58 protein-coding genes (2 of these 58 running past the window's edge) are annotated in these 54672 nt (G+C 66.3%); 36 read left to right on the plus strand and 22 right to left on the minus strand.

The window, feature by feature from the left end:
• The 3 genes from pstS to ABQY74_RS08175 form a co-directional block, all read right to left on the minus strand.
• Positions 1-960: the 5' portion of a phosphate ABC transporter substrate-binding protein PstS gene (pstS, locus tag ABQY74_RS08165; RefSeq protein ID WP_181109706.1), read on the minus strand. It extends 60 nt beyond the left edge of the window; only the first 960 of its 1020 coding nucleotides appear in the window; it begins with the start codon at positions 958-960; its stop codon lies off the left edge, out of view.
• A gap of 196 nt (positions 961-1156) precedes the next feature.
• Positions 1157-2407 carry an OprO/OprP family phosphate-selective porin gene (locus ABQY74_RS08170; RefSeq protein ID WP_016902476.1) on the minus strand — a complete coding sequence of 417 codons (1251 nt, stop codon included), beginning with the start codon at positions 2405-2407 and terminating at the stop codon, positions 1157-1159.
• A 93-nt stretch (positions 2408-2500) separates the two neighbouring features.
• Positions 2501-2920: a hypothetical protein gene (locus tag ABQY74_RS08175; protein ID WP_349793845.1), complete on the minus strand. Its 420-nt coding sequence runs from the start codon at positions 2918-2920 to the stop codon at positions 2501-2503.
• On the opposite strand from ABQY74_RS08175, the gene ABQY74_RS08180 reads away from it, so the two are divergent.
• From ABQY74_RS08180 to ABQY74_RS08190, 3 genes are all read left to right on the plus strand, one after another.
• On the plus strand, positions 2819-3064 hold the full coding sequence (locus tag ABQY74_RS08180; protein ID WP_349793832.1) for a hypothetical protein: 246 nt from the start codon (positions 2819-2821) through the stop codon (positions 3062-3064). The two genes, ABQY74_RS08175 and ABQY74_RS08180, sit on opposite strands and share 102 nt — an antisense overlap.
• Positions 3065-3177: 113 nt before the next feature.
• Positions 3178-3858: a carbonic anhydrase gene (locus ABQY74_RS08185; RefSeq protein ID WP_016902474.1), complete on the plus strand. Its 681-nt coding sequence runs from the start codon at positions 3178-3180 to the stop codon at positions 3856-3858.
• Between the two features lie 11 nt (positions 3859-3869).
• A complete protein-coding gene (locus ABQY74_RS08190) occupies positions 3870-5438 on the plus strand; it encodes a SulP family inorganic anion transporter (RefSeq protein ID WP_102584347.1) in 1569 nt (522 codons plus the stop codon).
• 206 nt (positions 5439-5644) lie between these two features.
• On the opposite strand, the gene nth is transcribed toward ABQY74_RS08190, so the two are convergent.
• Genes nth through ABQY74_RS08205 form a run of 3 tightly spaced genes read right to left on the minus strand, consistent with a single transcriptional unit; the run spans position 5645 to position 7525 of the window.
• Positions 5645-6355 (minus strand): endonuclease III, encoded by a 711-nt coding sequence (nth, locus tag ABQY74_RS08195; RefSeq protein ID WP_349793711.1) that lies wholly within the window; start codon positions 6353-6355, stop codon positions 5645-5647.
• The gene (locus tag ABQY74_RS08200) at positions 6352-6732 is read right to left on the minus strand and encodes a hypothetical protein (protein WP_046342273.1); all 381 of its coding nucleotides are present in this window, start codon (positions 6730-6732) and stop codon (positions 6352-6354) included. The genes nth and ABQY74_RS08200 overlap by 4 nt, the downstream gene beginning before the upstream one ends.
• Positions 6733-6742: 10 nt before the next feature.
• Complete coding sequence (locus ABQY74_RS08205) at positions 6743-7525, minus strand: enoyl-CoA hydratase-related protein (RefSeq protein WP_349793709.1); 783 nt, start codon at positions 7523-7525, stop codon at positions 6743-6745.
• Between the two features lie 163 nt (positions 7526-7688).
• Between ABQY74_RS08205 and ABQY74_RS08210 the strand changes: the two genes are divergently transcribed.
• The 4 genes from ABQY74_RS08210 to ABQY74_RS08225 all read left to right on the plus strand — a co-directional run bounded on the left by ABQY74_RS08210 (position 7689) and on the right by ABQY74_RS08225 (position 11214).
• Positions 7689-8387, plus strand: a complete 699-nt coding sequence (locus ABQY74_RS08210) for an FKBP-type peptidyl-prolyl cis-trans isomerase N-terminal domain-containing protein (protein WP_016902469.1) — start codon at positions 7689-7691, stop codon at positions 8385-8387.
• A 118-nt stretch (positions 8388-8505) separates the two neighbouring features.
• On the plus strand, positions 8506-9303 hold the full coding sequence (locus tag ABQY74_RS08215) for a CoA pyrophosphatase (RefSeq protein WP_127158403.1): 798 nt from the start codon (positions 8506-8508) through the stop codon (positions 9301-9303).
• Entirely contained in the window at positions 9300-10172 is an 873-nt protein-coding gene (locus ABQY74_RS08220; protein WP_349793707.1) for a sulfurtransferase, read from the plus strand. The genes ABQY74_RS08215 and ABQY74_RS08220 overlap by 4 nt, the downstream gene beginning before the upstream one ends.
• 88 nt (positions 10173-10260) lie before the next feature.
• On the plus strand, positions 10261-11214 hold the full coding sequence (locus tag ABQY74_RS08225; RefSeq protein ID WP_047128518.1) for a DUF1684 domain-containing protein: 954 nt from the start codon (positions 10261-10263) through the stop codon (positions 11212-11214).
• A gap of 53 nt (positions 11215-11267) precedes the next feature.
• Here the strand turns inward: ABQY74_RS08225 and ABQY74_RS08230 are convergent, their stop codons facing one another.
• Complete coding sequence (locus ABQY74_RS08230; RefSeq protein ID WP_053051549.1) at positions 11268-11843, minus strand: N-acetylmuramoyl-L-alanine amidase; 576 nt, start codon at positions 11841-11843, stop codon at positions 11268-11270.
• A 23-nt stretch (positions 11844-11866) separates the two neighbouring features.
• Here ABQY74_RS08230 and ABQY74_RS08235 point away from each other — a divergent pair, with 23 nt between their 5' ends.
• From ABQY74_RS08235 to ABQY74_RS08280, 10 genes are all read left to right on the plus strand, one after another.
• Positions 11867-12358 (plus strand): MOSC domain-containing protein, encoded by a 492-nt coding sequence (locus ABQY74_RS08235; RefSeq protein ID WP_349793704.1) that lies wholly within the window; start codon positions 11867-11869, stop codon positions 12356-12358.
• Positions 12355-12882 carry a YqiA/YcfP family alpha/beta fold hydrolase gene (locus ABQY74_RS08240; protein ID WP_024940678.1) on the plus strand — a complete coding sequence of 176 codons (528 nt, stop codon included), beginning with the start codon at positions 12355-12357 and terminating at the stop codon, positions 12880-12882. Before ABQY74_RS08235 ends, ABQY74_RS08240 begins: the two co-directional genes overlap by 4 nt.
• A gap of 40 nt (positions 12883-12922) precedes the next feature.
• Positions 12923-13429 carry a GNAT family N-acetyltransferase gene (locus tag ABQY74_RS08245; RefSeq protein ID WP_024940677.1) on the plus strand — a complete coding sequence of 169 codons (507 nt, stop codon included), beginning with the start codon at positions 12923-12925 and terminating at the stop codon, positions 13427-13429.
• Between the two features lie 160 nt (positions 13430-13589).
• A complete protein-coding gene (locus ABQY74_RS08250) occupies positions 13590-14546 on the plus strand; it encodes an SAM-dependent methyltransferase (protein ID WP_349793702.1) in 957 nt (318 codons plus the stop codon).
• 479 nt (positions 14547-15025) lie between these two features.
• The gene (locus ABQY74_RS08255) at positions 15026-16639 is read left to right on the plus strand and encodes an ATP-binding cassette domain-containing protein (RefSeq protein ID WP_349793700.1); all 1614 of its coding nucleotides are present in this window, start codon (positions 15026-15028) and stop codon (positions 16637-16639) included.
• On the plus strand, positions 16618-16809 hold the full coding sequence (locus ABQY74_RS08260; protein ID WP_080689560.1) for a hypothetical protein: 192 nt from the start codon (positions 16618-16620) through the stop codon (positions 16807-16809). The genes ABQY74_RS08255 and ABQY74_RS08260 overlap by 22 nt, the downstream gene beginning before the upstream one ends.
• Entirely contained in the window at positions 16806-18941 is a 2136-nt protein-coding gene (gene rlmKL, locus ABQY74_RS08265; protein ID WP_349793698.1) for a bifunctional 23S rRNA (guanine(2069)-N(7))-methyltransferase RlmK/23S rRNA (guanine(2445)-N(2))-methyltransferase RlmL, read from the plus strand. Before ABQY74_RS08260 ends, rlmKL begins: the two co-directional genes overlap by 4 nt.
• A 205-nt stretch (positions 18942-19146) precedes the next feature.
• The gene (locus ABQY74_RS08270) at positions 19147-19923 is read left to right on the plus strand and encodes an NAD kinase (RefSeq protein WP_016902458.1); all 777 of its coding nucleotides are present in this window, start codon (positions 19147-19149) and stop codon (positions 19921-19923) included.
• A gap of 177 nt (positions 19924-20100) precedes the next feature.
• A complete protein-coding gene (locus tag ABQY74_RS08275; RefSeq protein ID WP_039520589.1) occupies positions 20101-21066 on the plus strand; it encodes a 5'-nucleotidase in 966 nt (321 codons plus the stop codon).
• On the plus strand, positions 21063-21806 hold the full coding sequence (locus tag ABQY74_RS08280; RefSeq protein WP_349793696.1) for a transferase: 744 nt from the start codon (positions 21063-21065) through the stop codon (positions 21804-21806). The genes ABQY74_RS08275 and ABQY74_RS08280 overlap by 4 nt, the downstream gene beginning before the upstream one ends.
• A 67-nt stretch (positions 21807-21873) precedes the next feature.
• Here ABQY74_RS08280 and ABQY74_RS08285 read toward each other — a convergent pair whose 3' ends face one another.
• The 8 genes from ABQY74_RS08285 to can form a co-directional block, all read right to left on the minus strand.
• Entirely contained in the window at positions 21874-22440 is a 567-nt protein-coding gene (locus ABQY74_RS08285) for a DUF2939 domain-containing protein (RefSeq protein WP_104559161.1), read from the minus strand.
• A gap of 124 nt (positions 22441-22564) precedes the next feature.
• Complete coding sequence (locus tag ABQY74_RS08290; protein ID WP_024940671.1) at positions 22565-23251, minus strand: DUF2461 domain-containing protein; 687 nt, start codon at positions 23249-23251, stop codon at positions 22565-22567.
• Complete coding sequence (sbcB, locus tag ABQY74_RS08295; protein ID WP_349793693.1) at positions 23248-24693, minus strand: exodeoxyribonuclease I; 1446 nt, start codon at positions 24691-24693, stop codon at positions 23248-23250. Before sbcB ends, ABQY74_RS08290 begins: the two co-directional genes overlap by 4 nt.
• A 106-nt stretch (positions 24694-24799) precedes the next feature.
• Positions 24800-26167 (minus strand): NAD(P)/FAD-dependent oxidoreductase, encoded by a 1368-nt coding sequence (locus ABQY74_RS08300; protein WP_349793691.1) that lies wholly within the window; start codon positions 26165-26167, stop codon positions 24800-24802.
• Positions 26168-26339: 172 nt separating this feature from the next.
• Positions 26340-27611 (minus strand): kynureninase, encoded by a 1272-nt coding sequence (kynU, locus tag ABQY74_RS08305; protein WP_039520603.1) that lies wholly within the window; start codon positions 27609-27611, stop codon positions 26340-26342.
• Between the two features lie 34 nt (positions 27612-27645).
• The gene (locus tag ABQY74_RS08310) at positions 27646-29787 is read right to left on the minus strand and encodes an FUSC family protein (RefSeq protein WP_349793689.1); all 2142 of its coding nucleotides are present in this window, start codon (positions 29785-29787) and stop codon (positions 27646-27648) included.
• Between the two features lie 198 nt (positions 29788-29985).
• A complete protein-coding gene (locus tag ABQY74_RS08315) occupies positions 29986-30516 on the minus strand; it encodes a 3-hydroxyanthranilate 3,4-dioxygenase (protein WP_024939857.1) in 531 nt (176 codons plus the stop codon).
• A gap of 85 nt (positions 30517-30601) precedes the next feature.
• Positions 30602-31264: a carbonate dehydratase gene (can, locus tag ABQY74_RS08320; protein WP_016902447.1), complete on the minus strand. Its 663-nt coding sequence runs from the start codon at positions 31262-31264 to the stop codon at positions 30602-30604.
• Positions 31265-31419: 155 nt separating this feature from the next.
• On the opposite strand from can, the gene ABQY74_RS08325 reads away from it, so the two are divergent.
• The 8 genes from ABQY74_RS08325 (at position 31420) to ABQY74_RS08360 (ending at position 37072) form a co-directional block, all read left to right on the plus strand.
• On the plus strand, positions 31420-31956 hold the full coding sequence (locus ABQY74_RS08325) for a glycoside hydrolase family 108 protein (protein WP_039812660.1): 537 nt from the start codon (positions 31420-31422) through the stop codon (positions 31954-31956).
• A 42-nt stretch (positions 31957-31998) separates the two neighbouring features.
• A complete protein-coding gene (locus ABQY74_RS08330) occupies positions 31999-32529 on the plus strand; it encodes a DUF2589 domain-containing protein (RefSeq protein ID WP_039520615.1) in 531 nt (176 codons plus the stop codon).
• 50 nt (positions 32530-32579) lie between these two features.
• The gene (locus ABQY74_RS08335; protein WP_039511773.1) at positions 32580-33200 is read left to right on the plus strand and encodes a DUF2589 domain-containing protein; all 621 of its coding nucleotides are present in this window, start codon (positions 32580-32582) and stop codon (positions 33198-33200) included.
• 47 nt (positions 33201-33247) lie between these two features.
• On the plus strand, positions 33248-33508 hold the full coding sequence (locus tag ABQY74_RS08340; protein ID WP_104570512.1) for a hypothetical protein: 261 nt from the start codon (positions 33248-33250) through the stop codon (positions 33506-33508).
• A complete protein-coding gene (locus tag ABQY74_RS08345) occupies positions 33509-33982 on the plus strand; it encodes a hypothetical protein (protein WP_349793686.1) in 474 nt (157 codons plus the stop codon).
• Between the two features lie 219 nt (positions 33983-34201).
• Positions 34202-34945, plus strand: coding sequence for a hypothetical protein (locus tag ABQY74_RS08350; protein WP_349793684.1), 744 nt, complete (start codon positions 34202-34204; stop codon positions 34943-34945).
• Between the two features lie 168 nt (positions 34946-35113).
• On the plus strand, positions 35114-35983 hold the full coding sequence (locus ABQY74_RS08355; RefSeq protein ID WP_349793830.1) for a hypothetical protein: 870 nt from the start codon (positions 35114-35116) through the stop codon (positions 35981-35983).
• Between the two features lie 375 nt (positions 35984-36358).
• Positions 36359-37072, plus strand: a complete 714-nt coding sequence (locus tag ABQY74_RS08360; protein ID WP_102584329.1) for a response regulator transcription factor — start codon at positions 36359-36361, stop codon at positions 37070-37072.
• A 116-nt stretch (positions 37073-37188) separates the two neighbouring features.
• Here ABQY74_RS08360 and ABQY74_RS08365 read toward each other — a convergent pair whose 3' ends face one another.
• Genes ABQY74_RS08365 through asnS form a run of 5 tightly spaced genes read right to left on the minus strand, consistent with a single transcriptional unit; the run spans position 37189 to position 40101 of the window.
• Positions 37189-37824, minus strand: coding sequence for an FMN-binding negative transcriptional regulator (locus ABQY74_RS08365; protein WP_349793682.1), 636 nt, complete (start codon positions 37822-37824; stop codon positions 37189-37191).
• 1 nt (position 37825) lies between these two features.
• The gene (locus tag ABQY74_RS08370; protein ID WP_104554870.1) at positions 37826-38152 is read right to left on the minus strand and encodes a hypothetical protein; all 327 of its coding nucleotides are present in this window, start codon (positions 38150-38152) and stop codon (positions 37826-37828) included.
• A complete protein-coding gene (locus ABQY74_RS08375) occupies positions 38149-38454 on the minus strand; it encodes a hypothetical protein (RefSeq protein ID WP_047125582.1) in 306 nt (101 codons plus the stop codon). Before ABQY74_RS08375 ends, ABQY74_RS08370 begins: the two co-directional genes overlap by 4 nt.
• Positions 38451-38705 (minus strand): hypothetical protein, encoded by a 255-nt coding sequence (locus tag ABQY74_RS08380; RefSeq protein ID WP_024939853.1) that lies wholly within the window; start codon positions 38703-38705, stop codon positions 38451-38453. Before ABQY74_RS08380 ends, ABQY74_RS08375 begins: the two co-directional genes overlap by 4 nt.
• Before the next feature lies 1 nt (position 38706).
• A complete protein-coding gene (asnS, locus tag ABQY74_RS08385) occupies positions 38707-40101 on the minus strand; it encodes an asparagine--tRNA ligase (protein ID WP_039511777.1) in 1395 nt (464 codons plus the stop codon).
• Positions 40102-40307: 206 nt separating this feature from the next.
• Here asnS and ABQY74_RS08390 point away from each other — a divergent pair, with 206 nt between their 5' ends.
• The 7 genes from ABQY74_RS08390 (at position 40308) to ABQY74_RS08420 (ending at position 47516) form a co-directional block, all read left to right on the plus strand.
• On the plus strand, positions 40308-40646 hold the full coding sequence (locus ABQY74_RS08390) for an iron-sulfur cluster assembly accessory protein (protein WP_016904198.1): 339 nt from the start codon (positions 40308-40310) through the stop codon (positions 40644-40646).
• A 418-nt stretch (positions 40647-41064) separates the two neighbouring features.
• On the plus strand, positions 41065-41499 hold the full coding sequence (gene rpsF, locus ABQY74_RS08395) for a 30S ribosomal protein S6 (protein ID WP_006451585.1): 435 nt from the start codon (positions 41065-41067) through the stop codon (positions 41497-41499).
• An 11-nt stretch (positions 41500-41510) separates the two neighbouring features.
• Positions 41511-41741 (plus strand): 30S ribosomal protein S18, encoded by a 231-nt coding sequence (rpsR, locus tag ABQY74_RS08400; protein ID WP_005991243.1) that lies wholly within the window; start codon positions 41511-41513, stop codon positions 41739-41741.
• Positions 41742-41974: 233 nt separating this feature from the next.
• The gene (gene rplI / locus ABQY74_RS08405; protein WP_016904199.1) at positions 41975-42424 is read left to right on the plus strand and encodes a 50S ribosomal protein L9; all 450 of its coding nucleotides are present in this window, start codon (positions 41975-41977) and stop codon (positions 42422-42424) included.
• Between the two features lie 207 nt (positions 42425-42631).
• On the plus strand, positions 42632-46135 hold the full coding sequence (gene smc, locus ABQY74_RS08410; RefSeq protein WP_349793679.1) for a chromosome segregation protein SMC: 3504 nt from the start codon (positions 42632-42634) through the stop codon (positions 46133-46135).
• A gap of 56 nt (positions 46136-46191) precedes the next feature.
• Positions 46192-46923, plus strand: a complete 732-nt coding sequence (gene zipA / locus ABQY74_RS08415) for a cell division protein ZipA (protein ID WP_024939850.1) — start codon at positions 46192-46194, stop codon at positions 46921-46923.
• Positions 46924-47111: 188 nt separating this feature from the next.
• Positions 47112-47516 (plus strand): hypothetical protein, encoded by a 405-nt coding sequence (locus tag ABQY74_RS08420; RefSeq protein ID WP_349793677.1) that lies wholly within the window; start codon positions 47112-47114, stop codon positions 47514-47516.
• A gap of 284 nt (positions 47517-47800) precedes the next feature.
• Here the strand turns inward: ABQY74_RS08420 and ABQY74_RS08425 are convergent, their stop codons facing one another.
• Entirely contained in the window at positions 47801-48925 is a 1125-nt protein-coding gene (locus ABQY74_RS08425; RefSeq protein WP_349793675.1) for a pyridoxal phosphate-dependent aminotransferase, read from the minus strand.
• Between the two features lie 176 nt (positions 48926-49101).
• Here ABQY74_RS08425 and ligA point away from each other — a divergent pair, with 176 nt between their 5' ends.
• From ligA to ABQY74_RS08440, 3 genes are all read left to right on the plus strand, one after another.
• A complete protein-coding gene (gene ligA / locus ABQY74_RS08430; protein ID WP_349793673.1) occupies positions 49102-51603 on the plus strand; it encodes an NAD-dependent DNA ligase LigA in 2502 nt (833 codons plus the stop codon).
• Entirely contained in the window at positions 51600-52562 is a 963-nt protein-coding gene (epmA, locus tag ABQY74_RS08435) for an EF-P lysine aminoacylase EpmA (RefSeq protein WP_104589118.1), read from the plus strand. Before ligA ends, epmA begins: the two co-directional genes overlap by 4 nt.
• Positions 52563-52718: 156 nt before the next feature.
• Complete coding sequence (locus ABQY74_RS08440; protein ID WP_349793670.1) at positions 52719-53405, plus strand: DUF3011 domain-containing protein; 687 nt, start codon at positions 52719-52721, stop codon at positions 53403-53405.
• A 389-nt stretch (positions 53406-53794) separates the two neighbouring features.
• Here ABQY74_RS08440 and ABQY74_RS08445 read toward each other — a convergent pair whose 3' ends face one another.
• Positions 53795-54058 (minus strand): hypothetical protein, encoded by a 264-nt coding sequence (locus ABQY74_RS08445; RefSeq protein ID WP_349793668.1) that lies wholly within the window; start codon positions 54056-54058, stop codon positions 53795-53797.
• Between ABQY74_RS08445 and mtnA the strand changes: the two genes are divergently transcribed.
• Positions 54041-54672, plus strand: partial view of an S-methyl-5-thioribose-1-phosphate isomerase gene (gene mtnA, locus ABQY74_RS08450; RefSeq protein WP_349793666.1) — the 5' portion only. 433 nt of this gene lie beyond the right edge of the window; only the first 632 of its 1065 coding nucleotides appear in the window; its start codon is at positions 54041-54043; its stop codon lies off the right edge, out of view. The genes ABQY74_RS08445 and mtnA overlap by 18 nt on opposite strands.

Below are 54672 nucleotides of genomic sequence, written 5' to 3' on the forward strand. Positions count from 1 at the left end.
CGGCACGTAGTCCAGCTGCTTGGCCTGCGCATCGCCCTTGCTGTAGACCCAGCGGAAGAACTCCAGCGTGTTCTTGAGGCCGGCCGGATTCTTGGGCTTCTTCTGCACCAGGATGAAGTTGGTGGCGGTGATCGGCCAGGCGTTGTCGCCGGAGGCGTTGGTCATCACCAGGTAGAAGTCCTTGCTGTTGCCCCAGTCGGCGCTGTTGGCGGCGGCTGCAAAGGTCTCGTCGGACGGCTGCACGAACTTGCCGGCGGCGTTCTTCATCGCGGTGTAGGCCATCTTGTTCTGCAGCGCATACGACAGCTCGACGTAGCCGATGCCGCCCTTGATCTGCTTCACGTACGCGGCCACGCCTTCGTTGCCCTTGCCGCCGATGCCGGTCGGCCACTGCACCGCGGTGCCTTCGCCGACCCTGCCCTTCCAGTCCGGGTTGACCTTTGACAGGTAGTTGGTGAAGTTGAAGCTGGTGCCCGAACCGTCGGAGCGATGCACCACGGTGATCTTGCCGTCGGGCAGCTTGACGCCCGGGTTGAGCGCGGCAATCGCCGGGTCGTTCCAGGTGCTGACCTTGCCCAGGAAGATGTCGCCCAGAGTCTTGCCGTCCAGCTTCAGCGCGCCTGCCGCCACGCCGGGCACGTTGACCACCGGCACCACGCCGCCGATCACCGACGGGAATTGCGCCAGGCCGGCCGCGGCCAGTTCTTCCGGCTTGAGCGGCGCATCGGACGAGCCGAAATCCACGCTGGCTGCCTTGATCTGGGCAATGCCGCCGCCCGAACCGATCGATTGATAGTTGACCTGCTTCTTGGTGGCTGCGTTGTAGTCGGCCGACCACTTGGACATCACCGGGTAGATGAACGACGCACCGGCGCCGGTGACATCGGCGGCCTGGGCGCACAAGGCCAGCGAGGCGGTGAGCACGCCGACGGCCAGACGGGTCTTCAAAGAGTGGATCACGGAACAGCTCCTGTAGCGAAGGGATGAGGACGTCCCGCGGTCGTGCCATTGCAGGGCAGGGGCATGACCGCGCGGTGTCCGGGAGATGACATGCAGATGACGGCGTTGCGGCGGGGCGCGTTGCGGGTCGGATCAGGATGGTTGCCGCCGTGGCACGCTCACGGGAGCGCAGCACGGCGGCCGATCCAGCGCGCACTTACCAGTAGAACTGCGCACGTGCCTCGATGATCGACGGGTTGTCGTCGACCAGGCCACGCGTGGCGCTGTTGTAACGGGTGCTTTCCACCTTCGCGTAGTCGAGTGCGAACTTGAAGTTGGAGCGCCAGTACCAGTTGGCACCGATCGTCCACACGTCCATCTTGCCGCCCAGCACACCGTCCACGAACGGCGTGGTGCCGTTGGAGACCAGATGGCCGTCGTTGAGGTCCAGGGTGTCGTAGCGCACCGCCAGCTGCCACATCCCCGAGGCCGGTGCGTTCGGCAGCGGGGTGGTCGGCACGCCGGCCTTGTAGCCCCAGGTCTCGCCGGTGATGTTCCAGACGCCGCTGACGTACCAGCCGTCACTCTTGTAATCGTTGGCGTTGTTGCCGATGCGCTTGGCGTTTTCCTGGAAGAACTCGCTCTGCAGCTTGAACGGGCCGGTGATCCACATGGCCTCGGCGCCGGCCACACCCACGCTGTCCACGTTGGTGATGGCGCCGCTGTCGATCAGGCGCACCGTGGTCAGGTCGGCGTCCGGGCGTGCGCGCAGGCGCAGGGTGTCGTCGTCGGTGTCATAACCCAGGTAGCTCAGGCCGAAGTGCAGCACGTTGCCGCTCTCGTTGATCGGCGCCCAGGTGCCGCGCGCGCCGTAGCCGCTGCCGTGTGCCTGGTTGCGGGTCAGTTCGCGGCCGAATGCACTGGCGGTGATGCTCCAGTCGTTGTCGCCCATGCCGTAGGCCACGCCCAGCCGGCGCGAGATGCCGTAGGTGTTGGTCACTGCGGCCTTGGAGACGAAGTCGTTGTTCTTGGTGCTGGACAGCTCTTCCAGACTGTTGGGCTGCTTGAACTGGCCGACCTGCAGATAGTTGTTGGCGTTGCCGGCGAACTTGTACTTGATGTTGTTGTCGAGAAAACGCCCGGTGCTGCGGATGGTGGTGCCGCGGATGGTGACTTCCTTCAGCACGCTCGGGTCGTAACCGGCCACCCATTCAAAATTGCCCGGGCCCTTGCCCTTGAGCACCAGCTCGGCACGGCGGATGCTGAATTCGGAATTGTCGCCATTGGCACCGATCGGGCCATTGAGGTCCTGAACATCGTTGTGGAACCAGTTGCCGTCGGCCTGGACCAGGCCTTCGAGCGACATCTCCGAGCCGCCGATCACGTCGATGGCGATTTCGGCGTGCGCAGCGGGTGCGGCCAGCGCCAGCAGCAGGGCGGAGCCAAGCAGGGTGGGAGAAAGTTTCATATGTGCCTTGCGACCTGAGAAAGTGAGCGCAGGCTATGGCGTGAAAGTTGCGTTAATGTGACAACTTCAGATCGCGTTGCAATCTGATTTTTGTCAACAAAGACAAAGATTTACGCGTGTTTGTTTTTTGTCAGTGTGTGTCATGAGTCTGAACAGGCCGCGTCGTATGACAGATGTGACAGTGGCGCAGTTCACCGTTTCAGCGAGCTCAAGCTTATTGCGACCTGAACCAACTAAGTGGAACTGCGGCGTATCAAGCGCTTTGTGCGTCGCACCACTTGCACAGGCGCGTTCTAAATTGTTAGTTTCAAGGCCATGTTTCCTCGATTCCTCCAATTGCTGTTGGTCTGCCTGCTCGCGCTTACTGCGTGGTCGGCGGCCGATGCGCACAGCCGCATCCACGATGCGCTTGTGGGCGACGGCGTGGCGGTAATGGCGGATGCTAGCGAAGAACGTGACGCAGCCGATGATCTGCAGGGCGACGGGGACGCACAGACCCAGGTCGATACCCATTCTGCAGACGATATCCCCTTGCTCTCCCAGGCATGGCCGGTGGTCGCACGTTATTTCCCCTCCTGGTACGCGCATTACGCGCCGGCAACTCAAAAACGCGACCTGATCCCGCAACTGCGTCCTCCCAACGCATTGCGCGCCTGATCCTTCGTTAGTCGCGTCAACCGGTGCAGCGCACCGGCTTCCTTTGATTTGTTCGTCTTTGCACTTCGCGGTTTGCGCCGCGGATGGCCATTCGTTGCCTAGAGGTATCTCCCATGGAAAGTTTGCTAGAAGGTTTTCGTCATTTCCGTAAGGAAGTGTATCCGCGCCAGAGTGCGCGCTTTCAGGAACTGGCCGGTGGCCAGAGTCCGCATACGTTGTTTATCACCTGCGCCGATTCGCGTGTCATGCCGGAGCTGATCTTCTCCGCACAGCCGGGCGAATTGTTCGTCTATCGCAATATCGGCAATGTGGTGCCGCCTTACTCCCAGCACGTCAGCGGCGTGGTTGCGGCAATCGAATACGCCATCGCCGTACTGGGCGTGCGGCATATCGTGATCTGCGGTCATACCGACTGCGGCGCAATGAAGGCGGTGCTCAAGCCAGAATCGCTGGAAGACGTGCCGTCCGTGGCGGCCTGGCTCAAGCACACCGATGCAGCGCGTCACGTCACTGCCCATCACGGGCACGATCCGCACAGCCAGGAAGCGCTGAGCTGCATGACCGAAGAGAACGTGGTCTCGCAGCTGGACCATCTGCGTACGCAGCCGGTGGTCGCCGCGCGTCTGGCGGCCGGTACCTTGCGCATCCATGGCTGGATCTATGACATCGCCCATGGCGAGATCCGCGCCTTCGATGCCGAGAAGGGTGGCTTCCGTCCGTTGTTGGCGGACAACACCCCCGAAGCCACCCCACGTCCGCGACTGCAGCAAGTCGTGCGCGCTGAACTCGCCTGACGGAGCACATCATGAACACATCAGGTATCGGCGGATATTTCCGCCAGGGACTGTTCGGACGTGATTTGTTGTCGTCTGTCGTGGTCTTCCTCGTCGCGCTCCCGTTGTGTATGGGCATTGCGATCGCTTCCGGCATGCCGCCGGCCGCAGGCCTGATCACCGGCATCATCGGTGGGCTGGTCGTCGGCTTCCTGGCGGGCTCTCCTCTGCAGGTGAGCGGACCGGCCGCCGGCCTGGCTGTGTTGGTGTTCGAACTGGTCCGCGAGCACGGCATTGCCGCCCTCGGTCCGGTGATCCTGCTGGCCGGTGCGATTCAGTTGGTTGCCGGTCTGTGCCGCGCAGGCGTGTGGTTCCGGATGACGTCGCCGGCCGTGGTGGCCGGCATGTTGTCGGGCATCGGCATCCTGATCGTGGCCTCGCAGGCGCATGTGCTGATGGACGCCGCTCCCAAGGCGCGCGGTCTGGAAAACTTCGCTGCATTGCCGGCCGTGGTGTGGCAGGCGATCACCGAAGGGACCGGCCGCACGGCGTTGTTCGTGGGCCTGGCCACCATCGGCATCATCCTGGCATGGGACAAGCTGCGTCCGCAGCGTCTGCGCTTTCTGCCGGGGGCGTTGATCGCGGTGGTGGTGGTCACGGCGACGGTGCAGTTGCAGGGCCTGAACGTCAACAAGGTCGACGTGCCGACCAATCTGTTCTCGGCGATCAGCATCCCCAGCGTGGCGGACATCTTCGGCGTGTTCAATGCGACCTTGCTGGTGTCGGCGGTGACCTTTGCCTTCATCGCCAGCGCAGAGACCTTGCTGTCGGCGGCGGCGGTGGATCGCATGCATCAGGGTGCGCGTACGCAGTACGACCGTGAGCTGGCGGCGCAGGGTGTGGGCAATATGCTGTGCGGTTTCCTGGGCGCATTGCCGATGACCGGCGTGATCGTGCGTAGCGCGGCCAATGTGCAGGCCGGTGCGGCCACGCGCATGTCCACGGTGCTGCATGGCGGCTGGTTGCTGGTGTTCGCGATGCTGCTGCCATGGCTGTTGCGGATGACGCCGGTGGCGTGTCTGGCCGGCATCCTGGTCTACACGGGCGTGAAGATGATCAAGATCGGGCAGGTCAAGGAGCTGGCGACCTATGGGCGTGGCACCGCGGCGATCTACCTGGCGACCACCTTCGCGATCGTAGCGACCGACCTGCTGACCGGCGTGCTGATCGGCTTCGGCCTGTCGTTGTTCCGTCTGGCCCTGCATTCTTCGCGCCTGAAGGTGGACGTGCGTGAGCACGAGCACAAGAAGGACGAGATGCATCTGACCCTGCAGGGCTCGGCGACGTTCCTGAAGGTGCCGGCGATGGCGCGTACGCTGGAAAGCGTGCCGCCGAACACCGCACTGCACCTGGACGTGGCCAAGCTGCATCACGTTGACCACGCCTGCATCGAGTTGCTGCGCGACTGGAGCCGGAATGCGGCCTCGCGCGGCTGCGAGCTGGTGGTGGACTGGAACGAGCTGGATCGACGCGTGGAAGGCCAGCCGACGGTGGAAAGCGCGCTGGTCGAACAGCGCGTGGAGCAAGCCAAGGCGGCGTAGACCTGCTGCAGACGCCCGGCGCTCGCGCCGGGTGACATCTATCGTGACCGGGTGATGCATGGCGCCGCAAGACGCATCATCCCGGTCGCGATTTTTTTTGGGCGGGGATTGGGGAATCGGGATTTGGGATTCGTAAAGGCACACGTAGGCTTTGCCAGCGTGATTGCTTGGCGTTGGCTTTGCGGGTTGGTTGCTGTGACGGCTGGTTAGCCTTTTGCTGCTGTCGGCCTTTCGGCGGGTGCGGGGGTCTTGTCGCGGTAGCGGCATAGGTCGTGGATCACGCAGCCTGGGCAATCGGGTTTGCGTGCCTTGCAGACGTAGCGGCCATGCAGGATGAGCCAGTGGTGTGCGTCGTGCAGGAATTCGGCCGGAATGATCTTGACCAGTTTGTCCTCGACCGCGCGCACGTCCTTGCCCGGCGCAAGACCGGTGCGGTTAGCGACGCGGAAGATATGCGTGTCCACCGCCATGGTGGGCTCGCCGAACGCGGTGTTGAGCACGACGTTGGCGGTCTTGCGGCCGACGCCGGGTAAGGCCTCCAGTGCAGCGCGATCATGCGGCACCTCGCCGCCGTATTGCTCCAGCAGGATCCTGCAGGTGGCGATGGCGTTCTTGGCCTTGGCGTTGAACAGGCCAATCGTGGCGATGTAGCGCTTCAGGCCTTCTTCGCCCAGATCGAGAATGTCGCGCGGAGTATTGGCCACCGGATACAGCTTGCGGGTGGCCTTGTTGACGCCGACATCGGTGGCTTGTGCCGACAGCAGCACTGCGATCAGCAACTCGAACGGCGTGGTGTATTCCAGCTCAGTGGTCGGGTGCGGATTGAGCTCGCGCAGGCGCGCGAACATCTCCTGTATTTCGGGCTTGCGCATGCTGCTGCCGCGCCGTGCCGGCGCGGTGACGTGGATCGCGTTCATGGCTGTGCTCCACCAGCGGCCTTGGCCTTGGCGCGCGCCAGGATGGCCGCAGCCAGCGGCGGTAATGCGGCGGCCGCCGGTTGGCTGGGCGCCGCTGCAGGCGTCCGGCGTGCATCGCGTTCGGCAGCGCGACGTTGCAGGCGCGCGGCGCGTGCACGGTAGCGGTCGCGTGCGGCCCAGGCATCGCGCAGCCGTTGTTGTGCGGCCAGCAGCACCGCGCTCAGTTGCGGGCAGGCCGGATCCAGCAGGTCGTCGCGTGGATCGGGCCGGTACTCCATCAGGCCCAGTGCCAATGCACGATCGAGATCATCGGCGTGGACGCAGTCGAACAGCTGCAGGGCCAGTGGACGTGGTGCCGGTGTGGGGTCGAACGTCATGGCAGGCCGATCAGCGGTTGAGAAAGTGCGCGGGGCGTTTTTCGAGAAAGGCGCCGGTGCCTTCGCGCATGTCGTCGCTGGCGAACAACAGCGCAAATTGCGCGGTTTCCAGCTGGAGGCCTTCTTCGATGGCGCATTCGCCACCGAACACCACCGCATCCAGGATGCCGCGCAGCGCGAGCGGTGCGGCGGCCGCCAGGCGTTGTGCCAGGGCGAGGGTTTCGTCCTGCAATGCCTCCGGCTCGACCACGCGATTGACCAGACCCAACTGGAACGCGCGCGCGGCATCGATCGGCAGGCCGAGCAGGCACAGTTCCAGCGCTGCCGCTCGCCCGGTCAGACGCAACAGCCGTTGCGTGCCGCCGAAGCCGGGGATCAGGCCGAGATTGATTTCCGGCTGCCCCAGGCGCGCGCTGGATGCGGCGATGCGCAGATGGCAGGCCATCGCCAGCTCCAGCCCGCCGCCGAGTGCAAAGCCATTGACCATGGCGATCACCGGCTTGGGCATGCGCTCGATCCGGCGCATCAGCTGCTGGCCGAGCAGCGAGAACTCGCGGCCCTGCATCGCCGACAGATCGCGCATTTCGGCGATGTCCGCGCCGGCGACAAACGCCTTGGGGCCGGCACCGGTCAGTATCACCACGCGGATGTCGTCCGCGCTCGCAGCCCCGGCGAAGGCGTGATCCAGCGCCCGCAGCGTTTCCTGGTTCAAGGCGTTCAGTTTGTCCGGTCGATTGACGGTGATCGTCCGTACACTGGCGTGGTCGGCGATCAGAATGACGTGATTGGACATGGAAATCCTTACGAACGTAAAAAATTAGTAAATACGGAACTTCCGAAAGCCTTGCTGGTCATAGCTTTCGTGATAAGTAGCGGTTCGCTATCGCGGCCGCTATCCTAGCGCGTCATCTCAGGCGGCAGACCCGTCCTGTGCCACCACCCTGGAGAATTGTTTGATGAAGTTGCGTTCTATCGCGGTCGCTGTGGCGGCCCTGGCCCTGACGGGCAATGCACTGGCCCAGGACACGACGTCCGAGAAGGGCAAGTTGAGCTACTACTTCGGCTATGACTACGGCAACAACCTTGCCGAGCTCACCGGCCGCGGCGAGCAGCTCGACATCAACTCGGTGGTAAAGGGTCTGCAGGACGCCTATGCCAAGAAGCAGCCGGCGATCACCGCCGACCAGCTGAAGCCGGCTGTCGAAGCGTTCCAGAAGCGTGAGCAGGGCCGTGCCCAGCAGGCCAAGGCCGAGTACGACAAGGCCGCTGCTGCCAACAAGACCAAGAGCGACCAGTTCCTGGCCAAGAACAAGGGCACCGCTGGCGTGCAGACGCTGCCGAGCGGCGTGCAGTACCGCGTGATCGAAGCCGGCAAGGGCGCCAAGCCGACCCAGGCCAGCACCGTGCAGCTGGAAGTGGCCGGTCCGTTCCCGTTCGGCGACCGCGAGAAGGCGCGTCCGGCGCAGCAGATCCCGGCCATCAAGGTCAGCGAAGTCGAAATGCAGGCCATGCGCGACACGCTGCTGCAGATGCCGGCCGGCTCGAAGTGGGAAGTGACCCTGCCGCCGGAGAAGGCCTACGGTGCCGACCCGCGTACCCCGTTCCCGCCGAACGTGGCCGTGCAGTTCGAGATCAAGCTGGTCAGCGTCAAGTAATTGCGTTTGCTGTTGCTGTGACAACGCCGGCCACCAGGCCGGCGTTGTCGTTTGGGTCCACCGGATGCGCGACAGGATGGACGGACGGCGGGAGGATGCGGTGCGGCGGGAGCCAGCGATGAGCGACACGGATTCGAACCGCAGTGGCCTGCCCAGCCCGTGTATCGGTGTATGTTCGCTGGACGCGCAGGCGCACTGTGTCGGCTGCCTGCGCAGCCTGGATGAAATTGCACGCTGGATGAGCATGAGCGACGGCGAACGTCAGGAATATCTGCACACGGTTCTGCCCGCGCGCGCGTTGGCCGCGCGGCTGCCCGAATGTGCGCAGCTGCAGCGTGCGTTGTATGCGCTGGACACCGCGCCCGACGGGCCGGGCTGGAATCATGCCGAATTGATCGACCTGACCGAAGGCGGCGCGTCTGCCGAGGCCGCAGTGCTGTGCGGTCTGGTGCCGCGCACGCAGGGCACCACGGTGCTGCTGACCCGGCGCACCGACAGCCTGCGTCACCATGCCGGGCAGGTCAGTTTTCCCGGTGGCCGGGTCGAGCCGTCGGATGCGGATGCGGCCGCTGCGGCCTTGCGCGAGAGCTGCGAGGAAATCGCGCTCGGCGCCGGCCAGGTGCATGCGCTGGGATATCTGGATCCGTTTCTGACCGTGAGCGGGTTTCGCGTCATCCCGGTGGTGGCGGTGATCGACCCGGCGTTCGTGGCGGTGCCGCAGCCGGATGAAGTGGCCGAGGTGTTCGAGGTGCCGTTGGCCTATCTGATGGACCCCGACAATCTACGCAGCGTGGAGCTGGAGTTTCGCGGCCGGCCACGCCGCGTGCTGGAATACGACTGGCCCGGCCACCGCATCTGGGGCGCCACCGCGGCCATTCTCCTCAATCTTCGTCGTCGTCTGGAGCAGGTTGCATGAGTGCGGAACTCCACTGGACCACGCTGGTAGACAGCGCCACGCTGGCCGCGGCATTGCCGCATCCGCAGTTGCGACTGCTGGACGCGCGCGCTGCGCCACCGACTGCGCCGGACCCGGATGCAGCGCGCAAGGCCTATGCACAGGGGCATCTGCCAGGCGCGTACTACGCCGATCTCGACGAGGATCTGGCCGATCTGTCGCAGCCTGCGCAAGGGCGGCATCCGCTCCCGCAAAGCGCGGCATTTGCCAGGCGGCTGGGCGAGTGGGGGATCGACCCGGACAGCCAGGTGGTGATCTACGACGCCGCTGACGGCAGCATGGCCGCGGCGCGGGCATGGTGGATGCTGCGGTTGCTGGGGCATCGCCGCGTGGCGGTGCTCGATGGCGGGCTGGCCGCCTGGCGCGCGGCGGGGTTGCCGGAAAGCACCGAGCCGCCCGCAATGCACGATGGCGCGGCGTACCCGGGCAGCTTCGATGGCGATGCCGTGGTCGAGGCCGGGCAGATCCTGGCGCAGCTGGATCAGGCGCCGGGCTGGTTGCTGGATGCGCGCGCCGCCGAGCGGTTTCGCGGCGAGGTGGAGCCGGTCGATCCGGTGGCCGGGCATGTGCCCGGCGCGGTGAGTCGTCCGCTGGGTGTGAGCCTGCGCGATGGGCGTTTCAAGCCGGCCGAGGAACTGCGCAGCGAGTTGTCAGCGCTGCTGGGCGCGTATCGTCCTGAGCAGGCAGTGGTGATGTGCGGCTCGGGCGTGACCGCCTGCCATCTGCTGCTGGCGCTGGAAGTGGCCGGCTTATCGGGCGCGCGCGTTTACGCCGGCTCCTGGAGCGGTTGGTTGCAGGATGCGACACGCCCGGTCGCGACCGGCCCCTGATTGCAGGCACAATGGCGGCAGGAACGGTGACCTGTGGGGACGCAGGTTCGCTGCGCGGAGCGCAGTTTCTCGCAGTGTTGGGTGACTCATGCGGTTGCAGTTGCAGGTCGGCGCGCTGTGCGTCGCGATGCTGTCGATGGCTGCCTGTTCGGCGGGATCGACCGCCGACGCCAACGGTGCGCGCATTGCCGGTCGCGGACAGAGCGACCGCCATGCGGTGTATCAGGTCGAACTCGAACGTGCACGCGCCGAGCGCTTGCAGCGCTTGCGTGCGCCCGACGGTTGGCTGAGCTACACCGGCTCCGGGCGTGTGCGTGCAGGCCGTTACCAGGTGGGCAGCGATCCGCGCAGCGATCTGGTATTGCCGGCCGGTCCTGCGCAACTGGGGCAGCTGACGCTGGATGGCGACGGCCGCGTGCACTTCGACGCCGCCGCCAATGTACCGGTGTACTTGAACGGGCAGCGCGTCGATCGCGTCCGCCTGGAGCCGGAGCGCGCAGGGCAGCGGGGCGATCGCCTGGATGTGGAAGGGCGGCAGTTCTATCTGGTGCAGACCGGCAGCTTGTTCGGCTGGCGTTTCCGCGACCCGTCAGCGCCGTTGCTGAGCCATTTCGCCGGGCTGGAATATTTTCCGACCGATCCGCACTGGCGCATCCAGGCGCGCTGGCAGGCGTATCCCACCCCGCGCACGACCACGCTGCTGACGTCGATCGGCACGCCGCTTACCGTCGAGATACCGGGCGAGGCGGTGTTCTCGCGCAATGGCCAGCAATACCGCTTGCAGCCGATCGTCAGCGACGACGGGCAGGGCCTGTTCTTCCTGTTCGCCGATCGCACCAGCGGCAAGGAAAGTTATGGCGGCGCGCGTTATCTCTACACCGCGCCGCCACACGATGGCCGGCTCGTGCTCGACTTCAATCTGGCCGAAAATCCGCCCTGCGCGCTGACGCCGCATGTGGTTTGCCCGATCGCATCGCCGGAAAATCGCCTGGATCTGGCGGTAAATGCAGGCGAGAAGACCTACCGCGCCGCAGATCGCTGAGTGCTGCACCAGCGAAGGGACATGCGGGGCCGATGGTGCCGTGGGCAGCGCTGCTAGCGCGGCGTATGCGACCAGCTGACCGCCGCTTCGATCTGCGGCCACGGAAACAGCGGGCCGGGATCGAGCTTGCGCTGGATCTTGCGCGACGGGTCGTCGCTGGCCGCTTCCTGGGTGGTGTCCAGTGCCTGGTGGCCGGCAATGCGGCGTACCGACGGCAACTGTTGTTGCAGCCATTGCAGCAGCGTGATCAGTGCGTTGATCTGCACCTGCGGGTACGCTTCGCTCATGCACTGATGGCGCGAGTCCAGCCAGTGCGGATAACGGCCGCTGTTGACCAGTTCGATGCCCAGCGTATGCGGGTTGTGGCCGCGCACGTGGTGGGCGACGCGCTCCAGCGCAACGTATTGCTGGATGCTGCCGTTGCGGTCGATGTAGTAATGCCCGCTGTTGCCGGTGCCGCTGTCGTAGAGCACGCGTTCGCCGTATTCGCGCGCCATCGCCATGTCGGGCAATTCGGTGCAATGGATGACCACCATGTCGATCTGCGTGAGCGCGCGTCGCGCCAGCCGCGATTCGTAGGACAACGGCGCGTAGGTGATCGGTGGCGACGGCAGGACGGCATCGGACATGGGGCGGATGCTAGCATTCGACGATGGCTTTGAATCCCGACAGCCCTTTGGGCAAATTGATGGCAACCCTGCCGCAGACCGGCCAGGTGACCTGGATCGGCGTGCGCCCGGCGCGCGACGTGGACATGATCGAGGTGGACGCGGCGCAGGCCGCCACCGGCATCGGCCTGGTCGGCGACCGCTACAAGGGCGGCAGCGGCAAGCGTGGCGTGACCCTGATCCAGGCCGAGCATCTGCCGGTGATCGCAGCGCTGGCCGGTCATACAGCAATTGCGCCGGCCACCTTGCGCCGCAATCTGGTGGTGTCCGGTATCCCGCTGATCGCCCTGAAGGGGCGGCGCTTCCGCATCGGCGATGTCGAGCTGGAAGGCACCGACCCCTGCGATCCGTGCTCGCGCATGGAAGACGCGCTGGGCGCGGGCGGCTACAACGCCATGCGCGGCCATGGCGGCTTGTGCGCGCGCATCCTGCGTGGCGGCGTGCTGCGCATCGGCGATACGGTGCAGGCGCTATGAGCCGCGGTCATTGCATCCTGTCGCACGGCTTCGAAAGCGGCCCGGACGCGCTGAAGGTCACCGCCCTGGCCGATGTCGCCGGGCAGCTGGGCTGGACCCACGAGCGCCCGGACTACACCGATCTGGACGCACGCCGCGAGGTCAGTTCGCTCGGCGACGTGCAGGGCCGGCTGCAACGCCTGCTGGAGATCGCGCGGGCGGCGGCCGACAAGGGCCCGCTGGTGCTGGTCGGCTCCAGCCTGGGCTCGTACATCGCCGCGCAGGTGTCGTTGCAGGTGCCCACGCGCGGGCTGTTCCTGATGGTGCCGCCGACCAGGATGGGGCCGTTGCCGGCACTGGATGCGGCGCGCGTGCCGATTTCCATCGTGCATGCCTGGCGCGATGAGTTGATTCCGGCCGGCGAGGTGATCGCCTGGGCGCAGGCGCGGCATGCGCGCTTGCTGCTGGTCGACGACGAACACCGGCTGGCGTCGCATGTGGATGCGTCGGCGCGCGCCTTCGCCGAACTGTTGCAGAGCCTGTGATGCGCATCGGTCTGAAGGTGTGCGTGCTGCGGGGCCTGCGATGAACGTGCTGATTCGCGAAGCCAGCGATGGCGATGCCGCGGCGATCGAACTGCTGACGATGGTCGCGTTCATGCGTGACGAACATAGCCGCCACGACGAGCAGCACGTGATCGCCGCCTTGCGCAACGACGGCGCGCTGGCGCTGTCGCTGGTGGCCGACCACGACGGGTATGTGGTCGGCCACCTGGCGGTATCGCCGGTGTCGCTGTCGGACGATTCGCCCGGCTGGTACGCATTGGGGCCGCTGGCGATCGGGCCGGGGCATCAGCGCCAGGGACTGGGCACGCGCCTGGTGCAGGCGGCGCTGGGCAGCTTGCGCGAGCGTGGCGCTGCCGGTTGTCTGGCATTGGGCGAGCCGGCGTTTTTCCGGCGTCTGGGCTTTGCGGTGGAACCGGGGCTGGTGTTGCCTGGCGTCCCGGCGTCCGAGCTGCAGGCGCTGGCGTTCGGCGACCGGCTGCTGCCGCTGGCCGATGTCGCCTATCACCCGGCCTTCGGGCTAGGGTGAGTCCAGCCGCTGGCGACCGCTTGGCGTGATCCACGCCAGGCCTTGCGTGCGGTGCCAGTTCGCTCGGCAGCATCTTCCATCGCTGTAGAGACGCCGTCGCGCCGGGAGTGATCGCAGCATGGCGAGCGCTGCGATTGGCGCGCTCCTGTCGAGGTGGACGATGCAACGTGATGACGAAGACCTGGGCCAGGCCGCGCAGGCGGGCCGGCTGATTTCCCACGGCAGCGATGACCAGGACGATGCTGCGTTGCTGGCATCGCTCACATCGCGTCTGCGCCAGAGCGGTGACCGGCCCGATGTGGTGGTCCAGCGTCTGCTCGGTCTGGTCGATGCGCTCTGGGCCACCGATTTCGGCCGGTTTCTGCTCAGGCATCGCGGGTTGAATGCCTACTGGACCCATCGGCTGGTGACGTATCGCGCCGATGCGCAGCCGAACGAGTCGATGTCGGCGATGGAACGGCATATCTTCGAAGAGGCACCTGCGGTGCTGGCGACCCGCGAACGCTTCGGCATCTTCCAGCAGCAGCTGCAGGAACTGCTGCGGCCAGGCATGACGCTGGCATCGGTGCCCTGCGGATGGATGGGCGAGCTGTTGCTGCTGGACTACCGGGAATGTCCGGACGTGCGCCTGATCGGTATCGATCTGGACCCGCAGGCGCTGGAAGGGGCGTTGCACCTCGCACGTGCGCGCGGGCTGGAGGGGCAGCTTTCGCTTCGTCTCCAGGACGCATGGACGCCTGGTGCCGACGATCACGTGGATGTGCTGACCAGCAATGGCTTGAATATCTATGAGCCGGACGAGGTGCGCGTGATTGCGCTGTATCGCGCATTTTTTCAAAGGCTGGCGCCAGGTGGCGTGCTGGTCGCAAGTTTCCTGACACCGCCGCCGACGCTGTCTGCCGAGTCGCCGTGGAAGCTGGAACACATCGATCCCGAGGCGCTGACGCTGCAGAACCTGGTGTTCGCCGAGATCGTCCAGGCGCGCTGGGCCTCGTTCCGCACCCACGCGCAGACCCGCGCGCAGATGGAAAGCGCCGGGTTCACCGATCTCCGCTTCATCGATGATCGCGCCAGCATCTTTCCTACGGTGGTTGCCCGGAGACCTGCGGCCCGCTGAGTGGGGGGGAGCGAAGGCATCGGCCGCGTCGTATGCGCCGCTATGCCGCTATGCCGCTGTGCCGGTTGGACGCAAGCCTGGCGGGCGAGTTTCATACTGCGTGCTGCGTGCTGCGTGCTGCGTGCTGAATGCTCAGTGCTGAATGCTAAGTGCTAAGTGCTAAGTGCTGCAGGTCCTGGCCTTCGGCGAGTGCTTGCCGTGCTTTTTCGAGGGCGCCTGACAGCCAGCAGGGTGCCGGCCGCCAGTAGCTTGAGCATGTCTGCAAGGGCGGGTGCTCACCATGCTGCGCTTGAACGCGGTCAATCCTGCCGCAGTGTTTGGGATTTGGCATGCGTTGCAGGCTGACCTACACTTTGCCGCATTGCCCACTGTCTGAGGATTGGTCCAATGCGCCATTGATGCCACCGTCGTGATGACGGCCTTACCCGCTGCCGGTCCGGCTGGATCGGTGCGTGTGCTGGCATGCAATGGAGACCCGTATGACCTGTCCGTCGCTGACGCTGGAAAGCGTTGCGTATGTGCTGCCCGATGGCAGCCCGCTATTTTCCGATCTGTCCCTCCACATCGACCAACGTGCCACCGGCCTGGTCGGGCGCAATGGCGTGGGCAAGAGCGTGCTTGCGCGCCTGCTGGCCGGCGAGGTGCTGCCCAGCGCAGGGCGTTGCGTGCGCAACGGCAGCGTGCATTACCTGCCGCAGCGCGTGCGCGTGGCGCCGGGGCAGAGCATTGCCGAACTGGCCGGTGTCGCGCCGCTGCTGGATGCGCTGGACCGTATCGCCGCCGGCAGCGTTGCGCCCGCCGATTTTGAACTGGTCGGCGAGCGCTGGACCGCCCATGCGCAATTTGCCGCAGAACTCGAACGGCAAGACCTGGGTGGGCGCGATCCGCGTGCACCGGCCGCGCAGCTCAGCGGCGGCGAAGCGACGCGCGTGGCACTGGCCGGTGCGTTTCTGACCCGGCCGGACCTGTTGATTCTGGACGAGCCCAGCAATCACCTGGATGGCCCGCAACGCCAGCGGCTGATGGATCAGTTGCTGGCGTGGAGCGGTGGCCTGCTGGTGATCAGCCACGACCGCGGCCTGCTCGATGCGATGCAGCGCATTGTTGAATTGTCCGCGCAGGGGCTGCGCAGCTACGGCGGCAATTACACGTTCTATGCACAGCAGCGCGCCATCGAACAGCAGGCGGCCAGCGAATTGCTGGCCCAGCGTAAACAGGCGCGTGCACGCGGTGAGCAGGCGCTGCGCGAACAGCAGCAGCGTCAACAGCAACGCCAGGCACGCGGCGCGCGTGCCGCAGGGCAGGCCAACCAGGCCGCGATCCTGCTCGGCGCGCAGAAGCAGCGCAGCGAGGTCAGCGCGGGGCGGCTACAACAGCAACGCCAGGCCGAACAGGCGCGGCTGAGCGAGGCGGTGGTGCAGGCCGCAGCGCTGGTGCAGGACGACCCCGCGATCGCGCTCCTGGCGCCGACATCGCCCGCCGGCGCATCGCGGCAGCTAGCCACGCTGCAGCAGGTGCAGCTGGCCGACGGACGGCTGGGTGGGCGGCGGGTGGATCTGCTGCTGCATGGGCAGCCGCGGATCGGCCTGGTCGGCCCCAATGGCAGCGGCAAGTCGTCGTTGCTGCAACTGCTGGCCGGGCGCCTGCAACCCAGCGCGGGGCAATGCCAGGTGCAGGTGCCGGCGGCCTATCTGGATCAGCACCTGGGGCTGCTGGATCCGATGCGCTCGGCCGCTGCGCAGCTGCAGGATGCAGACCCGGGTGCGCCAGCCCACGCACAGCGGCTGCGCCTGGCGCTGCTGGGGCTGGACCAGCAGCGGGCCGACCTGCCCACCGGCCAGCTCAGCGGCGGCCAACGGCTCAAGGCGGCGCTGGCGTGTGCGCTGTACCGGGCGCAGCCGGCGCAACTGCTGTTGCTGGACGAGCCGACCAACCACCTGGACCTGGCCGCGGTGGAAGCGATCGAGGCGCTGCTGCGCAGCTACCAGGGGGCGCTGATCGTCGCCTCGCACGATGCCGCCTTCCTGCAGCGGTTGGGCCTGCGGCAGCGCCTGGAGACTGCGCAGCTGCAGTGGCGGCTGGCGCCGTGGTGAACCGCGCAGCGGGCGATCCGGCCGGCGGGCTGGTAAAGCCGGCTCCGATGGCCGACCATTTGCGCCCCGCCCGCGGCGGCCACGGCTTTGCCCTCCCGGGCGCCGGCCCAGCGTCCTGCTCCCACGCTCGCCCCCACGGCCAGCGTCTCCATCGATACCTGCCTACGTGAAATTCTTCGCATCCTGTGCCAAGGGCCTGGAATACCTGCTTGCCGACGAGCTGCTGTCGCTCGGTGCCAGCAAGGCCACCGCCACCATCTCCGGCGTCAACGTCGAAGGCGACCTGCGCGACGCGCAGCGCGCCGTGCTGTGGTCGCGCCTGGCCAGCCGCGTGCTGTGGCCGCTGAGCGAGTTCGATTGCCCGGACGAGGACGCGCTGTATGCCGGGGTGGCCGAATTGCCGTGGGACGAGCACCTGTCCGTCGGCCACACGCTGTCGGTGGACGCGCATGTCTCCGGTACCGCGATTACGCACGCCCGTTACGCGGCGCAGCGGATCAAGGACGCGGTGGTCGACACCATGCGCCGGCAGGGCCTGGAACGTCCGTCGGTGGACGTGGAAAGCCCGGATCTGCGGTTGAACCTGTCGCTGCGCAAGGGCCGCGCCACCATTTCGGTGGATCTGGGCGGCGGCCCGCTGCACCGGCGCGGTTGGCGCATGGCGCAGAACGATGCGCCGCTCAAGGAGAATCTGGCCGCGGCGGTGTTGCTGCGCGCCGGTTGGCCGCGCGCCTACGCCGATGGCGGCGGCCTGCTGGATCCGATGTGCGGCAGCGGCACCCTGCTGATCGAAGGCGCGCTGATGGCCGCCGACGTGGCGCCCGGCCTGCAGCGCTATGGCAGCGATCTCCCCAGCCGCTGGCGCGGCTTCGACCGCGAGGGCTGGCAGCAACTGGTGGGCGAAGCGCGCGAGCGCGACAGTCTTGGCCGCGCCGCGCTCCGGCAGGTGATCCACGGCAGCGACATGGACCCGCATGCGATCCGCGCCGCGAAAGAAAATGCGCAAGTGGCTGGCGTGGCCGAGGCGATCTGGTTCGGCGTGCGCGAGGTGGGCGACCTGCAGATCCCGCCGCAGGCCACCGGCGTGGTGGTGTGCAATCCGCCTTACGACGAACGTCTGGCCGCCGATGCGGCGCTGTATCGCCGCCTGGGCGATACCCTGCAGCGTGCGGTGCCGCAATGGCGGGCCAGCCTGCTGTGCGGCAACGCCGAGCTGGCGTATGCCACCGGCCTGCGCGCGGGCAAGAAATACCAGCTGTTCAATGGCGCGATCGAGTGCGCGTTGATCGTCTGCGACCCAATCGCGGTGCCGCGGCGCACCCCGCTGGCGGCGCCGACCGCGCTCAGCGAAGGCGCACAAATGGTCGCCAACCGCCTGCGCAAGAATCTGCAGAAGTTCAAGAAGTGGCGCGCACGCGAAGGCATCGAATGCTTCCGCGTCTACGACGCCGATCTGCCGGAATACTCCGCCGCCATCGACGTGTACCAGCAAGCCGATGGTGATCGCCGCGTGTTTCTGCATGTGCAGGAATACGCGGCGCCGGCGACGATTCCGGAAGCCGACGTGCGCCGCCGTCTGGGCGAACTGCTGGCCGCCGCACGCGAGGTGTTCGAGGTGCCGGGCGAACGCGTGGCGCTCAAATCGCGCGAGCGCGGCAAGGGCGGCAGCAAGTACGGCCGCTTCGAGCAGCGCAACGAATTCATCAACGTGCGCGAGCATGGCGCGCTGCTGCGGGTAAATCTGTTCGATTACCTGGACACCGGCCTGTTCCTGGATCATCGCCCGTTGCGCGGCACCATGGCCATGCAATCGAAGGGGCGGCGCTTCCTCAACCTGTTCTGCTACACCGGCGTGGCCAGCGTGGAAGCGGCGGTGGCCGGCGCGAGCTCGACCACCAGCGTGGACCTGTCCGGCACCTATCTGCAGTGGTGCGCCGACAACCTGGCCTTGAACGGCCAGGCCGGCAGCAAGCACAAGCTGGTGCAGGCCGACGCGCTGGCCTGGCTGGAAGCCGAGCGCGCGCATTTCGACGTGATCTTCTGTGACCCGCCGACCTTCTCCAACTCCGCACGCGCCGAAGACTTCGACATCCAGCGCGAGCACGTGCGGCTGTTGCGCGCGGCAGTGGCGCGCCTGGCGCCGGGTGGGGTGCTGTATTTCTCCAACAACTTCCGCCGCTTCAAGCTGGACGAGGAACTGGTGGCCGAGTTTGCGCAGTGCGAGGAAATCAGCCCGCGCACCATCGACCCGGATTTCGAGCGGCATGCGCGCATCCATCGCGCCTGGCGGTTGACCGCCTGAGGAAGTGGCCCGGTGACGCCTGGCCGGGCAGCACGCGCATTACGCAAGCGGGATTGCCGCGCCCGTTGCGCTGACGCGCGCTGTGTCACCGGTGGCGCCCGATCGCGCAGGCGCAGGCGCGTCCGCGCAGGCGAGGGCGGGGCGGCCAGCCAACAAGCCCACCACAGCGCTGCGGTATGCTGATTCGCATGCTCTGGAGTCAACGATGACCGCACCACCCCGGATTGCCTTTCTCGCCAGTCACGCCGAGCCGGCGGTGACCGCGCGCGCGCGTCTTGTGCAGCGCTATGGCGATCACGCGCTGGACACCGCCGACATCGTCTGCGCACTGGGCGGGGACGGCTTCATGCTGCAGACCCTGCACCGGCACGGCGCTGCCAGCAAGCCAGTGTTCGGCATGAAGCTGGGCTCGGTCGGGTTCTTGATGAACCAGTACCGCGACGACGAGGACGACCTGCTCGCGCGTCTGCAACGTGCCGAACCGGCGCACCTGCGCCCGCTGGAAATGCAGGTGCAGACCGAGTCCGGTGCCAGCACGGTGTCGCTGGCCTACAACGAGGTCTCGCTGCTGCGCCAGACCCGCCAGGCCGCGCACCTGAGCGTGGATCTCAATGGCCAGACCCGCATCGCCGAGCTGATCGGTGACGGTGTCATGGTCGCCACGCCAGCCGGCAGCACCGCCTACAACTATTCCGCGCACGGGCCGATCCTGCCGCTGGGCTCGCACACGCTGGCACTGACCCCGATCGCCCCGTATCGCCCGCGCCGCTGGCGTGGTGCCATCCTCAAGGCCGACACCGAAGTGTGCTTCCGCGTGCTGGACCCGTACAAGCGCCCGGTCAGCGTCACCGCCGACTCGCACGAGATCCGCGACGTGGTCGAAGTGACCATCCGCGAATCCACCCAGCGCCAGGTGACGCTGCTGTTCGATCCCGAACACAATCTGGAAGAACGCATCTTCAGCGAACAGTTTGCGGTTTGAGGAGGGGGGATTGGGGAGTCGAGATTCGGGATTGGCAACGGCAGCAGCGGGCCACCTAGCGCACGCGATGTTGTCGGCACAGTACGCTGCGGTATGAATGATCCGGTCCCGAATTTGAAACTCCCTGATCCCTGCTCCTGACCAATCCCGAATCCCCACTCCCGAATCCCCGCCCCAATGACCGATAACTCCCCAAGACTCCTGACCGTCGCAGTGACCTCGCGCGCGCTGTTCGATCTCGAAGAAGGCCATGCACTGTTCGAGGCCGATGGCGTGGAGGCGTATTCGGCGTTTCAGCGCGAGCATGAGGACGACATCCTGGAGCCGGGCGTGGCCTTTCCGGTGGTGCGCAAGCTGCTGGCGCTCAACCACGATGTGCCCGAAGAAACCCCGCGTGTGGAAGTGATCCTGCTGTCGCGCAACTCCGCCGACACCGGGCTGCGCATCTTCAATTCGATCCAGCACTACAACCTGGGCATCGTGCGGGCGACCTTCACCTCGGGTCAGCCGACCTGGCCGTACGTGAAGCCGTTCGGCACCGACCTGTTCCTGTCGGCCAACCCGGAGTCGGTACGGCGTGCGCTCACCCATGGCATTGCGGCGGCGACCATCATGCCGCGTGCGCCGGGCGAACGCGCCGAGGCCGCCGCGGCGATCGTGGACAACGACGAAAGCCGCCTGTCGACCCAGCTGCGCATCGCCTTTGACGGCGATGCGGTGATCTTCGGCGACGAGAGCGAACGCATCTCGCGCGAGCAGGGCGTGGAGGCATTCGGGCGCCACGAGCGCGAACGTGCGCGCGAGCCGTTGTCGGTCGGGCCGTTCCGCAATTTCCTGTCGGCGCTGCATACGCTGCAGGCGGCATTCCCGCCGGGCGAGGCGTCGCCGATCCGCACCGCGCTGGTCACCGCGCGCTCGGCGCCGGCGCACGAGCGGGTGATCCGCACCCTGCGCGAGTGGGGCGTGCGTCTGGACGAGGCGCTGTTCCTCGGTGGGCGCCACAAGGGGCCGTTCCTGGAGGCGTTTGGCGCGGACATCTTCTTCGACGATTCGCAGCACAACATCGACAGTGCGCGCCAGCACCAGCACGTGGCAGCCGGCCACGTACCGCATGGCGTGGCCAACGATCCGCCGGGCAGGTGAGCCAGGCACCGAAGCCGGCTGGATGCGCCGCGCTGCGCTCCAGCTGGCGCCAGCTGGAGTTGTACTTTGCCGACGACACCGTGCAGACCCGCATGTCACGCTGGGCACCGTACCGGCTGATGCTGCGATATACGCGCGGCATGCTGGCGGCGCTGTGGCTGCAGCCGCGGCCCGAACGTATCGGCCTGATCGGCTTCGGCGGCGGCGCGCAGGCCAAGTTCTGCCACCGGTATCTGCGCAGCACGCGCATCGAGGCGGTGGACGCCGATGCGCAGGTGCTGGCGTTGCGCGATGCGTTTGGCGTGCCGCGCGACGATGCACGGCTTGAGGTTACGCATGGCGACGGTGCGCAGTGGATCGGTACGCGTGCCGGGCGCTACGACCTGTTGCTGCTGGATGCCTACGATGCCGATGGCATCCCACCGGCGTTGTGCACGCCCGAGTTCTATGCCGCTTGCCGCGCTGCGCTGATGCCCGGCGGTGTGCTGGCGCTGAACCTGTTCCAGGTTCCGCTAGCCGGGCATCTGGCCGCGCTGCGCGAGGTATTCGATGGGCGGGTGCTGCTGTTGCCCGAGCCGGATCCGCGCAACCAGTTGCTGTATGCCTGGAACGGCAAACGCACGCCGGGCACTGCGGAGCAGGCACTGGCGACATTGCCGTGGCCGGCGCGCCGGCAACTGCGGCCGTCGATGCTGCGGCTGCAGGCAGCGTGGATGGAGCGGGCCTGGCGGTTTTCGTGAGCCGCTGTCCGGCGCGCGGCGTCAGCCTGCGCAGGAGAAAATCCCAATATCGCTCGCAAGCGCGCGCTTATGGGGGCAGCGGAGTTTCCGCATCTGCCAGCGGTAACTGGATATCGGTCAGCCGCCAGCGCAGCCCTTGGCGGGTCAGCACGAACACCACCGGTGCTCCGGTCGCGGTGCGGGTGGTGGCGGTGAAGCGGCGGGTGGATTCGAAGCGCTGCTCGGCGCCTTGCAGCGGACGCGCCGGCGCCGGCGCCGCATAGGTGTCCGGGCTGACGGTGTCGCCGGTGACGCGATTCCACACGCTATGGCCTTGCAGCAGCGCGCCGATGCCCAGCGGCGTCACCAGCGTGTCCACGCCGGCACCGCTGATACCGCTGGCGAGCTGCAGGGCGAACCCGCCGAGCAGGCTCGATTGCATGCGGCTGCCGGCCTGGCGAACCAGGTAATCGTCCAGCTGCGCCTTGAGGTTGACCCGCAGGCTGGGGAAGTCCACATGGCGTTCCAGCTGCGCGGCGTCGCGATTGGCGACGGCCTGGCTGATGCCGCGAATGGCCAGGTACGGGCCTGCAACCACATAGCTGACAAGCAGCAGCACGGCCAGTACGGGCAACAGCAACCAGCGTTTGTTCATGGTGTGCAGTCCATCGCGGTGGTTGGTGCAAGACGCAGCGATGCACAGCGCCGCGCAGCGAGAGATCGCTCCGGTATGCCGATCGCCGGCGTCGCGTCGATGGCTGTCGGCGCCGCGCGATCCATCAAAATTCCAGATCCAGCGCGGCGCACAGGTAATCGACGAACGGCGCCAGCACCACCAGGTCGGCCTCGATGGTCTGACGCAGGCGCGGGCCGGTCATGACGGCATCGTCGAGATGACGCAGGTACGCCCAGTTGCGATGCTTGAGATCGTCGATGAACTCGAACTCGTTGGGAAAGCCGCGCGGTGCACGCACCAGTTTCTCGCTGTCGTCCAGCGCGAACTTGCGGCGCAGTCTGGGTTCGTAGGCAGCCGCTTTCCAGTTGGCGGGATTGTCGAAGATGAACTGGCGCAGCTTGCGCTGGGTGTCCGGCTCCGGATGCCACAGCCCGGCACCGACGAAGCTCTCGCCCGGCTGCAGATGGATGTAGAACGACGGCGCCGGCACCTGGCGGCGGCGCTCATGGAACAGGCGCGCGCCCTGCCAGTTCTTGTACGGCGATTTGTCGTTGGAAAAACGCGCATCGCGGTAGATGCGAAACAGCGAGCCGCCCTGGGTCTTGGGATCGGCGCGATAGTGCTCGCTGACTTCGGCCAGGGCCGGCTGCAGGTCGGTGATGAGCTGCAGGAACGGCTGGCGCACATGCGCCTCGTACTGATGCCGGTGGTCGTTGAACCAGGTCTTGTCGTTGTGGCGCGCCAGGGCGCGCAGGAACTTGAAACTGGCGTCGGAAAAATAGGTGGTCATAGCGTGCGTTGGAGGTCCAAACCCCAGGCGGTGAGCTGATCGAGCAGGGACTGCTTGGTAGCATCGTCGGGGTGAGCAAGCCGTAAATCCGCGATCTGCGCATGGAACTGATCGAGCGTGACCTCGCCCAGGCCACGGTCTTCGAGCAGGCGTTGGCGGCGGTAGACGTTCCAGCGTTCCTGCTCTTCGAACGACAGCGTCTGCGGCCAGTTGCGCGCGCGGTAGCGGAACAGCAACTCGACCAGGCGCTGGTCGCGAAAGCGCGACTCCAGCGCGCCCAGTTCGGCCGGCGCACTGGCGCGCACCTGCGCCAGCAGGCGCTTGTCGCCTTCGGCCAGGAAGCCATCATAGAGCGAGGCATCGGCATCGTTGACCGCAGGCGCCGCAGCGCGCTCGTTGCCGTACACCTGGCGCACTTTTTCGGCCAGCTCAGGGCCGAGCTCGCGCAGGCGTGCAGCCTTGGCCAGCACCGCGTCGTGGTCGATGCCCAGGCGTTGGAAGTCCGCTGCGCGCAGATGCTGCCAGGCCACCAGCGCCGGCGACTTGTTCAAGTGCACTTCCTTGAGCGGAATGCGCTGCTCGCCTTCGGGCAGGTCGGCGGCGCGGATGTACAGCCGGTCGGCGATCTCGTCCGGGCTCAGGCGCAACAGCACTTCAGGGTCGCCATCCAGATCGAACACGATCACGCGGCTGTCGATGCGCGGATGGCGCGTCAACGGCAGCACCGCGGCGGCGCACATGCGCGAGGCGGGATAGCGCTGCGAGATATGCAGCACCGGCTGCATCGCGATGACGTCCAGCAGCGTCGCCGCAAAGCGCTTGTCGCGCAGGCGCAGCGCGTAGTCCCACAACTTGGGTTGATGCTGCTGGAACCTGCGCGCCATGCCGATAGTGGCGTACACGTCCGACAGCGCCTCGTGCGCGTCGCCTTCGCGCACTGCGTTGGCATCGGCCAGGTGTTCGAGCTTGAACGAGGTGGCGCCGTCTTCGCGCTGCGGCCAGACGATGCCATCCGGGCGCAGCGCATGCACCAGCCGCAACACGTCGAGCAGGTCCCAGCGGGAATTGCCGCCGCGCCACTCGCGCTCGTACGGGTCGTAGAAATTGCGGAACAGCCCGCAGCGCACGAACTCGTCGTCGAAGCGGATCGAGTTGTAGCCCAGCGTGCAGGTCTGCGGCCGGCTCATCTGCTCGGAGATGCACGCGAACGCTTCGGCCTCGCTCACGCCTTCGCGCAGTGCGTGTTGCGGGGTGATGCCGGTGACCATGGTCGCGTACGGCGAGGGCAGCAGATCGTCGGCCGGTTGCACATAGAAACTGATCGGCTCTTCGATCACGCGCAGTTGCGCATCGGTACGCACCGCGGCGAACTGTGCGATGCGCGTGCGGCGTGGATCCTGGCCGAAGGTTTCCAGGTCGTAGAAGAGAAAGCTGTCAGGCATGCCGTGTGAAATCCAGATCCGCGGCGCACTGCGCAGGGCGCCGCCAGTGCTGCCTAGTATCTCTTATCCGCGCCTACGCCTGCTGACGCCGGCCTATGCGAGTGGATCAGTGCGCGCCTTCCAGCGGCTGCAGGCGCGCATGCACGACCGCTTCCAGCGCGGCCCAGTCGATGCGCGACAGGTCGCTATGCCCGCGCGTGGCCTCGACCAGGATCTGGCGCTGGATCTCGCTGCGTGCCAGGGCGATCGAGTAGCGCGTGCGCAGGAAGGTCACCATCGTGTAATGCGGCACGAAACGGGTGGGCCAGCGCGCCTGCAGTTGCTGTTCGAGCGCGCGTTGCAGCAGGAAGTCGGGATCGTCGACGCGGTCACGCATTTCCAGGTAATTCTCCAGCGCCATCTGCTGGATCGCTGCGGCGTCGTCACGGCGTGCGGCCTGGAACGCGGCAAACGCAGTTTCCAGATCCTCGTGCGCATCCAGCTGCTCTGCCAGCGCCACGCAATCTTCGAACGCGCAGTTCATGCCCTGGCCGTGGAACGGCACCATCGCGTGCGCGGCGTCGCCGATCAGCAGTGCGCGGCCGCCCAGATGCCAGCGGTCCAGGGTGAGGGTGCCGAGCAGGCCGGGCGGATGTTCTTCCCAATGCTCCTTGAGTTGCGGGATCAGCGGCAGAGCATCGGGAAAATCACGCGCGAACAGGGCCAGCGCTTCGTCGCCGGTACGCGTGGTGGCAAAGCTGGGCTCGCCGGCGTTGGGCAGGAATAGCGTGACGGTGAAGGTGCCGCCGTCGTTGGGCAGCGCGATGCACATGTAGCGCCCGCGCGGCCAGATGTGCAGCGCATTGCCTTCGATGCGGAAACCGCCACCGGGCAACGGCGGAATTTCCAGCTCCTTGTAGGAGTGATCGAGGAATTCGGTGCGCTCGCCCAGCGGCGACTTGCGCTGCATCGCCGCGCGCAACGCCGAGCCAGCGCCATCGCTGCCGATCAGGCTCTGGAAGTGGATTTCGTGCGGCTGGTCGTCGCGGTCGTCGATGAAGCGCGCATAGCCGGCATCGAAGTCCACCGTGTGCAGGCGCCGATAGAAATGCACGCGTGCGCCGGCGCGCTCGGCCAGATTCAGCAGCGCGACGTTCAACGCGGCGCGGTGGATCGACCAGATCACTTCGCTGTCGTCGCGCCCGTAGCGTTGCAGCTGCGGTTCGCCGGTCAACGGATGCACCATGCGCCCGCGCATCATCACCGCCTTGGCCATCACCGGGTCTTCGGCACCGGCCTGGCGCAGCGCATGGCGGCCGCGCTCGGCCAGCGCCAGGTTGATCGAGCGACCGGACTCGTAGCCCTTGATGCGCGGATCGCCGCGGCGCTCGTAGACGGTGACCTGCCAGCCGCGGCGCGACAACAGGATGGCCAGCAGGCAACCGGCCAGGCCAGCGCCGATCAATGTCAGGGAACGGGGAGAGACTGCGCTCAATGCGGTATCCGGCAGCGGCCGGACGCAAGTGCCGGCGAAGGGGGAGAACGGGGATGGCTGGCAACGGCACCAGCTGCGATCAGCCAGGTGCGGGTTCGGAGTTTACGTGCGCGTGTGCCGGTTCCGGCCCACGCACCGATCTGGTCGATGGCACAGTCCGTGCCGCGTGTGCTCAGGCGCTGGCCCAGGTCTCCACCTGTTCGACCAACCGATGCAGATCGCTGAAGCGGTTGTACAGCGGCACCGGTGCGATGCGGATCACGTCCGGTTCGCGCCAGTCGCCGAGCACGCCGACCGACTGCAGGTACTCGAACAGCGAGCGCCCCTGCGCGCGGCCACCGGCCACCCGCAACGACAGCTGGCAGCCGCGTTGCGCCGGCGCGGCCGGGGTGACGATCTGCAGCACCTGCGGCACGCGGGCGTGGATCAGCTGTTCCAGGTGCCCGGTGAGTTGTTCGGACTTGGCGCGCAGCGCCGGCATGCCGGCCTGATCGAACAGCTCCAGCGAGGCACGCAGCGGCGCCAGCGCCAGCACCGGCGGATTGCTCAGCTGCCAGCCTTCGGCGCCAGGCGAGGGCACGAACTGCGGCTCCATGCGGAAGCGGCTCTGCTGCTCATGTCCCCACCAACCCGCCATGCGCGGCAGGTCGCTGTTGGCATGGCGTGCGTGCACGAAACAGCCACCCACCGCGCCGGGGCCGGCGTTGAGATATTTGTAGTGGCACCACACCGCGAAATCCGCGCCGTCGTCGTGCAGCGTCAGCGCGATATTGCCGACCGCATGCGCCAGGTCGAAACCCACCATCGCGCCCTGCGCGCGTGCCAGCCGCGCGATTTCGCCCAGCTCGAAGGCCTGGCCGGTGCGGTACTGGATGCCGGGCCACAGCACTAGCGCCAGCCGCGGACCGTGCCGTGCAATGGCATCGGCGATCGCCGCCATCGATACCGTGCCATTGGGTTGGTCGGCTTCCACTTCGATCAGCTGCGTGGCCGGATCCAGCCCATGCAGGCGCAGTTGCGATTCCACCGCATGGCGGTCGGACGGGAACGCGCCGGCTTCGATCAGGATGGCGCCCCGCTCGGGCGTGGGCCGGTAGAAGCTGGCCATCATCAGATGCAGGTTGACGCTCAGCGTGTTCATCGCGACCACTTCGCCGGGCTGCGCGCCGACCACGCGCGCCAGGCCATCGCGCACCAGCTGGTGATAGGTCAGCCACTGGGTGGGACCGGTGAAGTGGCCTTCCACCGCGAGCGCACCCCACTGGTCGAGCACTTCGGCCACCATCGCGCGCGCGCCGCGCGGCTGCAGGCCCAGCGAATTGCCGACGAAATAGGTCTGGTCCTGGCCGGCATGCTGCGGGAACACGAAGTCATCGCGCAGGTGGCGCAGCGGGTCGGCGGCGTCCAGGGCAACGGCATGGGCGCGGGACAGCAGGTCGGTCATGATCACGGCTCGCAACGCAGGTCAGTGACGCAGTTTACCCGCCGGCACCGTGTGCGCCGTCATGCGCGGCCGCTGGCTCGGCTGCAGCGCTGGTCGAGGCTGGCCGGGCAGGGCGCAGTAGATGCGTCAAGGTGCCGATACTGTCGGTGATGCGGTCGATGGTGTCGGCCAGTGCGGCGGTGGCGGGCGAGCCGTCGGGCAGCGCTGCTAGCGCATCGGACAGCTGGCGCTCGGCGCTGCGCAAGGTGGCCGCGGCGGGAATGCCGCCGTCGACCAGGCAGGCGATCAGCTCGGACAACGCCTGGTCGGCCTGTTGCGCGAAGGCGGGCAGCGCTTCCAGCGCAGGCAGGGGATGGCCGTCGCGCAGCACCGCCTCCAGCGACAGGGTGGCGCCGATCAGCCGGTTGCCGTTGGCCAGCAACGATTCGGCGAGTTTGAGCTCGTGCAGATTGCGCCGGCTGCGTGGCTCGCCGCGCAGGCGTTCGATCGAGGCCTGCGCGTTGGTGCGCGCCACGCGTGCGGCAGCGCGGGTGTCGCCCAGATCCTCCATCCTGCCGAGCAGGAGATTGCGGAGGTGATCGCGGTAGGCGCTCAGCAGCTGCGCCAGCGAGGCGCGGATATGCCGGCGCTCGCGCGTGGGCCACACCGCGTAGGCGATCAACGCCCAGGCGCTGCCGGCGACCGTGGCCTGCAGACGCGCACCGATGGCCTCGCCCGGTGCCACGCCTTCGAAGGACAGCAGCAGCACCAGCATACCGGTCAGAAACGCCACGCCGATGCCGTAATTCACCTGCGTCAGCAGGCGAAAGCCCAGGCAGAACAGCGCCAGCAACGCCAGGCGGACGCTGGCGCCGTCCATCGCCAGGTGCGCCAGCAAGGTCGCCACCAGCAGTCCGACGAAGGTGCCGGCCACGCGCAAGGCGCCGAAGCTGAAAGTGCCGCCGAAATCCGGCTTGAGCACGATGGCGGTGGTCATCGGAATCCAGAAGCCGTGCGGGATCTGCTGCCAGCGCTGGAAGGCGATCGCCAGCGCCAGGCACACGCCGCAGCGCAAGGCATGCCGGAAGGCCACCGAGGACAGATCCAGGTTCGCGCGCAGCGTGGCCCAGGTCGCCGCGGGCCTGAGTGCCGCCGGCAGGCGCGCTTCGGCCAGCTGCGCCTGGATCTCGCCACGGCTGCTGGCCCAATGCGCGTTGCGGATCAGGGCGCGCAGCTGGCCGCCCAGGCCTTGCGCGCGCGCCACCGCCACCCGCACCAGCCGCCGCTCGCGGGTATCGGCGTTGTCGTGCTGGAACTGCGCCAGTGCGGCGACCAGATCGTCGAAGCCGGTCATCGAGGCATTGGCGGCGAGCGGGTCTTCGCCCACCGTCATCGCATGCGCGAGCTGTTCCAGCACGATGGCGCTGCGTTCGAGCACGCGCTCGATCGCCGGGCGCGCCTGCGAGTCGGTCAGGCGGGTATCGACATCGGCCAGCGACAGCAGCTCCAGGCGCACGCGCTCGCACAGCTCGGCGATGATGCGGAAGCTCTGCACGGCGATCGCACGCGAGCGATGCTCGCCATGCAGCATCACCATCGCATCGAGCACTTCCTGGGTGGCCGGTGGCGGGGCGCTGGCTTCCGGACGCTGGCGTGCGATGCCGGCCAGTTGACGCATCAGGTCGGCCAGCGCGAAGCGCTCCGGGCGATAGCGTTGCAATGGCCAGGCCGCCAGTGCCAGCACCACCTGGAGCAGGCCGCCGGCGAAGATCAACGCCGCCACGCCCGCGGCCTGCTGCACCGGCAGGCGCATGTCGGCGCTGACCACCAGCAGGATCATGCTGGTCAGCCCCACCCGCGCTGCCACCGGGCCCAGTGCCACCAGCAAGCCGCCGCCAAGGCCGAGCAGCAACCCGGCGATCACTAATGCCGGCGTGTTGTGGCCGACCCAGATGCCGAGCAACGCGGCCAGGCCCGCTGCCAGCGCGGCCATCAGCATGCGTTGCAGACGCGCGCGATACGGGCCGGGCTGGTCGGTGAACATGGTGTTGAGCGCGCCGGTACACACGGCCAGACCGGCGGCGACATGCCCGGTGGCCACGCCGACCGCCAGCGGCAGCACCACCGCGGCGGTGTTGCGCAGCGCCACGCGCAATGGCACGTCGCGCGGCTTGAGGTCGATCAGCGTGCGCAGCATGGCATGGGGTTCAACGCGGACGCACGGCGCGGCTGCGACGCGTGCACACGCCCGACACACGGCGCGCTGCGCACAGCTGCATCGTCATTGCGTTGCGCGGCATTGCGTGGCGCGGCGGCGCGCCGATGGCCGCCGCCGAGCGAACGCGCTCGAAGACCTGTGCGACGCGTGCCTGGAATTGCCTCGGCCATCGCCCACTCATGCCTCGACAGTGGCATAGCGCTCCGGCGCAGGGTGCAGATGCCCGCACTGGCTGCAGGTGCGCAGCGCGAGCGAACGGTAGAAATGATCGAACACCGGCGGAAAATCGGTTTCGATGTCCTGCAGCGGAAACATCGCCTCGTACAGTTTGTGATTGCACTGCGGGCAATACCACTGCAGGCCGTCCTGCTCGTTGGGCAAGCGTTCGCGTTCGATCACCAGGCCGATCGAGCCGGCCGCGCGTTGCGGCGAATGCGGCACTTTCGGCGGCAGCAGGAAGATCTCGCCGGCGCGGATCGGGATGTCGCGTGCCACGCCTTCGTCCTGCACCTTCAGCACCATCTCGCCTTCGAGCTGGAAGAACCACTCCGGGCCTTCGTCGTAGTGATAGTCGGTGCGCGCATTCGGCCCACCGACGATCATGATGATGAAGCCGTCCTGCTGGATGCATTTATTGCCCACCGGCGGCTTGAGCAGGTGGCGGTGTTGCTCGATCCAGGCTTGCAGGTTGATCGGCGGGACCAGCATCGACGTTCCTCGGCAAAGAAGACGTCCAGCATAGCCAACCGACGGCGCCTGTGGGCGCCGCGGCTGGATGGCGTGCGGGTGCGGCTCAGCGTTCGGCGTGATCGGCCTGGATGCGCGCCAGTGCGGCGTCGTAACGTTCCTGCAGCAGCTCCGGGCGGTCGATCGACATGCCCAGGTCGTGTGCACGTCCGTCGCGCAGGCTGTAGACCCAGCCATGCACCTGCAGTGCCTGGCCGCGGTCCCAGGCGTCGCGCACGATGGTGGTGCGGCAGACATTGACCACCTGCTCGAGCACGTTGAGCTCGCACAGGCGCGCGTGCTGCACCGGCAGGTCGCCCGCGTCGTGCAGGCAGGCCTCGTGCTTGTCGGCCACATCGGTGACATGGCGGATCCAGTTGTCGACCAGGCCCATGCGCTTCTGGGTCAGGCTGGCGAACACGCCGCCGCAGCCGTAATGGCCGACCACCAGGATGTGCTTGACCTTGAGCACGTCGACGGCGAACTGGATCACCGACAGGCAGTTCAGGTCGGTATGTACCACCACGTTGGCGATGTTGCGGTGGACGAACACCTCGCCCGGGGCCATGTCGATGATCTGGTTGGCCGGCACACGCGAGTCCGAGCAGCCGATCCACAGGTACTCGGGCGTCTGCTGGGTGGACAGCTTGGAGAAGAATTCCGGGTCCTCGCGGCGGATGCGCTCGGACCAGGCACGGTTGTTTTCAAGCAAATGGTTGAGCTCGTTCATGCGCGCAGTATTCCAGAAAACGCAGTGTTGGTGGCCCCTGTCGGGGACCGGGATGAATCAGCTTTCAGGCTTCGTAGTATCGGTGAAGGTCCGATGTCCCGCTATTGCACTGATGCGGAAACTGGCGCCACCGATCAATTCAACAGGTGGCGCCGATGGCTGACTTCAACATGTTTTTTCCGACCCTGCTCAAGCACGAGGGCGGCTTCGTCAACGACCCCGCCGATCCGGGCGGTGCCACCAACAAGGGCATCACGCTGCTGACCTTCAAGGCCTGCGCCCAGAACTTGCTGGGCGTGGAGCCCAGCTTGGCGAACCTGCGTGCATTGACCGATGCCCAGGCCGGGGTCATTTACAAGACGCAGTACTGGGACCGGCTACGCGCCGACCAGATCGCACTGCAGCCGTTGGCCAACATCTTGTTCGATTTCTATGTCAACGCTGGCGGCAACGCGATCAAGCTGCTGCAGACCGTGCTCAACGCCCAGACCGGCGGCGCGCTGGTGGTGGACGGACGGATGGGACCGGCGACCTTCGCCGCCCTTGCATCCAGCAATCAGCAAGACCTGTATGCACGCTACAGGGTCGGCCGCAAGGACTACTACCAGCGACTGGTCGCCGCGCGACCGGCGCTTGGCAAGTTTCTCAAGGGGTGGCTGGCACGCGTGGATAGCTTTCCCAGCGCGGTCTGAGCCGTCACCGTCCCCGCGACATCTCCGACCAACGAGCCCAACATGGCGCAAATCTCCCTCAATGATCTGATCGAAGCGCTGGCCGGGGCAGTTATCGACGCCCAGGACCGGATCGAACAGCACCAGATGGCTAACCTGGGCGCGTTCTTTGACGAGGACAACCGTCCCAGAAGCGTCCTGATCCGCTTGCCGTCGCAGCACCCGGAAGCGGGCGAGAACGACGAAGACCTGTATCGCGCACCGCTGTTGCCGCTGGTGTCGTCCAACGTCCTGCGCATCAAGGACGTAGAGATCAGCTTCGATGCACAACTCGGCGAGCTTAGCGAACTGGACGAAGCCGCGTTGCCGGCGTCGCTGGCGGTTCCCGCCGCCGTCGATGACTGGCATCCCAAGCCGCCAGCGCTGCCCGGCCAGATCGGCATCGACCTCGGCTCCAATGCAAAAAGTGCGCGGCACAGTGCGGTGCATGTCGTGTTACGCGTGGAAGGCAGCGAGCCGACCGAAGGCGTGGCACGTCTCATCAATCGCCTTGCGCAGTCGCAAGGCGTGTTCAAGACGGTCAAGGGCGATTGATCCCCGCCGTCATCGATTTTTTTTAAACAACCACTCTTCAGGAGAACACCATGAGCGATATTGTCAATATGTCCGACCAGTTCAAGGGCCTGCCGATGGCGGACCTGATCGGCGCCCCGTTGCGTGCAGCCTGCGATGCGCAGGTCATGCTGGCCCGCGCAACCGCCGACTTCATCAAGGTCATCGGTTTTCTGCCGCCGACCGACCCTGCTGCCGATCCCAACGGAAACGGCGGTACGCGGACCGCGCAGTTCAAGTTCAAACGCCCGGTCGAAGACCCCAGCGGTACCGGGATGGCCGAGGAGGAAGTCGAGATCGTCGTGCCGCTGCTGACCTTGGTCAACGTTCCCAATTTGAGCATTCAGACCGTGGACGTGACTTTCGACATGGAAGTCAAATCCTCGTTTTCGGAAAAGGAAGCCGAAGACAAGAGCCTCAAGGTGGATTTGGAGGCAAGCGTCGGCTGGGGCGTGTTCAAGGCCAAGGTCAACGTGCAGGGGTCGGTGTCCAGCCACAAGGAAAACACGCGCTCTTCCGATAACTCGGCCAAGTATCACGTCGCATTGCATGCCGAAGATCGCGGTACCCCCGAAGGGCTGTCGCGCGTGCTCGACATCCTGCAGACCGCCGCAGCGCCACGTAAAGTCACTGCGCCTGTGCCGGTGCCGTAAGCGTCTCTGTTGAGTCCTGCACCTTTCTATCACCCGAGTCGTTGCCGATGATCGATTTGTCAGAAGTGAGCTACATCAAGCGCATCGTCGTCGGCAGCGACAACCCGGCAAAGATGCAGACCGCTGAGCAGATCGAGGCCGCGCAGCATCTGCTCAATCGCTGCCTCAGCGAAGCGCCCAGGGGAACGATTCTCGGGATCGAGAAGAGCTTCACCATTGTGCAGCTGGGCGAGCATCAGGTGGTGCTGCAATGGTTGTGCTACCACGTTGGGTTCAAGCGCAAGCCGATCTGGCTGACGGAGTCGTAGATGGCACACGCGAGCTATTCCCTGGACGTCTTCGTGGAGCTGCTCGACCAGGCCGTCCGACAAGCACAACAGCGATGCCGCCAGCGCCACGCCGCACTGGTGGATGCTGCGGTGGCCGCCTGCGACATGCAGGTTCGCTGCATGCATGATGACGGAACGGCCCAGGGCGAAATGGAGACCCTGCTGTCCATTCCGGTCTGCCAATTGCGTGCGCTGCGGCTATCGCAAATCAGCGAGTTTTCGTTGACGCTGCACGTGCAAATAGAGCCGGTCACGCAGAGCGACGGCGCTCCCGGACTGGCGCTGCGTATCGCGCCGCCACGCAGCCGTACGCCAAGCCACGCGCTGAAAATCGGCTATCAAGGCAGCGAGCGTCCGCGTGGCGTGCTTTGGTTCGACGGCATCGCGCTGAAGGAATGGACGCTTCATCCGTTCGTGGACGTGCCATCTTCCGGTCCCGGAGCGGTGCCGTGAGGTTGCTGCTGTCAGAGGCCGATGCCCGCGCGCTCGCCGAGCGGCTGGGAACCGATGTGGCGGCCCTGCATGCGGATCTCTGCCGGCGGTCTCGGTGCCGGCGGCTGTCCATCTTCATCATCTGCTTGGTTGCAGTTCTGGTAGTTACTGCAGCCGGTGTGCTGAGCAGCAGCTTGATCGATCTTTCCATCCTGTCCAACTTCTTATCGGAGCTTTCTCATGTCTACCCAACCTCATCATCGACGTCACGTTCTCCGCATCACCTCAGCACTGGCCTTGGGTCTTTCGTTGACTGCAGTACAGGCCGCTCCGGCTGGTAGCATTCCGACGGGTGACTGGCGCGGAATCCTGTCCGCCAGCGGCGGTGCTGGCCCGGTGTATGTCCGCCTGAGCGGGCGCGCGGTGGGAGCCGACGGCACCCAAACGGCGGACGTGCGGTTTGGACCTCCTTTCAATTGTGCGCTGGAGCTACGAGGGCAGCCGGACGGTTACGCGCTGCTGTCTCGCAATGGCGGCAGGTTTTGCGATGCGCTCGCCGGTGGCCGCGCCCAGCTTGAGGTGACGGAGGGGGTGACGTCCGGCATGCAACTGACGCTGCCCGGCCGCGATTCGCCGTTGGTCGTTGCCTTGGATCAGAGCAGCGCAGGTTTGGCCGAAGCTGGGCGCTGGCGCGGGGCGGGCCTGATTTCCGCCCAGTTGGAGATTGTGGCGACCACAGTCCGCCCGGGAGACGTGCTGGGTCGCCTGCGCTATGGCGCCCCCCGCGACTGCCAGGTGGAATTGCGCTATGCCGGGCGTGCGGCAGGCGCGTTGAATGCCTGGATCGGCGCCAACGATAGAGGCTATTGCCGCCAGCTCAGCGATGGCCAAGCCAGCCTGCGGATCCGCGACGATGGCAGCGCAGAGCTTGCTCTTGTTGTGAAAGGTCAGCGCGATACGACGCTGTTCGAACGGATGCCCTGAGGTCGGGCTAGATGCGCGCCTGCATGTTGGGAATCACTTATGTGGAAGCGAAACAGGATGCGCGTCGGCCTGCGGCGACGCGCGGTGGCCCAGTCCGTCTCGTCGGCAGGATTCACCGGGCCGGTCTTCTCCAGCGTGCTTGAACAGCTGGAGCTCGAATGTCGGGCCATGGTGTCGTATGCGCTAAAGCAGGGGTTGGCGATGTCCCCCGATCTGTCTGGCCGGTTGGCGGAACTACGGGTGACGCCTGGCACCTCCCTGCATGGCGAAGCTGGCGCGCGCGAATTGGCCGCTCTGCACCGGCAGCTGGTTCGCGCGATCCAACCCGCAACGCCGCAAGCGGTGGTGCTGATCGAGCGGGAGCGCTTACGCGGTGGATTTTTGCGCTGGCTCGGTCCAATTCCGCTGATCCGCACCTTGACCTTAAGCTCGGTCGGCTGCCTTGCCTCAGTGGTCGGGCTGGCGATGTCCAGCCTTGTCAACGAGCAGAACATCGCGCTGGGATTTCTCGACTCCTCAGGCAGCACGCTGGGCTGGAATGTGATGTTCATCCTGGCCTGTGCCGGGCTTGGCGCAGCGTTTTCCGCCCTGTTCCAGGCCCATCGTTACGTCGCCGACGCGACGTACGATCCGCGATTCGATTCTTCCTATGCCGCGCGCATGATTCTGGGCCTCATCGCCGGTCTGATCTTGGTGGAGTTGCTGCCGGAGGATCTGTTCGCCGAAAGTAGCCTGGGCGCGTTCGGAAAACCCGCATTGGCGATGATGGGTGGATTTTCGGCAAGTGCCGTCTATCGCCTGCTGCAACGCATGGTCGATGTCATGGAAACGGTCGTACGCGGCGATTCCAGCCAACACGCCGCTGCAGCGATCCAGTCTCAGCGCGCATCGGTCGAGTCCGAAGGTATCCGCGCGCGTGGCGAACTTGCCGCAGGTCTGCTGGACCTGCAGCGCGAGTTGGAAGCGGACCCGCGTCTGGATCAGGTGCGTCAGCAACTGACCGGCCTTGCCAGGCAGATGATGTCCGGCGACTCGTAATCTTTCGCGGTTGAGCTGCAGCTAGAACCGCGTTCGTTTTTTATCGGCAGTCTCATGCAGAAACGATGTCTGGCACAGCGTGCCGAGCATCAGGTGGCGGTGCGTGTTGGTCCGGAGCGGCACAGTCCGCTTCGGCTCCGGTGCAACGTGCGTAACACACCCCAGGCAAACCTACCCGTCATTGCGTCGCACCGACATCTACACCGTTGTGCAAACCAGCATTCGACGGTCGCCAAATCAGTCCAGAACCGATGGTGCCGAGATGAGCGTATGACAAGCTCGCTCAAGTGCTCCTGCCGAGCATCTGTCGATTCGCTGCAGCGCGCCGCTTGAATGCCGCTGCACATCGCGGTCCCCATTCGTGTAACCGAGGGAATGATGAAGACACGTATCGTCGTCGCTGCTGATCGCACCATCCTCGTGGAAGGCATGGTCGCTTTGCTGCAAAAGGTTCCGGGTTTCGAAGTGGTGGGGCATGCCGAAGACGGACTGGCGTGTCTGCAGATCGCTGCCAGAGAGCAGCCGGATATCGTCCTGGTGGATGTCCTGCTCCCTGGCCTCAATGGCATCGATCTGACGCGACGTTTGATTCAACGCAGTCCCGGCAGCCGGGCAATCTGCATTGCTCCGTCCGATGCCTGCATGCGTGCCAGCGCGGTCTTCGAAGCTGGCGCAAAAGCCTATCTGGCGCGAACCAGTACCTTCGCCGAGTTGCTGCGTGCGATTCAACTCGTTGGTCAGGATCAGATCTATATCAGTCCGCAGATGTCGCGTTCGTTGATCGCAGGACTACGTCGAGCCGCCAAAGACGATTCTGCGTATACCCGGCTGACCTCACGTGAGCGCGAAATCGTGCAGCTCTACTCCGAAGGCCTGTCGACCAGGCAGATCGCCACGCGCTTGCACTTGAGCGTGAAAACGGTGGGCACGCATCGCGAAAACTGCATGTTGAAACTCAATATTCAAAGCATTGCCCAGCTCACCCGTTATGCAATCGCGCAAGGACTTTCTCCGCTTGATCCTGCATCCGGCTGTGGCAGCGATCCCTCGGAGGCGCTTGTGCCGCAGCGATCGCGCCAGGCCGGCTGAGTTGCACTAGCCTTCGGGGAAATAGGGTGCCAGGCACGCCGGCGTCGGCCGACAATGTGGCCGACGCGTCCCAATCCTGTGGTGATCCGTCTTTCCAATGCGCAACTGAGGCCGTCTCAGCGCGTCGTATCGGCATTCATTGCCGCCTGCATCAACGCTGCGATCGCGTTCGAGGCTTGGTCGGGTTGCTGCGCCAGGAACTGGCTGATGCTGCGCTGATTGGCGGCGGGGTGGTTCTGGCTGAGCTTGAAGGTCAGCTCGATGCGGCTGGGAACGAAGCGGAAGCCAACCAGGCCGCGTAACTGGCGGCGGTGGCTGTCGCGTTCCATCTCGAACAGCCAGTCACTGCCGACACTTTGTTCGAAGTGGGTGCTCATGCGGCCGATCAGCTCGCCCAGCGCCGCCTCATCGCTCACCTGCTCGCAGCGTCCATGCAGATGCGCCACGGCGTAGTTCCAGGTCGGCACGCGTGCGGCCGCTTCCTTGTCCGGATACGAGCTCGGCGACACATAGGCATGCGGGCCCTGCACCACCAGTACCGCGTCGCCGGGGCTGCGTGCCTGCGGATTGGGGCGCGCCCAGTGGCCTTCGATGACCACGGATTGCGCATCGCGTCGGTACAGCACCGGCAGATGCGAGATCGCCGGCTGTCCGTCCTCGCCCTGGCTGATCAGGGTAACGAACGGGTCGCGCGCGATCAGCCAGTCCAGCAGTGCCAGATCGGTCTGCGCGAATGCGCGCGGGGCGTACATGTCAGGCGCGACCGCCCAGGGTCAGCACCATGCGTTCGCGCAGGTCGGCATCGTCGTTGCCACGCGGCGGCGACACTTCGTTGAGCGAGAAACCACGCATCAGCGCGTCTTCTTCGTCCAGCCCGTCGAGTGCGACGAATTCGGCATCGAACAAGGCCGCGCGGGCGCTGTCCTCGCTGTCGTAGGGCAGGATCTTGCCGTCGCTGTCCAGGACTTCGGCGGTACCGGCCTGCTTGACGCGCAGGCGTGCCCAGATCAGCGTGCGGCCGATCGTGGCCAGCCACCACGAATCGTGGTCGTCATGTGCGGTGTCTTGCGGTGTATTCATGGCATTACCTTGGAAAGCAGGCCGAGCAGGGCTGCCATGCCCAGGCCGAAGAAGATGGTCAGCAGCGACAGCCAAGCCGGCGTGGCCAGGCCGGACAGCGCACTGTCGCGATGGCTGCGGTAGCGCCGCGCCAGCAACCAGCGCAGCGCCGCAGGACTGATGAAGGCCGGCTCGCCGAAGCTGGCCAGCGCCTCTGGATGACGGTCGCGCAGGTGCACCAGCGTCAGCGGCCAGAAGATCAGCAAGGCGGTGAGGCCGGCAACCGCCACACCGACAAAACACAATGCGAAGAACAGGGTCATGTGCCCGCCAGCATCAGTGCGAGTTGGGGAAGTGCTGCGCCGATCACCAGCGCAGTGATGGTCCACCATAACGGACGCACGGCGTGGATGATCGCCCTGCGTGCCGTATCACCCTGCCACCATGCGCTGGCACCTGGATGTGCGGCTGCCAGCTGCGCCAGCCGGACGCCGCGCACCCCGGCGATGCCGGCGCCCAGCAACGCCGCCGCGAAGGCCAGCAACTGCAGCGTGGCGGCGGCCAGCAGGCTCACATCAGAACTCGGCGCTGCCCGGCGCGCGCGGGTAGGGGATGGCGTCGCGGATGTTGCTCAGCCCGCACACGTAGACCACCAGGCGCTCGAACCCCAAGCCGAAGCCGGCATGCGGCACCGAGCCGTAGCGGCGGAAATCGCGGTACCAGCTGTAGTGCTCCTGGTCCAGGCCGAACTGCGCCATGCGTGCATCCAGCACATCCAGGCGCTCTTCGCGCTGGCTGCCGCCGATGATCTCGCCGATGCCCGGCGCCAGCACGTCCATCGCCGCGACGGTCTTGCCGTCGTCGTTCAGGCGCATGTAGAAGGCCTTGATGTGCTCGGGGTAGTTGGTTACCACCACCGGGCGGCCGATGTGTTCTTCGGTCAGCCAGCGCTCGTGCTCGGTCTGCAGGTCCAGGCCCCATTCGACCGGGAAGTCGAACTTCTTACCCGAGTTCTGCAGCAGCTTCACCGCCTCGGTGTAGTCGATCTGCTCGAACGGGGCATTGATGAAGGCCTCGAGTTTGGCGATCGCGTTCTTGTCCACGCGCTCGGCCAGGAATGCCAGATCGTCGCCACGCTCATCGAGCACCGCACGGAACAGGTACTTGAGGAACTGCTCGGCCAGGCGCGCGTCTTCGGCCAGATCGGCAAAGGCGATTTCCGGCTCGATCATCCAGAATTCGGCCAGATGGCGCGTGGTGTGGCTGTTCTCGGCGCGGAAGGTCGGGCCGAAGGTGTAGACCTTGCTCAGCGCCAGGCAGTAGGCCTCCACGTTGAGCTGGCCGGACACGGTCAGGAAGGTTTCCTTGCCGAAGAAGTCGCGGCTGAAATCCACCGCGCCGCTGGCATCGCGCGGCAGGTTGACCATGTCCAGCGTGGAGACGCGGAACATCTGCCCGGCGCCTTCGGCGTCGGAGGTGGTGATGATCGGGGTGCTGATCCAGTTGAAGCCGTTCTGGTGGAAGAAGCGGTGCACCGCCTGCGCCAGGCAGTTGCGGATGCGGGTGACCGCGCCGAACAGGTTGGTGCGCGGGCGCAGGTGCGCCACTTCGCGCAGGAACTCCGGCGACATCGGCTTGGGCTGGATCGGGTAGGTCAGCGGGTCTTCGACCCAGCCGACGATCTCCACGCCGCTGGCCTGGATCTCGAACGACTGACCCTTGCCCTGCGACTTCACCAGCACGCCCTTGGCGATCAGCGAGCAACCGCTGGTCAGGCGCTTGATCTCGTCGAAGTTGGGCAGGGTGTCGTTGGCCACCACCTGGATCGGAGCGAAGCACGAGCCATCGGTCACGTTGATGAAGGCCAGTCCGGCAGATCCGCGCAGCGTGCGCACCCACCCCCGTACCGTGACTTCGCCGCCTTCCGGGAGCTTTCCCGCAAGCGCATGTTCAACGCTGACCACCGTCATGACTTGTCCTCGCCGTAGCGACTTTGAATGGTCTGCGAGTTTACTGGCTGCGGGCGCGCTGGCGCGAGCATCTGAACCGCTTGCGGGTGGTTGCGCTTGTCCAAGGCCGGACATGGCCCCATCTAAGGAACACGGCGTCGCAGCGGGTGCAGCCCCGGTGATTGCAGCCTCGCTATACTTGCCACCATCGTTTCCGGAGCACCCCCATGGCCATCAGCCTCACCCCCGCCGCGCTGGAGCGCGTGCAGCGTTTCGTGCAGCAGACCCCGGGGACGCTGGGTCTGCGCTTTGGCGTGACCAAGACCGGTTGCTCGGGCTGGGGCCATGTCACCGACCTGGCGCGCGAGAAACGCGACGACGACGCGGTGTTCGAGCAGGAGGGCGTGCGCATCTTCGTCGACCCGGTCAGCCTACCGCTGGTCGATGGCACCTGCATCGATTTCGGCAAGCACGGCCTGAGTGAGACCTTCACCTTCCGCAATCCCAACGCGACTGCCGAGTGCGGCTGCGGGGAGAGCTTTACGACCGAAGCCGAGCATCGCTGAGCCGGCCGGCGCGCATTATCCCTTCTCCCACCGGGAGAAGGTGCCCGGAGGGCGGATGAGGGGACGGGCGAAGCCTCGCGCGGTTAGGCGTCACCAGTGGCTTCGCCGCGGACCCTCACCCCAACCCCCGCGCCCCGGCCCGCGCTTGCGGCGCGGGCGTTCCAAGGCACGCGCGCCAGTGGCGCGCAAGCGGTGCCTTATCGCCCCGGCGGGAGAGGGGCTTAAGCAGTCACCACGTAGATGTTACGTTCCTAGGCTCAGCCGCTGGCTCGGCCCAGTTGCGGCTAAGCGCTTGAACTGCCATACTTTCCTGCTTCCTGCCCGGTTCCGGGTGGGAATCCTTGCTCCACCGGCCGCCTTGCGCGGGTCACCGGGGAGCTGTCCGGCCCACGTGGCCACATCCGAAAGGTAATACAACATGAGTCGTCATTACGAAGTCGTGTTCCTGGTCCACCCGGATCAGAGCGAGCAGGTCCCGGCCATGATCGAGCGCTACAAGTCGCTGATCGAGGGCGGTAACGGCACCATCCACCGTCTGGAAGACTGGGGCCGCCGCCAGCTGGCCTACCCGATCCAGAACCTGGTGAAGGCGCACTACGTGCTGCTCAACATCGAAGTCGACCAGGCCGTGCTGAGCGAGCTGGTGGAAAGCTTCCGCTTCAACGATGCGGTGCTGCGTCACCTGGTCGTCAAGCGCGACGGCCCGGACACCGAGCAGTCGCTGATCATGAAGAGCAAGGACGAGAAGGGCGACAAGCCCGAGCGTAGCGAGCGTCGTCGTCGTGATGACGATGAGGGCGATGCTGCACCTGCCGCCACCGATACCGACGGCGACAACGCCGAAGCCGCTTAAGGAGCGCTGTCATGTCCAAGTTCTTCCGTCGTCGCAAGTTCTGCAAGTTCACCGCCGAGGGCGTGAAAGAGATCGATTACAAGGATCTCAACACCCTGCGTCAGTACCTCACCGAGAACGGCAAGATCGTGCCGAGCCGCGTGACCGGTACCAAGTCCAAGTACCAGCGTCAGCTGGCCACGGCTGTCAAGCGCTCGCGTTTCCTGGCGCTGATCCCGTACACGGACAATCACGACGTTTAATCCGAGTCGTTGATGTGAGTTCCTCACAAGAGCCCGCACGGTTGTATGTGAGTCCCTCACAAAAGCCCGCACATCCATGTGCGGGTTACTAAAATATAGAGGCCGGTCATTCGAGATGCGGTGTTGATCGTGCTCTTGCGATTCCCAAATCCCGATTCCCGAATCCCGTCTTTTCGGACAGCAAACGTTGCGTCGGCCAAAGCGCCGGCGCTAACGAATAACGGAGCACCACCATGGATCTGATTCTTCTGCAGAAAGTGACCAACCTCGGCGGCCTGGGCGACAAGGTCAGCGTCAAGCCGGGTTACGGCCGCAACTTCCTCGTGCCGCAGGGCAAGGCCGTTCCGGCCACCGCTGCCAACGTCGAAGCGTTTGAAGCCAAGCGTGCCGATTACGAAGCCAAGGCCAACACCATCCTGGCCGATGCACAGAGCCGCGCCGGCAAGTTCGAAGGCGCCAGCGTCACCATCGGCGCGCATGCGTCGACCGAAGGCAAGCTGTACGGCTCGGTCGGTCCGCGCGACATCGCCGAGGCGTTCACCGCCGCCGGCCTGCCGCTGGAAAAGAGCGAAGTGATCCTGGGCGAAGGCGCATTCCGCAATGTCGGCGAGTACGACGTTGTGCTGCACCTGCACGCCGATGTGGAAACCTCGGTCAAGGTCATCGTCGAATCCGACGCCTGATCCACGCTGCATGCTGTACCCGAAGGGCGCCTGGTTAGGCGCCCTTCGTCTTTCTGCGGCCACGCCAGCGATGCCAGGGCCGCTATACTCATGCTCCATTGCCGGTTCCACGGCCCATAGATCTTGTGGATCAAGGGCTTAGGGGCGGCTTCACAGGAAAAAGCGCCTGCCGGCCTCGCCCGTGCGGTGCCCGGAACCTTCAGTCCCATGCGCCTGTCCACGATCAAACTGTCCGGTTTCAAGTCGTTCGTCGACCCGACCACGTTGCACCTGCCCACCAACATGACCGGCATCGTCGGTCCCAACGGCTGCGGCAAGTCCAACATCATCGATGCGGTGCGCTGGGTGATGGGCGAAAGTTCGGCCAGCCGCCTGCGTGGCGACTCGCTGACCGACGTGATCTTCTCCGGCTCCTCGGCGCGCAAGCCGGTGTCGCAGGCGACGGTGGAGCTGATCTTCGACAACTCCGATCACACCATCAGCGGCGAGTTCGCCTCGTTCAACGAGATCTCGGTCAAGCGCCTGGTCAGCCGCGACGGCAACAGCGCCTACTACCTCAACGGCACCAAGTGCCGGCGCCGCGACATCACCGACCTGTTCCTGGGCACCGGCCTGGGGCCGCGCAGCTACTCGATCATCGAGCAGGGCATGATCAGCCAGATCATCGAGGCGCGCCCGGAAGACCTGCGCGTGTATCTGGAAGAAGCCGCCGGCATTTCCAAGTACAAGGAGCGCCGCAAGGAAACCGAAACGCGCATCCGGCATACCCGCGAGAACCTCGATCGCCTGGGCGACCTGCGCGAAGAGATCACCAAGCAACTGGCGCATCTGCAGCGCCAGGCGCGCCAGGCCGAGCAGTATCAGGCCTTGCAGGAAGAGCGCCGGATCAAGGACGCCGAGTGGAAGGCGCTGGAATACCGCGGCCTGGATGGCCGGCTGCAGGGGCTGCGCGAAAAACTGAATCAGGAAGAGACCCGGCTGCAGCAATTGATCGCCGAACAGCGCGATGCCGAGGCGCGGATCGAAACCGGGCGCGCGCGTCGCGAGGAAGCCGCCGAAGCGGTGGCCAAGGCGCAGGCCGATGTCTATCAGGTCGGTGGCGCACTGGCGCGCATCGAGCAGCAGATCCAGCATCAGCGCGAACTCTCGCATCGCCTGCACAAGGCGCGCGATGAGGCGCAGAGCCAGTTGCAGGAGCTGACCCAGCACATCAGCGGCGATTCGGCCAGGCTGGCGGTGTTGCGCGAGGCGGTGGACGCTGCCGAACCGCAACTGGAACAGCTGCGCGAAGACCACGAATTCCGCCAGGAGTCGCTACGCGAGGCCGAAGCGCGTCTGGCCGACTGGCAGCAGCGTTGGGAAACCCATAACCGGGACACCGGCGAAGCCTCGCGTGCCGGCGAAGTGGAGCGCACGCGCGTCGATTATCTCGATCGCCAGTCGCTGGAGGCCGAGCGCCGCCGCGAAGCGCTGGTCAACGAGCGCGCCGGGCTGGACCTGGATGCGCTGGCCGAGGCGTTCGAGCAGATCGAGCTGCGCCACGAAACCCAGAAGACCTCGCTGGACGGGCTGACCGAGCAGGTCGAAGCGCGCAAGCACGCGCTCGGCGGGCTGCAGGAACAACAGCGTGCCAGCCAGGGCGAACTGGCCGACGTGCGCAAGCAGGCGCAGGCCGCGCGTGGCCGGCTGTCATCGCTGGAAACCCTGCAGCAGGCCGCACTCGGCCAGGAGCAGGGCGCCGCAGTGGCGTGGCTGAAGTCGCGCGGGCTGGATTCTGCCGCACGTGTCGGCGAGCGCATCACGGTCGAAAGCGGTTGGGAAAACGCGGTGGAAGGCGCGTTGGGGCAGTTGATCGAAGGCGTGCTGGTGGATGCGCCGGAACAACTGGTCGATGCGCTGGGCGAATTGGGCGAGGGCCGCATCGCGCTGGTGTCCGGTGCCAGCGACAACGCGAGCTTCGCGCCGACCTCGCTGGCGGCCAAGGTGCAGGGGCCAATCGCGATCCGTCGCCTGCTCGCGCGCCTGCACGCGGCCGAGGATCTGAAGGCCGCGCGCACGCTGCAGCGCAGCCTGCCCGAAGGTGATTCGGTCATCACCCGCAGCGGCGAGCGGCTGGGCGAGGGTTGGGTGCGGGTGTCGCGCTCCGGTGCCGCCAAGCAGGGCGCCTTGCTGCGCGAGCGCGAGATTCAGGAGCTGCGTGCGCAGATCGAAACGCTGCAGGAGCGCGAGGCCGAACTCGAGCAGCGCCTGGGCAGCTTCCGCGAGCAATTGCTGGCGGCCGAGCAGCAACGCGAAGATGCGCAGCGCCAGTTGTACATGGCGCACCGCAGTGTGTCCGAGCTGGCCGGCCAGCTGCAGAGCCAGCAGGGCAAGGTCGATGCCGCGCGCACGCGCATCGAACGCATCGAAAACGAATTGTCGCAGCTGCTGGAAACGCTGGACACCAGCCGCGAGCAGGCACGCGAGGCACGCGCTAAGCTCGAAGACGCGGTGACCCTGATGGGCGACCTGCAAGGCACCCGCGAGGCGCTGGAGAACGAACGCCGTCAGCTCACCGATGCACGCGATCAGGCCCGCGATGCCGCACGTGGCGTGCGCGATGCGATGCATGCATTGGCACTGACGCTGGAATCGCAACGTACCCAGATCACCTCGCTGAGCCAGACGCTGGAACGCATGGACAGCCAGCGCGGCCAGCTCGATACGCGCCTGGAGGACCTGGTCGCCCAGCTCAGCGACGGCGACTCGCCGGTGGAAACGCTGGAGCACGAGCACCAGGCCGCGTTGAGCGAGCGTGTACGCACCGAGCGCGTGCTGAGCGAAGCGCGCACCATGCTGGAGAGCATCGATGGCGAACTGCGCAGCTACGAACAAACCCGTCAGCAGCGCGACGAACAGGCACTGGGCCAGCGCGAGCGCATCTCGCAGCGCAAGCTCGATCAGCAGGCGCTGGTGCTCAGCGCAGAGCAATTGGAGGCCGCCGTGGTGAAAGCCGGCTTCGTGCTCGAGGACGTCGTCAATGGATTGCCGGAAGCCGCGAACGTGGCCGAGTGGGAGGCGGCGGTCGGCCAGATCGACGGCCGCATGCGGCGGCTGGAACCGGTCAACCTGGCCGCGATCCAGGAGTACGGCGAAGCGGCGCAGCGTTCGGAATATCTGGACGCGCAGAATCTGGATCTCAACACCGCACTGGAGACGCTGGAAGAGGCGATCCGCAAGATCGACCGCGAGACCCGCGGCCGCTTCAAGGACACCTTCGACCGGGTCAATTCCGGCGTCCAGGCGCTGTATCCGCGCCTGTTCGGCGGTGGCCACGCGTATCTGGAGCTCACCGGCGAAGACCTGCTCGACACCGGCGTGACCATCATGGCGCGCCCGCCGGGCAAGCGCGTGTCCAGCATCTCGCTGCTGTCCGGTGGCGAGAAGGCGATGACCGCGGTGGCGCTGGTGTTTGCGATCTTCCAGCTCAATCCCGCGCCGTTCTGCCTGCTCGACGAGGTGGACGCGCCGCTGGACGAAGCCAATGTTGGCCGCCTGGCCAACATGGTGCGGGAAATGAGCGAGAAGGTGCAGTTCCTGTTCGTCAGCCACAACAAGGCGACGATGGAGGCTGCGCGCCAGCTCTCCGGCGTGACCATGCGTGAGCCGGGCGTCAGTCGCCTGGTCAGCGTGGACCTGGAAGAGGCCGCACGTTTGGCGGGTGCGGCATGACGTGCCATGCTTGTCGGAATATCGACACCTGTCACTCTTATGCGGAGGCACGCTGAATGTCCGACATGGCCATGATCCGGATCGGGATCCTGATCGCTGGACTGCTGCTGGTCGCGGCCATCTTCCTGTTTGGTCGCCCGAAAAAATCGCCGCAAGGGCGCCGGGTCGACAAGGACGACGGGCAACCGCGCGAGCGCCGCGAGCCGGTGATCTCCAGCGAGCCTGGCGTGGACGGCGACCCGTTCGAGCGCAATGAAGGCGCCGAGCAAAGCGAACTGAACCTGGACGATGCCGATGCGGCCGGCGGCAACGATGTCGGCAAGCGGCCCAACCAGGATTTCGACAAGATCGTCTCGCTGTTCGTGGCCGCCAAGGCCGGCCAGGTGCTGCGCGGCGAAGACGTGGTGGTCGCTGCCGAGAAGACCGGGCTGGTGTTCGGTCACATGAATGTCTTCCACCGTCTGGTGGAAGGGCATCCGGAGCGCGGGCCGATCTTCAGCATGGCCAGCATCCTCAAGCCCGGCAGCTTCGACATGGCCAACATCCGCGAGATGCAGACCCCGGCGATTGCGTTCTTCCTCACCTTGCCGGCACCGATGACCGCGCTGGATGCCTGGGAAAAGATGCTGCCGACCGTGCAGCGCATGGCCGAGCTGCTCGACGGCGTGGTGCTGGACGACAGCCGCAATGCGCTGGGCCGCCAGCGCGTGGCGCATATCCGCGACGAACTGCGCGCCTACGATCGCCAGCACCAGGCACCGCCGCTGACCAAGTCGCCGCGCTGGTGAGTGCGTATTGCTTTTAAGTGCGCGCTGCTGGTGATGTGCGTGGGTGGTGATTGCGCACCGCTGGTGATCGAGCGTCGCTGAGTCAGTGATTGCGAGCCATTGACCGCGAGTCATCCCGACCGTGAGTCGTCCATACGCGGTCTGAGTCGCGACCTGCCGCAGGGCGCGTCCTAGCGTAGAGGTGAACGATGTGGAGCTTGCAGGGCGCGCTGGCGGTGCTGATGTTGCTGGCGGTGTGGGCCATCCTGGCCGCACCGCTGCTATGGATGGTGTCGCGGATTGCGCTGCGTTTGCGCAAAGGCGCGTCGACAAGCCCACATCGCGCGCAATGGAGCTCGATCGGCTTTGCCGCTGCAGTGGCGCTGCTGGTTGCGCCAGTGCCAACGCCCATCGTCACTGTCTTCCTGCCGCATGCAATCGCGCTGTTGGATGCAAGCTACTACGCGCGCATCTTTCAGGGCCCGCCGATGATGCGCCAGCTCCTGGTGTGGATTGCGGTGTCGATGGCGCTGACGTTTGCGCTCAGCTACGTGTGGATCCGGCGCGTGCTGCGTCCGAATGCTGCCGCGCCTCTTCCAACGCCCACGCGATAGGAAATCAAAGCCCCTCTCTCCTGGGCGAGAACGCACCGCTCGCGCGCCACCGGCGCGCGTGCCTTGGAGCGCTCGCGCTGCTTGCGCGGGCCGGTGCGCGGAGCGGGGGTTGAGCTGGGGGTACGGAGGCGAAGCAGTGGAGCAGTCGGTGATCCAGGTCTGCCGGCGCGTGGCGACGCGCTTGTCATTACAGGTCTTGGCAGATCTCCGAGGCGCACCCTCATCCGCCGCTTCGGGGCACCTTCTCCCGAGAGGAGAAGGGATGACCACTCTGTGCTTGGCGATCAGCGCTTGGCCTTGGTAAACGCCTCGCGAAAGCGCAGCATCTCCGCCTCGGTGCCGACGCTCACGCGCACGCGCTTGGGCCAGATCGGCCAGCTGCGGCCAACGATGACGCTTTGTTTCTGCATCGAGTCGGCGAACACGCCGGCGTCGCGCTTGACGTCGAGCAGGAAGCAATTGGCCTGCGTGGGCAGGCAGGTGTAGCCCTTGCTCTTGAGCCAGGCGATGGTGTCGTCGCGCACGCGGGCGTTCTCCGCGCGGCGGGTCTGCACCAGCTGCGGGTCGCGCAGGCTGGCGATGCCGGCGGCCATTGCCGGTACCGACAACGGGTTGCTGCCCAGGCTGGCGAGCTTGGTCTGCAGCCCCGGCGGCGCCAGCGCGGCGCCCAGGCGCAGGCCGGCCATGCCGTAGAGCTTGGAGAAGCTGCGCAGCACGATCAGGTCCTGGCGCTGACGCACCAGGTCCGCCATGGACGGCTCGTTGCTGTAGTGGATATACGCCTCGTCGACCACCAGCACCGCGCTGGCCGGCTTGTTGGCCAGCAGCCACTCGATATCGGCGCGCGGGGTGATGGCGCCGCTGGCGTTGCCGGGGTTGCACAGGTAGATCAGGCCGGCGGTCGGGTCGGCCTTAGCCATCGCCTTGACGTCGTGCGCGCCATCGGCCCGCAGCGGCACCTTGCGCACCGGCACGCCGCGGGCGGTGGCGCTGTCGATGATCGGGTCGAAGCTCGGGTCGGCCACCACCAGCCCGGCACGTGCCGAGGTGAACAGGCTGCCGGCACGCAGCAGCGCGTCCCTGGAGCCGGGAAAGAACGCCAGATGGTCGCCGGGCAGTTGCAGCTCGCCGGTCATCAGGTTGCGCAGGTCCTGCTCCATCTCGAACTGATAGCGGCCTGCACGTGCCAGCGAGCGCGTTGCCGCGTCCACTGCGGCGGGCGAGGGGCCGAGCGGATGTTCGTTGAGATTGAGAAACACCGCGCCCGCTGCCGGCGCCATACCCGGCTTGGCCGGCGCAGCCGCACGCTTGCGGGCTGCCTCGGCCGCGGGTGCCAGTCCCAGTGCGGAGATCGCCACGCCAACGCTGGCAAGGCTGAGAAACGAACGGCGCGAAACGGGCAACGGCACGGTGAGCTCCAGGCGAGCAGGCAAAGAGGGCGCCACGCTAGCGGGTTTGTGCCTGTCTGCCTATCGGGAAATCGCTGCCGGGCTCGCTGTCGCGCGATTTGGTCGGCGGTCCGGCAGCACTTGCACACCGGCACGGCCCGTTAGAATGGGCGGCCCAGAGCCAGCCCAGCGATCGTATGACTGTCAGCCCGGATCCCGCTCAGCGCATCGACGCCCTGCGTCATCGTATCGAGGACGCCAACTACCGCTATCACGTGCTCGACGAGCCGCAGATGGCCGACGTCGACTACGACCGCCTGATGCGTGAACTTGAGGCCCTGGAGGCGGCGCACCCGGAGCTGGCCAGCGCCGATTCGCCGACCCAGCGCGTCGGCCACCTGGCCGCGTCGCGCTTTGCCGAAGTGCGCCATGCCCTGCCGATGCTGTCGTTGGGCAATGCCTTCAGCGACGAGGAAGTGACCGAGTTCGTACGGCGGATCAGCGAGCGGCTGGAGGTGAAACAGCCGCTGTTCTCGGCCGAGCCCAAGCTCGATGGCCTGGCGATCAGCCTGCGCTACGAAAACGGCGAGTTCGTGCAGGGCGCAACGCGCGGCGACGGCGCCACCGGTGAGGATGTCAGCGCCAATCTGCGTACTGTCAAGGCGATTCCGCTGCGCCTGCGTGGCGAAGGCTGGCCGCAGGTACTGGAGGTGCGCGGCGAGGTGTACATGCCGCGCGCCGCCTTCGAGGCCTACAACGCGCAGGCGCGCCTGCAGGGCGGCAAGGTGCTGGCCAATCCGCGCAATGGCGCTGCAGGCTCGCTGCGTCAGCTGGATGCGCGCATCACGGCGCAGCGCCCGTTGAGTTTCTTTGCGTATGGCGTGGGCGAAGTGAGTGAAGGTGCGTTGCCGCAGACGCATTCGGCGATCCTGGCGCAGTTGCGCGCATGGGGTTTCCCGGTCAGCGCCCTGGTCGAGGTGGTGCAGGGTAGCGACGGCCTGTTGGCGTACTACCAACGCATCGGTGAGGCGCGCGACGGCTTGCCCTTCGATATCGATGGCGTGGTCTACAAGCTCGACGATCTGGCCGGGCAGCGCGAGATGGGCTTTGTCTCGCGTGCGCCACGCTGGGCGATCGCGCACAAGTTCCCGGCACAGGAGCAGTCCACCACGGTGGAGGCGATCGAGATCCAGATCGGCCGTACCGGTGCGGCCACGCCGGTGGCGCGGCTCAAGCCGGTGCACGTGGCCGGGGTGGTCGTCACCAACGCCACGCTGCACAACGCCGACCAGATCGCGCGGCTGGATGTGCGCGTGGGCGATACGGTGATCGTGCGGCGTGCCGGCGATGTGATTCCCGAAGTGGCCGGCGTGGTTGCCGATCAACGGCCGCCCGGCACCCAGCCATGGCAGATGCCCACGCACTGCCCGGTCTGCGGGTCGGAAATCGTGCGCGAGGAAGGCGAGGCGGTGTGGCGCTGCTCCGGCGAGCTGACCTGCCCGGCACAGCGCAAGGAAGCGTTCCGGCATTTCGTCTCGCGCCGTGCGATGGATGTCGATGGGCTGGGCGAAAAATTCATCGAGGTGCTGGTCGATAGCGGCGTGGTGCAGGGCGTGGCCGATCTGTATCTGCTCAACGTGGACCAGCTGCTGCAATTGCGCATGATCAGCACCGCCGAAAGCCCGCACGCATTCCTGCGCGAGGCGCGCGAGCATCTGGCCAGCGGTGCGTACGGCCAGCTGGAAAATACCGTGGTCGGCATCGGTGTGGATCTGGCCGGCGAGCGCGAGGCGCCGCACACCTGGCAGGCCGATCTGTTGCGCGCCGGGCTGCCGGCGTTCGACTGGAACCGCAAGAAGATCGCCACCAAGTGGGCGGAAAACCTGATCGAGGCGATCGAGCAATCGCGCGATACCACGCTGGAGCGTTTCCTGTTTGCGCTCGGCATCGAGCATGTCGGCGAGAGCACCGCCAAGGCCTTGTCGGCGTGGTTCGGTGATCTGGAGCTGATCCGCCATCTGCCGTGGCCGCTGTTCAAGCGCGTGCCCGATATCGGTGGCGAGGTGGCGCGCTCGCTTGGGCACTTCTTTGACCAGCCCGGCAATCAGCAGGCCATCGACGACCTGCTGCAGCGTGGCGTGCGCATTGGCGATGCGCATCCGCCATCACCCAAGCTGCGCGAGGCGCTGAGCTTTGCCAGCGTGCTGCAGGACATGGATATCCCCAAGGTGACGCCGGTGCGTGCGCAGCAGCTGGCTGCCGCGGTGGCCTCCTTCGATGCGCTGCGCAGCGCCGGGTCCGATGTCTTGTTGCAGGCCGGCGTTCCCGCGCCGGTGGTGGCATCGCTGCTGCAATGGTTGGAGCGGCCGGAAAATGCAGCCTTGGCAAGCGCTGCGCAGCAGGCGATGGAAACGGTGCTGTCGCGTCTGCCCAACGCCGACGCGCCGCAAGCCGGGCCGCTCGATGGCCAGACCGTGGTGATCACCGGGACCCTGGCTGCGCTCACCCGCGATGCGGCCAAGCAACGGCTGGAAGCGCTGGGCGCCAAGGTCGCCGGCAGCGTCTCCAAGAAAACCGCGTTTCTGGTGGCCGGCGAAGAAGCCGGGTCCAAGCTGGACAAGGCGCAGTCGCTGGGCGTGGAGATCTGGGACGAGGCGCGCTTGCTGGCCTTCCTCGGCGAGCACGGCCAGCAACCATGACCGCGACGCAGGTCGATCTGGACGCGTTGCGGTTGCGCGCGCGGCTCAACGCGCTGATCCGCGATTTCTTCGCCGAGCGCGGCGTGCTGGAAGTGGAGACGCCGGTGCTGTCGGAGGCCGGCAATACCGAGCCGAATATCGACAGTTTCAGCACGCGCTTCAGCGGCCATGTCGATGCCGGCGCGCCGGTGCGCTGGTTGCGCACCTCGCCGGAATATCCGCTCAAGCGGCTGCTGGCGGCCGGGGTGGGCGACTGCTACGAGCTGGGGCGGGTGTTCCGCAATGGCGAGGCCGGCGGCCGCCACAACCCCGAGTTCAGCATGCTCGAGTGGTACCGGGTGGGCTGGGACGATCGCGCCCTGGCGCAGGAGACCGTTGAGTTGGTGCGCCGCGCGCTTGCGCTGGTCGGGCGCCAGGCGCAGGTGCAGGTGCTGAGCTATCGCGCGCTGTTCGTGCAGGCGCTGGGCATCGACCCGTTGCGCGATTCGATCGAAACGCTGCGCGCACCGCTGCACGACATCGCCATCGATCCGGATGGCCTGACCCGCGACGACTGGCTGGATCTGCTGATGACCCACCGCCTCCAGCCTGGCTTTGCCAGCGACACGCTGACCGTGGTGCACGACTGGCCTGCCAGCCAATGCGCGTTGGCGCGCATCCGCCCCGGGGAGCCGCCGGTGGCCGAGCGCTTCGAGCTGTATCTGGGCGCCTACGAGGTTGCCAACGGGTACCACGAGCTCAACGATGCGCAGGAGCAGCGGGCGCGTTTCATGCGCGACAACGCGGTGCGTGCGGCGCGCGGATTGCCGCAGCTGCCAGTGGATGAGCGGCTGCTGGCGGTGCTGTCGCAGCTGCCCGATTGCGCGGGGGTGGCGGTCGGTGTGGACCGGCTGTTGATGGCCATGCGCGGCACCACGCAGATTGCCGATGTGCTGGCCTTCGCGTTCGCCCGCGCCTGACCCACGGCGGTACCCAGTGTCTGCGCGGCACCGGGCGCGCGCCGGTTGCCATCCCGCTGTCATCGCCACCGTATTGCTATCTTCACATCGATGATGCTCTCATCGTGGCGTCCACGGGGGCGCGGCGCAGAGTGTGTTTGGGTGAGGATTGTCGGCATGAAGTGGCTGATCAGCTTATGCGGTTTGTGGTGCTTGCCGCTGCTGATGCTGGCCGATGTGCGTGCAGCGGATCGCGCCTCCGGCGTCGTCCGTTGCGAGTCCAAGGACATGGCGCGCGTGCATTGTGCGATGGATACCGAGCACGGCGTCCAGCTGGTACGCCAGCTGTCCGAGACCAGTTGCATCCGTGGCAGCGAGTGGGACATCGAACGCGGTGGCGTATGGGTCGAACAGGGCTGCCGTGCAGAGTTTGCGACCGCACGGGCGCTGAGCGCTCCGCAGATGCGCCGCGTGGTGCGCTGCGATTCCAACGGCGGCAAGGTGGTGTGTCCGGTGGTGCTGCGTGGTGCGCCGGTGCGCCTGCTGCGCCAGCGCTCGGTGTGGCCGTGCAAGGAAGGCCGCAGCTGGGGCGCGCGCCGTAACGAAATCTGGGTCTCGCGCGGCTGCGATGGCGAATTCGAGGTCGCTGCCGAGGACGGTTCCGGCTTCGTGGCCATGCCACGCATGGTGACCTGCGAATCGAAGAAGGGCGCGCGCCGCACCTGCGGGATCTCGGTGGAGCGCCAGGTGCGTGTGGGCCGGCAGATCTCCAAGAAGGAATGCGTGGAAGGCCAGACCTGGGGCTGGAGCCGCGACGGCGTGTGGGTCAACGACGGCTGCCGCGCCGAGTTCATCGTCGACTGATGGACTGACGAAACCGCTGCTCTCCATCGCACAGGTGGGCGTAGCCGGCGCCGTGGCCCCCGTCAGCACGCGACCAGGTTGGTGAGGGCGTCTAGCCCTCAACCAGCTCTGCTTGGAACATCCAGACCACGCTGAAGCTCAAGCTCCCAGTTGTCCTGAGATGTGATTGAACGGGGTGCGGATGCGTCGGGTGTGGAGCGGGCGATCTGCGGCTTGGCTGCGGGGCCCTTGCCCGCCCACCCTCGCGGGACACGCCGCAAGTACGTCCTTGTAGGCGCTTACGCGGCATCCATGCCGCGTAAGGTCCGGCGACGGTAGGCGGGCAAGGACCCGTCGGGATGGTCGGTGTGCGTGGTGCAGGCAGGGCATGACGTGCGCTGGTTGGATCACTATGCGTCGGCCAGCTTCTCTTTGCCTTGCCATTGCAAGCCGGGCAACTGAAAGGCGTTCAACACGCCACCTGCCAACTTTTCATCCGCCTCGCGCAGGCTGCGCAACAGGCTTTCAAGAAGCAGCCGGCCAACTCTCTGGCGCGGTGCGGACGCCGCGCACTCGACCAGCTCAGTAGCGACATCGCCAGCGGGCTGAGCGATGCGGCCACTGACTGGGCTGCCCGCGCGCCTTACAATGTCCGGATGAACGACAGCGCCCATATCGATTACGCCCGCTACGACCATATCCGCCCGCTGCTGTGGACGGGCGATGCCCTGGAACTGCTCGACCAGCGCAAGCTGCCCTTCGTGGTCGAACATGTGCGTTGCGACACCAGCGATGCCGTGGCCGAGGCGATCCATTCGCTGGCGGTACGCGGCGCGCCGGCGATCGGCATTGCGGCCGGGTGGGGCGTGGTGCTGGCGGCGCGCGACATCGTTGCCGACGACGGCAGTGCGGCCCTTCAGAAGCTCGAACCGGCGCTGTTGCGGCTCAATGCCGCGCGTCCGACCGCGGTCAACCTGGCCTGGGCGCTGATGCGCATGCGTCGCGTGCTGGGCGCTGCCGGTGCCGACTGGCGCGAGGTGATCGCGCGCGAGGCGCAGGCCATCGCCGACGAAGACCTGGCGGCCAACCGGCATATGGGCGCGCTGGGTGCGTCGTTGATCGAGACCGGCAGCGGCGTGCTGACCCATTGCAATACCGGTTCGCTGGCCACCGCCGGCTTCGGTACCGCGCTGGGCGTGATCCGTGCTGGGGTGGCGCAGCAGCGCATCGCCAAGGTGTTTGCCGGCGAGACCCGGCCGTGGTTGCAGGGCGCGCGCCTGACCGTGTG

This window comes from Xanthomonas sp. WHRI 7064 (genome assembly GCF_040202355.2).
Lineage (GTDB): Bacteria > Pseudomonadota > Gammaproteobacteria > Xanthomonadales > Xanthomonadaceae > Xanthomonas > Xanthomonas arboricola.

What these genes read in the sequence shown, in the direction of transcription:
- ABQY74_RS08170 (WP_016902476.1), bottom strand. Translation starts at nt 2,407, where the DNA reads ATGAAACTTTCTCCCACCCTGCTTGGCTCCGCCCTGCTGCTGGCGCTG.
- ABQY74_RS08175 (WP_349793845.1), bottom strand. Translation starts at nt 2,920, where the DNA reads ATGGGTATCGACCTGGGTCTGTGCGTCCCCGTCGCCCTGCAGATCATC.
- ABQY74_RS08185 (WP_016902474.1), top strand. Translation starts at nt 3,178, where the DNA reads ATGGAAAGTTTGCTAGAAGGTTTTCGTCATTTCCGTAAGGAAGTGTAT.
- ABQY74_RS08190 (WP_102584347.1), top strand. Translation starts at nt 3,870, where the DNA reads ATGAACACATCAGGTATCGGCGGATATTTCCGCCAGGGACTGTTCGGA.
- nth (WP_349793711.1), bottom strand. Translation starts at nt 6,355, where the DNA reads ATGAACGCGATCCACGTCACCGCGCCGGCACGGCGCGGCAGCAGCATG.
- ABQY74_RS08200 (WP_046342273.1), bottom strand. Translation starts at nt 6,732, where the DNA reads ATGACGTTCGACCCCACACCGGCACCACGTCCACTGGCCCTGCAGCTG.
- ABQY74_RS08205 (WP_349793709.1), bottom strand. Translation starts at nt 7,525, where the DNA reads ATGTCCAATCACGTCATTCTGATCGCCGACCACGCCAGTGTACGGACG.
- ABQY74_RS08210 (WP_016902469.1), top strand. Translation starts at nt 7,689, where the DNA reads ATGAAGTTGCGTTCTATCGCGGTCGCTGTGGCGGCCCTGGCCCTGACG.
- ABQY74_RS08215 (WP_127158403.1), top strand. Translation starts at nt 8,506, where the DNA reads ATGAGCGACACGGATTCGAACCGCAGTGGCCTGCCCAGCCCGTGTATC.
- ABQY74_RS08220 (WP_349793707.1), top strand. Translation starts at nt 9,300, where the DNA reads ATGAGTGCGGAACTCCACTGGACCACGCTGGTAGACAGCGCCACGCTG.
- ABQY74_RS08225 (WP_047128518.1), top strand. Translation starts at nt 10,261, where the DNA reads ATGCGGTTGCAGTTGCAGGTCGGCGCGCTGTGCGTCGCGATGCTGTCG.
- ABQY74_RS08230 (WP_053051549.1), bottom strand. Translation starts at nt 11,843, where the DNA reads ATGTCCGATGCCGTCCTGCCGTCGCCACCGATCACCTACGCGCCGTTG.
- ABQY74_RS08235 (WP_349793704.1), top strand. Translation starts at nt 11,867, where the DNA reads ATGGCTTTGAATCCCGACAGCCCTTTGGGCAAATTGATGGCAACCCTG.
- ABQY74_RS08240 (WP_024940678.1), top strand. Translation starts at nt 12,355, where the DNA reads ATGAGCCGCGGTCATTGCATCCTGTCGCACGGCTTCGAAAGCGGCCCG.
- ABQY74_RS08245 (WP_024940677.1), top strand. Translation starts at nt 12,923, where the DNA reads ATGAACGTGCTGATTCGCGAAGCCAGCGATGGCGATGCCGCGGCGATC.
- ABQY74_RS08250 (WP_349793702.1), top strand. Translation starts at nt 13,590, where the DNA reads ATGCAACGTGATGACGAAGACCTGGGCCAGGCCGCGCAGGCGGGCCGG.
- ABQY74_RS08255 (WP_349793700.1), top strand. Translation starts at nt 15,026, where the DNA reads ATGACCTGTCCGTCGCTGACGCTGGAAAGCGTTGCGTATGTGCTGCCC.
- ABQY74_RS08270 (WP_016902458.1), top strand. Translation starts at nt 19,147, where the DNA reads ATGACCGCACCACCCCGGATTGCCTTTCTCGCCAGTCACGCCGAGCCG.
- ABQY74_RS08275 (WP_039520589.1), top strand. Translation starts at nt 20,101, where the DNA reads ATGACCGATAACTCCCCAAGACTCCTGACCGTCGCAGTGACCTCGCGC.
- ABQY74_RS08285 (WP_104559161.1), bottom strand. Translation starts at nt 22,440, where the DNA reads ATGAACAAACGCTGGTTGCTGTTGCCCGTACTGGCCGTGCTGCTGCTT.
- ABQY74_RS08290 (WP_024940671.1), bottom strand. Translation starts at nt 23,251, where the DNA reads ATGACCACCTATTTTTCCGACGCCAGTTTCAAGTTCCTGCGCGCCCTG.
- sbcB (WP_349793693.1), bottom strand. Translation starts at nt 24,693, where the DNA reads ATGCCTGACAGCTTTCTCTTCTACGACCTGGAAACCTTCGGCCAGGAT.
- kynU (WP_039520603.1), bottom strand. Translation starts at nt 27,611, where the DNA reads ATGACCGACCTGCTGTCCCGCGCCCATGCCGTTGCCCTGGACGCCGCC.
- ABQY74_RS08310 (WP_349793689.1), bottom strand. Translation starts at nt 29,787, where the DNA reads ATGCTGCGCACGCTGATCGACCTCAAGCCGCGCGACGTGCCATTGCGC.
- ABQY74_RS08315 (WP_024939857.1), bottom strand. Translation starts at nt 30,516, where the DNA reads ATGCTGGTCCCGCCGATCAACCTGCAAGCCTGGATCGAGCAACACCGC.
- can (WP_016902447.1), bottom strand. Translation starts at nt 31,264, where the DNA reads ATGAACGAGCTCAACCATTTGCTTGAAAACAACCGTGCCTGGTCCGAG.
- ABQY74_RS08325 (WP_039812660.1), top strand. Translation starts at nt 31,420, where the DNA reads ATGGCTGACTTCAACATGTTTTTTCCGACCCTGCTCAAGCACGAGGGC.
- ABQY74_RS08330 (WP_039520615.1), top strand. Translation starts at nt 31,999, where the DNA reads ATGGCGCAAATCTCCCTCAATGATCTGATCGAAGCGCTGGCCGGGGCA.
- ABQY74_RS08335 (WP_039511773.1), top strand. Translation starts at nt 32,580, where the DNA reads ATGAGCGATATTGTCAATATGTCCGACCAGTTCAAGGGCCTGCCGATG.
- ABQY74_RS08340 (WP_104570512.1), top strand. Translation starts at nt 33,248, where the DNA reads ATGATCGATTTGTCAGAAGTGAGCTACATCAAGCGCATCGTCGTCGGC.
- ABQY74_RS08345 (WP_349793686.1), top strand. Translation starts at nt 33,509, where the DNA reads ATGGCACACGCGAGCTATTCCCTGGACGTCTTCGTGGAGCTGCTCGAC.
- ABQY74_RS08350 (WP_349793684.1), top strand. Translation starts at nt 34,202, where the DNA reads ATGTCTACCCAACCTCATCATCGACGTCACGTTCTCCGCATCACCTCA.
- ABQY74_RS08355 (WP_349793830.1), top strand. Translation starts at nt 35,114, where the DNA reads ATGGTGTCGTATGCGCTAAAGCAGGGGTTGGCGATGTCCCCCGATCTG.
- ABQY74_RS08360 (WP_102584329.1), top strand. Translation starts at nt 36,359, where the DNA reads ATGATGAAGACACGTATCGTCGTCGCTGCTGATCGCACCATCCTCGTG.
- ABQY74_RS08365 (WP_349793682.1), bottom strand. Translation starts at nt 37,824, where the DNA reads ATGTACGCCCCGCGCGCATTCGCGCAGACCGATCTGGCACTGCTGGAC.
- ABQY74_RS08370 (WP_104554870.1), bottom strand. Translation starts at nt 38,152, where the DNA reads ATGAATACACCGCAAGACACCGCACATGACGACCACGATTCGTGGTGG.
- ABQY74_RS08375 (WP_047125582.1), bottom strand. Translation starts at nt 38,454, where the DNA reads ATGACCCTGTTCTTCGCATTGTGTTTTGTCGGTGTGGCGGTTGCCGGC.
- asnS (WP_039511777.1), bottom strand. Translation starts at nt 40,101, where the DNA reads ATGACGGTGGTCAGCGTTGAACATGCGCTTGCGGGAAAGCTCCCGGAA.
- ABQY74_RS08390 (WP_016904198.1), top strand. Translation starts at nt 40,308, where the DNA reads ATGGCCATCAGCCTCACCCCCGCCGCGCTGGAGCGCGTGCAGCGTTTC.
- rpsF (WP_006451585.1), top strand. Translation starts at nt 41,065, where the DNA reads ATGAGTCGTCATTACGAAGTCGTGTTCCTGGTCCACCCGGATCAGAGC.
- rpsR (WP_005991243.1), top strand. Translation starts at nt 41,511, where the DNA reads ATGTCCAAGTTCTTCCGTCGTCGCAAGTTCTGCAAGTTCACCGCCGAG.
- rplI (WP_016904199.1), top strand. Translation starts at nt 41,975, where the DNA reads ATGGATCTGATTCTTCTGCAGAAAGTGACCAACCTCGGCGGCCTGGGC.
- smc (WP_349793679.1), top strand. Translation starts at nt 42,632, where the DNA reads ATGCGCCTGTCCACGATCAAACTGTCCGGTTTCAAGTCGTTCGTCGAC.
- zipA (WP_024939850.1), top strand. Translation starts at nt 46,192, where the DNA reads ATGTCCGACATGGCCATGATCCGGATCGGGATCCTGATCGCTGGACTG.
- ABQY74_RS08420 (WP_349793677.1), top strand. Translation starts at nt 47,112, where the DNA reads ATGTGGAGCTTGCAGGGCGCGCTGGCGGTGCTGATGTTGCTGGCGGTG.
- ligA (WP_349793673.1), top strand. Translation starts at nt 49,102, where the DNA reads ATGACTGTCAGCCCGGATCCCGCTCAGCGCATCGACGCCCTGCGTCAT.
- epmA (WP_104589118.1), top strand. Translation starts at nt 51,600, where the DNA reads ATGACCGCGACGCAGGTCGATCTGGACGCGTTGCGGTTGCGCGCGCGG.
- ABQY74_RS08440 (WP_349793670.1), top strand. Translation starts at nt 52,719, where the DNA reads ATGAAGTGGCTGATCAGCTTATGCGGTTTGTGGTGCTTGCCGCTGCTG.
- ABQY74_RS08445 (WP_349793668.1), bottom strand. Translation starts at nt 54,058, where the DNA reads ATGGGCGCTGTCGTTCATCCGGACATTGTAAGGCGCGCGGGCAGCCCA.